The sequence below is a fragment of the Legionella lytica genome, from assembly GCF_023921225.1.
GTDB classification, from domain to species: domain Bacteria; phylum Pseudomonadota; class Gammaproteobacteria; order Legionellales; family Legionellaceae; genus Legionella; species Legionella lytica.
Genome location: NZ_CP071527.1, coordinates 322,501 through 378,546 on the forward strand (window position 1 = coordinate 322,501; position 56,046 = coordinate 378,546).

A 56,046-nucleotide genomic window follows, 5' to 3' on the forward strand; every position below is an offset into this window, starting at 1 on the left:
CACGCGAACAAGTAGGCCGGGACACGTGAAATCCTGGTTGAATATGGGTGGACCATCATCCAAGGCTAAATACTACTTACTGACCGATAGTGAACCAGTACCGTGAGGGAAAGGCGAAAAGAACCCCGGAGAGGGGAGTGAAATAGAACCTGAAACCGTTTGCGTACAAGCAGTGGGAGCATGGCTTAGGCTGTGTGACTGCGTACCTTTTGTATAATGGGTCAGCGAGTTACTTTCAGTGGCGAGGTTAACTGAATAAGGAAGCCGTAGAGAAATCGAGTCTGAATAGGGCGCGAGTCGCTGTGAGTAGACCCGAAACCGGGCGATCTAGCCATGTGCAGGATGAAGGTTGGGTAACACCAACTGGAGGTCCGAACCGGGTAATGTTGAAAAATTATCGGATGACGTGTGGCTAGGAGTGAAAGGCTAATCAAGCCCGGAGATAGCTGGTTCTCCCCGAAAGCTATTTAGGTAGCGCCTCGTGAATGATTGTTGGGGGTAGAGCACTGTTTCGGCTAGGGGGCTGTCATGGCTTACCAAACCGATGCAAACTCCGAATACCGGCTAATTGAATCACGGGAGACACACGGCGGGTGCTAACGTCCGTCGTGAAGAGGGAAACAACCCAGACCGCCAGCTAAGGTCCCCAAGTACTAGTTAAGTGGGAAACGATGTGGGAAGGCATAGACAGCCAGGAGGTTGGCTTAGAAGCAGCCACCCTTTAAAGAAAGCGTAATAGCTCACTGGTCGAGTCGGCCTGCGCGGAAGATGTAACGGGGCTAAAACTAGTCACCGAAGCTGCGGATGTGCACTAAGTGCACGTGGTAGGGGAGCGTTCTGTAGGCTGATGAAGGTGGATTGAGAAGTCTGCTGGAGGTATCAGAAGTGCGAATGCTGACATGAGTAACGATAATGAGGGTGAAAAGCCCTCACGCCGGAAGTCCCAGGTTTCCTGCACGACGTTAATCGGAGCAGGGTGAGTCGGCCCCTAAGGCGAGGCTGAAGAGCGTAGTCGATGGGAACCAGGTTAATATTCCTGGACTTTTTGTAAGTGGTGATGTGGGGACGGAGAAGGCTAGATGAGCCAGGCGTTGGTTGTCCTGGTACGTGCATGTAGGGGGGTAGACTTGGCAAATCCGGTTTACTGCTAACCCTGAGGTGTGATGTGGTGCTGACACTTCGGTGTACAGCGAAGTCATTGATGCCCGGCTCCCAGGAAAAGCTGCTAGCCATAACTTACAGAGAACCGTACCGCAAACCGACACAGGTGGACAGGTAGAGAATACTAAGGCGCTTGAGAGAACTCGGGTGAAGGAACTAGGCAAAATGGTACCGTAACTTCGGGAGAAGGTACGCCCTTGCTGGTTAGTTACTTTACGTAACAAAGCTGGTGAGGGCCGCAGAGACCAGGTGGCTGCGACTGTTTATTAAAAACACAGCACTCTGCAAATTCGTAAGAAGACGTATAGGGTGTGACGCCTGCCCGGTGCTGGAAGGTTAATTGATGGGGTTATCCTTAGGGAGAAGCTCTTGATCGAAGCCCCAGTAAACGGCGGCCGTAACTATAACGGTCCTAAGGTAGCGAAATTCCTTGTCGGGTAAGTTCCGACCTGCACGAATGGCGTAACGATGGCCACACTGTCTCCACCCGAGACTCAGTGAAATTGAAATCGCTGTGAAGATGCAGTGTACCCGCGGCTAGACGGAAAGACCCCGTGAACCTTTACTATAGTTTTGCACTGGACTTTGATGATAACTGTGTAGGATAGGTGGGAGGCTTTGAAGTATGAACGCTAGTTCATATGGAGCCGACCTTGAAATACCACCCTGTTATTATTGAGGTTCTAACTTGGTCCCCTAATCGGGGATGAGGACAGTGTATGATGGGTAGTTTGACTGGGGCGGTCTCCTCCCAAAGAGTAACGGAGGAGCACAAAGGTACCCTCGGTACGGTCGGACATCGTACCAAGAGTGTAAAGGCATAAGGGTGCTTGACTGCGAGAGCGACGGCTCGAGCAGGAACGAAAGTTGGTCTTAGTGATCCGGTGGTTCTGTATGGAAGGGCCATCGCTCAACGGATAAAAGGTACTCCGGGGATAACAGGCTGATACCGCCCAAGAGTTCATATCGACGGCGGTGTTTGGCACCTCGATGTCGGCTCATCACATCCTGGGGCTGAAGCAGGTCCCAAGGGTATGGCTGTTCGCCATTTAAAGTGGTACGCGAGCTGGGTTTAGAACGTCGTGAGACAGTTCGGTCCCTATCTGCCGTGGGCGTAGGAAAATTGAGAGGAGCTGCTCCTAGTACGAGAGGACCGGAGTGGACGAACCTCTGGTGTACCGGTTGTGACGCCAGTCGCATCGCCGGGTAGCTAAGTTCGGACGGGATAACCGCTGAAAGCATCTAAGCGGGAAGCCTCCCTCAAGATGAGTTTTCCCATGAAGCCCGTTGAAGACTACGACGTTGATAGGCAAGGTGTGGAAGCGCAGTAATGTGTGAAGCTAACTTGTACTAATTGGCTGATTGTCTTGACCATATAATCTGAGTTGCTTTGGGAACAAAGCACTACAGAATAGCGAGTGTTACGAAGCGCAAAAAAAAGCGCACTCTTTATTTACCTAATGCGAAATTGCGGTATAATGGCTGCAATGAGCATAAAACGAGTTTTCCTGGCGACAATAGCGGTCTGGAACCACCTGAATCCATCTCGAACTCAGAAGTGAAACAGACATGCGCCAATGATAGTGTGAGGTCTCCTCATGTGAAAGTAGGTCATCGCCAGGGTTTTATTAAAGTGACGGGTTGTAAAGTCACAAAAGTACTTACACTATGTAAGTGAGCGATACATGCCGGCGTAGCTCAGTTGGTAGAGCAACTGACTTGTAATCAGTAGGTCCCGGGTTCGATTCCTGGTGCCGGCACCATCTAAATTAAGTTGGCCGTCAATCAATTTGATTGACAATCATAGCATCTTAAAAGACAATAGCGTTCTTTTTGGAGGGGTTCCCGAGCGGTCAAAGGGATCAGACTGTAAATCTGACGGCTCTGCCTTCGAAGGTTCGAATCCTTCCCCCTCCACCAGTATTAAGAAGAAAAAAATAGCGGGTGTAGTTCAATGGTAGAACTTCAGCCTTCCAAGCTGATAGCGTGGGTTCGATTCCCATCACCCGCTCCAATTACAGTGAAGATGTTTGCTTATATAATTATTTAAGCATATATATAAGCCCACATAGCTCAGGCGGTAGAGCACTTCCTTGGTAAGGAAGAGGTCGTTGGTTCGAGTCCAGTTGTGGGCACCATGAAATATTAATTTAGCATATGGGGAGACTTTCCAATGGCGAAGGAAAAATTTGAGCGTAAGAAGCCGCACGTTAACGTGGGTACTATTGGTCACGTTGACCATGGTAAAACAACTTTAACTGCAGCAATTACGACAATTATGGCGAAGAAATTCGGTGGTACAGCTAAGGCTTACGACCAAATCGATGCTGCGCCAGAAGAAAGAGAGCGTGGAATTACAATTTCTACTGCTCACGTAGAATATGAATCAGCTACAAGACACTATGCGCACGTAGACTGCCCAGGACACGCTGACTATGTTAAGAACATGATCACTGGTGCTGCGCAAATGGACGGAGCGATTTTAGTAGTATCAGCAGCTGATGGCCCAATGCCACAAACTAGAGAACACATTCTATTGTCACGCCAAGTTGGTGTACCATACATTGTTGTGTTCATGAACAAAGCAGACATGGTTGATGATCCTGAGCTGTTAGAGTTAGTTGAGATGGAAGTACGTGATTTATTAAGCAGCTACGACTTCCCTGGCGATGACATTCCTATCGTTGTTGGTTCAGCGCTGAAAGCACTGGAAGGCGACGAGAGTGATATTGGTGTTAAAGCAATTGAAAAACTGGTTGATACAATGGATTCATACATTCCTGAGCCAGTTCGTAACATTGATAAAGCATTCTTATTACCAATCGAAGACGTATTCTCAATTTCTGGACGTGGTACAGTAGTAACTGGCCGTGTTGAGAGCGGAATTGTTAAAGTTGGTGAAGAGATTGAAATTGTTGGTATCCACGATACAACTAAGACAACTTGTACTGGAGTAGAAATGTTCCGTAAGTTGTTGGACGAAGGACGCGCTGGAGACAACGTTGGTGTGTTATTACGTGGAACTAAGCGTGATGAAGTTGAGCGTGGTCAAGTATTGGCTAAGCCAGGCACAATTAAGCCACACACTAAATTTGAAGCAGAAGTGTACGTGTTATCAAAAGAAGAAGGCGGACGTCATACTCCATTCTTCAATGGTTACAGACCTCAATTCTATTTCAGAACAACCGACGTAACAGGTACTTGTGACTTGCCGGAAGGTGTAGAAATGGTAATGCCAGGCGATAACGTACAATTAGTAATTAACCTACATGCTCCTATTGCGATGGATGAAGGTTTACGTTTCGCAATTCGGGAAGGTGGCCGTACAGTAGGCGCCGGTGTTGTTGCGAAAATTATAGAGTAAGGTAGAATGTTGGCATGCGTTAACAATGACGCATGCCAAGTAAATTTAGGCCAGTAGCTCAATTGGCAGAGTGGCGGTCTCCAAAACCGCAGGTTGGGGGTTCGATTCCCTCCTGGCCTGCCAACTACAAGTGAATATGAAAAGTTCAAACGAAAATCCAAATAAGACAAAAGATATTTTATCTTGGCTAGCTGTGGCTTTAGTAACTGCTGGCGCGTTCTTTTGCACCTACTATTACACTTTTTCAGGACCAGTTCAGTCTATGGTATGGCTAGCGTGGTTCTTACTGTCTATGTTTTTTGCTTACCTAACAACTACAGGCAAACAAGTTTATCAATTTGCTCAAGAGTCAAAAATTGAATTGTTAAAAGTTGTTTGGCCTACACGTCAAGAGACGATACAGACAACAACTATTGTTATTGTTATGGTTACATTAACTGGATTTATTCTCTGGGGAATAGATTCACTAATGATGTGGGCAATTGCTAAAATAACTCATTTAGGGTGAATTCGGTGGAAGAGCAGAAGTCAAAGCAATGGTATGTAGTACATGCCTACTCAGGTTATGAGAATTTTGTTATGCGCGAAATTTCGTCTCGTGCAGTACACCACAATTTACAAGATAAAATTGGTGAAGTTGTAGTTCCTTCTGAAGAAGTGGTTGAAATGCGTTCTGGACAAAAGCGCAAAAGCACACGCAAGTTCTTCCCCGGCTATGTTTTAGTGAACATGGTTATGGATGATCAAACTTGGCATATGATTCGTGCAATTCCTCGTGTATTGGGCTTTATTGGCGGAACCAGTCAAACTCCTACACCAATTACAGATAAAGAAGCACGTGCAATTATGCAACGTGTTGAGGACGGGGTTACTAAACCCAGACCAAAAATTCTCTTCGAACCTGGCGAAGTTATCCGGGTTAAAGAAGGACCGTTTGTTGACTTCAACGGCGTTGTTGAAGAAGTTAACTATGAGAAAAACAGACTAAGAGTGGCAGTTCTTATTTTTGGACGCTCTACTCCTGTTGAACTTGAATTTAGTCAAGTTGAAAAGACATAGTTTGTTAAGTGCCTAGACCAGCATTCTTTACTGTAGATGTTCAATCTACGGTATACTGCTGGTCAGGCTTTTTTTGTAAACAGGGGAGCTAGAAATTTAGTCGACAAAGTTATTTTTTCGCTGAAACTAGTGTTTGACCCGCAAGGAGTAAATATGGCAAAAAAAGTAGAAGCATATATTAAGTTACAAATTCCAGCCGGTAAGGCGAACCCAAGTCCACCAGTCGGACCTGCGTTAGGTCAACGTGGTGTGAACATCATGGAATTCTGTAAAGCATTTAACGCTGCAACACAACAATTGGAACAAGGCTTACCTATTCCCGTTGTTATTACAGTTTATAGTGATCGCAGCTTCACCTTTATCACTAAGACTCCTCCAGCTTCAGTTCTATTGAAGAAAGCTGCAGGTATTGCAAGTGGAAGTGGTACACCTAACACTAAGAAAGTGGCTAAACTTCACGTCAGTAAACTTGAAGAAATCGCGAAGCTTAAGGCACCTGATTTAACTGCAGCAGATTTAGCAGCAGCAGTTAGAAGTATTGCAGGTACTGCGCGTAGCATGGGTATTGAAGTTGAAGGTTTAGAATAAGGGGTCACCATGGCAAAAGTAACTAAGAAACAAAAGAATATTGCATCAGTAGTTAAGCCAAATCATTTTTATACTGTTAGCGATGCTGTTGCTGTATTAAAGCAATTTGCTTCAGCAAAATTTCGTGAAAGCTTAGATATCAGTGTTAACTTAGGGGTTGATCCTCGTAAATCTGACCAAGTTGTTCGCTCATCTACTAACCTACCAAAAGGTACTGGTAAAGTAGTACGTGTTGCTGTATTCGCTCAAGGCGATAATGCAACCAAAGCAAAAGACGCTGGTGCTGATATCGTTGGTTTTGAAGATTTAGCTGACCAAATTAAAGCGGGTAAAATGGACTTCGATGTCGTTATTGCAACTCCAGACGCAATGCGAATTGTAGGTCAATTAGGTCAAGTCCTTGGTCCAAGAGGTTTGATGCCTAACCCTAAAGTTGGAACTGTTACTACAAACGTAGAAGCAGCAGTTAAAGATGCTAAGTCTGGGCAGGTACGCTATAGAACTGATAAAAATGGTATTATCCATTGTTCAGTTGGTAAAGCAGATTTCGCAGCTGAAGATGTGCTAGAAAATATTATTGCTTTAATTAGCGACTTGAAAAAAGCAAAACCATCTTCATCTAAAGGTCAATACCTGAAGAAGATTTCTTTATCTACAACTATGGGTCCTGGATTGGCTATTGATATTTCATCTTTACCTGTGTAAAATACCCACCCATTTTTAAGAATTCACGGCATAGATTTGGTTCCATGCCGTCGAAGACCGCAGGGGCCTCGGCTTAATTTCCTGCGCAGACGGTGAACCGGCTCCATTTAAAAGAGGCGGCCACCATAACTGGCAAATCCTTGAGATTTGTTTACATTAGGAGGTCAGTAACGTGACATTAAATTTAGCTGCAAAAAAAGCAGTAGTTGAAGAGGTGGCTGAAGTCGCTTCTAAAGCTATTTCCGCAGTTGTTGCTGATTATCGTGGTTTAACTGTTAATCAAATGACGCAATTACGCACAGAAGCGCGTAAAGCTGGTGTTTATCTTCGAGTTGTAAGAAATACTTTAACTCGTAGAGCATTTAAAGACACTGAGTTTGAGTGCTTGAGTGACATGCTTGTTGGCCCGTTGTTCGTTGCTTTATCTCTGGAAGCGCCCAGTGATGCAGCGCGTCTGCTTAAAGAGTTTGCTAAGACATTCGATAAACTTGAAGTCAAAGCATTGTCTGTAGGCGGAAAAGTATACGCAGCAAGTCAAATTGACGCAGTTGCAAGCTTACCGACTAAGGATGAGGCAATTGCTAAGTTGATGTATGTAATGAAAGCGCCAGTTGAGAAATTTGTTAGAACTCTTGCTGAGCCTCACGCTAAATTAGTGAGAACTATAGCAGCAGTAAAAGACAAAAAAGCAGGTTAATCCTTTAATCATTAATTAATTTTTTTTAAATCAGGAGCTAGTAATGGCTGTGTCTAAAGACGAAATTTTAAATACCATAGCAAACATGTCTGTTATGGAAGTTGTTGAACTAATCGAAGCAATGGAAGAGAAATTCAATGTTTCTGCTGCCGCTGCTGCTGTTGCGGTTGCTGCTCCAGCTGCTGCTGCTTCTGCTGCTGAAGAGCAAACTGAATTCAACGTAATTATGACTAGCTTTGGCGCAAACAAAGTTAACGTAATTAAAGCGGTTCGTGAAATTACTGGTTTAGGCTTGAAAGAAGCTAAAGACTTAGTAGAAGGTGCTCCTTCAACAATTAAAGAAGCTGTATCTAAAGATGAAGCTGCTAACCTCAAGAAGTCTCTTGAAGAAGCTGGTGCTACAGTAGAAGTTAAATAATATAGTTGTATCTATGAGATTAAACCCAGCCATGTTTTCATGGCTGGGTTTACGTGTTTGAAAGTCATCAATAATTTACAGAGGAACCACCATGGCCGTTGCAGAAGCTAAACCTCAATATTCGCATGCTGAGAAAAAACGATTTCGCAAGAGCTTTGGTACCCAAGCCGATAAAATGGCGATACCAAATCTGCTTGAAATTCAACTTAAATCCTATAGAGATTTTCTTCAGGCCGATAGCAAATTAAGTCAACACTTTAATACAGGATTACATGCTGCATTTTCTTCTGTATTTCCTATCGAAAGTTTTTCTGGTAATGCACGACTTGAATATGTTGGTTATAAGCTGGGCGAGCCCGCATTCGATGTTCGCGAGTGTAAGTTACGTGGTTTAACCTATTCTGCACCATTACGGGTTAAGATAAGACTTGTTGTTCTTGATAAAGACGCAAGCGAAGAGCCTAAGCCAATTAAAGATATTAGAGAACAAGATGTATTCATGGGTGAAATCCCTCTAATGACTGATGTAGGTACATTCGTTGTGAATGGTACTGAACGTGTCGTGGTTTCACAGTTACATCGTTCACCTGGTGTTATATTTGAGCATGATAAAGGTAAAACTCATTCATCAGGTAAATTACTTTATTCAGCACGCATTATTCCTTACCGTGGATCTTGGCTTGATTTTGAGTTTGATCCTAAAGATTGCGTTTATGTTCGAATTGATAGACGACGTAAACTGCCTGTTAGTATCTTATTAAGAGCATTAGGATACGAAACTGAAGACATTCTTAGTGAATTCTTTGAAATGACCAGCTGCCATCTCAAAAATGGTGAGTATCATATTGCACTGATACCACAACGTTTGAGAGGTGAGATTGCCTCATTTGATATTCTTGTGCCTGAAACTGGTGAGCTAATTGTTGAGCAGGGCAGAAGAATTACAGCTCGTCATATTAAGCAAATGGAAAAAAGCCAAATGCAAGATCTCGTGGTACCTAGAGATTATATGGTTGGCAAAACATTAGCTAAAAACATAATTGATACCTTAACTGGTGAAGTCGTAGCGCAAGCAAATGATGAAGTAACTGATGAGTTGTTAGATAAAATGGCATCTCATGGTATTCATCAGTTCGATATGATTTATACCAATGATTTAGATCATGGTTCTTATGTTTCTGATACAATCAAAATTGACCCAACTTCAAGTCAATTAGAAGCACTGGTAGAAATCTACCGTATGATGCGTCCTGGTGAGCCACCAACTAAAGAAGCTGCTGAAGCATTATTCAAAAACCTATTCTTTGTTGATGAGCGCTATGACCTATCTGCTGTTGGTCGTATGAAGTTTAATCGCCGTGTAGGCAGAAAAAATGATGATGGTCCTGGAACATTGACCAAAGAAGACATCATGGCAGTAATTAAGACTCTTATCGATATTCGCAATGGTATTGGCATGGTTGACGATATTGACCATCTTGGTAACCGTCGTGTACGAAGTGTTGGTGAAATGACTGAAAACCAATTCCGAGTTGGTTTAGTTCGGGTTGAGCGTGCAGTTAAAGAGCGCCTGAGTCTAGTTGAATCTGAAAACTTAATGCCACAAGATTTAATTAACGCGAAGCCTGTATCTGCAGCAATCAAAGAGTTCTTTGGTTCAAGCCAGTTGTCTCAATTCATGGATCAGGTAAACCCACTATCTGGAGTTACCCATAAGCGTCGTGTATCAGCATTAGGCCCAGGTGGTTTAACGCGTGAACGCGCTGGTTTCGAGGTTCGTGACGTACATACCACTCACTATGGTCGCGTATGTCCAATTGAAACACCTGAAGGTCCAAACATTGGATTGATTAACTCCTTATCTGTTTATGCAAGAACTAATGATTATGGTTTTATTGAAACTCCTTGCCGTAAAGTAATTGATGGCCGTGTAACTGACGATATTGAATACTTATCTGCGATTGAAGAAGTGGATCAATATATTGCGCAATCAAGTGTTGCTTTAGACGAGCAAGGTAATATTCTTGCTGACTTGGTTCCTTGCCGACATCAGAATGAGTTTTCATTAACTACTCCTGATAAAATTAACTACATGGATATTTCTCCAAAGCAGATTGTTTCTGTAGCTGCTTCGTTAATCCCGTTTTTAGAGCATGATGATGCGAACCGCGCATTAATGGGATCAAACATGCAACGTCAGGCAGTACCAACATTACGTTCTGAGAAGCCTTTAGTTGGAACTGGAATGGAACGTATCGTTGCTTCTGACTCTGGGGTTTCTGTTGTAGCAAAACGTGGTGGGGTAATTGATTTAGTTGACGCTTCACGTATCGTAGTTCGTGTTAATGATGACGAAACAACTGCTGGTGAGACTGGCGTAGATATTTATAACTTAACTAAATACTTCCGTTCAAACCAAGATACATGTATTAACCAAAGACCAATCGTGAATACAGGTGATCTCATTCAACGTGGTGACATCCTCGCTGATGGTCCTTGTACGGATATGGGTGAATTAGCGTTAGGTCAAAACTTACTTGTAGCATTTATGCCTTGGAACGGATACAACTTCGAGGACTCGATTCTTATCTCTGAGCGTATTGTTCAAGAAGACCGTTTCACTACTATTCATATTGAAGAGTTAACTTGTATCGCTCGTGATACTAAGTTAGGCACAGAAGAGATTACTGCTGATATTCCAAACGTTGGTGAGTCTGCATTATCTAATCTAGACGAAGCCGGGGTTGTATACATCGGTGCTGAAGTTAAAGCTGGCGATATTCTCGTCGGTAAAGTAACTCCTAAGGGTGAAACACAACTTACTCCGGAAGAGAAATTATTACGCGCAATCTTCGGTGAAAAAGCTTCTGATGTTAAAGATTCATCTTTACGCGTTCCTTCTGGTATGAACGGTACCGTAATTGACGTACAAGTGTTTACGCGTGATGGTCTAGATAAAGATGCACGTGCGAAAAGCATTGAAGAAGAGCATCTAGCCCGTGTTCGTAAAGACTTAGTTGATGAGCGCCGAATTCGTGAAGAAGATATTTATCATCGCGTAGCTAATTTAATTCTTGATAAAGTAGCAACTGGTGGTCCAGCTAGTTTGAAACCAGGTTCAACTATTACTCAGGAATACTTGGACAAAGTTGAGCGTCAAAAATGGTTTGATATTCGCTTAGACAATGATGCGATAAGCCAGCAATTAGAACAACTTTCAAAACAGCTTGAAATGTTGTCTAAAGAGATGGAAAAACGTTTTAACGACAGCCGTAAGAAAATCATTCAAGGTGATGACTTAGCTCCTGGCGTATTAAAGATCGTTAAAGTATATCTAGCGGTTAAGCGCAGAATTCAACCTGGTGATAAGATGGCAGGTCGACATGGTAACAAAGGGGTTATCTCTATTGTTGTTCCAGTTGAAGACATGCCGCATATGGAAGATGGTACATCTGTCGATATCGTACTAAACCCATTAGGCGTACCTTCGCGTATGAATATTGGTCAGGTACTAGAAACACACCTTGGTTTAGCTGCTAAAGGTTTAGGTCATAAGATTGCAGAATTGTTAGATACGAAGCAATCGGCGGCTGAAATTAAGTCGTTCTTAACCAAAATATATAACCATGATGGCGTACAAAGAGTTAATCTTGATTGCTTAAATGAAGAAGAATTATTCCGTTTAGCGGATAACCTACGAGCTGGGGTGCCAATGGCAACGCCAGTATTCGACGGTGCTTCTGAAGAAGAGATCAAGAGCATGTTATTACTTGCAGGCTTATCTCCTGATGGTAAGACTACATTGACTGATGGTCGAACTGGAAATAAATTTGATAATCCAGTTACTGTTGGTTACATGTACATGTTAAAACTTAACCACTTAGTTGATGATAAGATGCATGCTCGTTCAACTGGTTCCTATAGCTTGGTAACGCAACAACCACTAGGCGGTAAAGCACAGTTTGGAGGACAGCGTTTCGGGGAGATGGAAGTATGGGCACTTGAAGCATATGGTGCTGCGTATACATTGCAAGAAATGTTGACTGTAAAATCAGATGACGTTGGTGGTAGGACGAAGATCTATAAGAATATTGTCGATGGTGATCATCGTATGGACCCAGGAATGCCAGAGTCGTTTAACGTATTGTTAAAAGAGATTCGTGCATTGGGTATTGATATTGAATTAGATCACGATTAACCGTATCAGCGATACATACTGATTAACCAATTTTTGGAGACATAGACTTGAGTACTCTAAACGACGATCCAATGAATGAACCGATGAGAAAAGCTCCAGTGATGAGCGATTTGCTTGGGATTCTCAAGCAACAAGGGCAAAGTGAAGAGTTCGACGCAATTAAAATTGCGTTGGCCTCTCCGGAATTAATTCGCTCTTGGTCTTATGGTGAGGTAAAAAAACCAGAAACGATTAATTACCGTACCTTTAAGCCTGAGCGTGATGGTTTATTCTGTGCTAAAACGTTTGGCCCAGTAAAAGATTATGAATGTTTATGTGGTAAATATAAGCGCTTAAAACACCGTGGTGTTATTTGCGAAAAATGCGGTGTTGAACTTGCATTAGCTAAAGTACGTCGTGAGCGTATGGGGCACATTGAACTGGCGAGTCCAGTAGCTCATATTTGGTTCTTAAAATCATTACCATCCAGAATTGGTTTATTACTGGATATGACTTTAAGAGACATCGAACGCGTTCTTTACTTTGAAGCATTTGTTGTTGTTGAGCCTGGCATGACTGAACTTGAGCGTGGCCAATTGCTTAACGATGAAGCTTATCTTGATGCTATGGAGCAATACGGTGATGAATTTGATGCACGTATGGGTGCAGAGGCAATTCGTGATCTATTACGCCAAGTTAGCCTTGAAGATGAAATCAAAAATCTACGTGAAGAGTTACCTACTACGAACTCTGAAACTAAGATTAAGAAGATTACTAAGCGTTTAAAACTATTAGAAGCATTTTATGAATCAGGAAATAAACCTGAGTGGATGATTATGGACGTATTGCCAGTTCTTCCACCAGATTTAAGACCTTTAGTGCCTCTAGATGGTGGTCGCTTTGCTACTTCGGATCTTAACGATCTTTATCGTCGCGTAATTAACCGTAATAACCGATTGAAGCGTTTACTTGATTTGAATGCTCCAGATATTATCGTACGTAACGAAAAGCGTATGTTACAAGAATCTGTTGATGCCTTATTAGATAACGGTCGTCGTGGTAGAGCAATTACTGGTACTAACAAGCGTCCACTTAAATCATTGGCCGATATGATTAAAGGGAAGCAAGGTCGTTTCCGTCAAAACCTTCTTGGTAAGCGTGTTGACTATTCTGGTCGTTCCGTAATTGTGGTAGGTCCTACATTAAAATTACATCAATGTGGTTTACCGAAAAAAATGGCACTTGAGCTATTTAAGCCGTTTATCTTCAGTAAATTAGAATTTAGAGGTTTAGCTACAACAATTAAAGCCGCCAAGAAAATGGTAGAGCGTGAAGAGTCTGTAGTTTGGGATATTTTAGATGACGTTATTCGTGAACATCCAATCCTGTTAAACCGTGCACCAACTCTGCATAGATTAGGTATTCAGGCATTCGAACCTGTACTAATCGAGGGTAAAGCAATTCAATTACACCCATTAGTTTGTACGGCATATAACGCGGACTTCGACGGGGACCAAATGGCGGTTCACGTTCCACTGACTTTAGAAGCTCAGTTAGAAGCTCGTTCGTTAATGATGTCTACCAACAATATTTTATCACCAGCAAGCGGTGAGCCTATTATTGTTCCTAGCCAGGACGTAGTATTAGGTTTATATTACTTAACTCGTGAAAAAGTTAATGCTTTAGGTGAAGGCAAAATATTTGTTAGTGCCCAAGAAGCGCAGAACTTCTACGAATCAAACCATCTTGATATTCATGCGAAAATTAAAATTCGTATGGCTAAAGAGAATGGTGAAGAAGGGTATCATCTGGTAGAAACTACAGTGGGTCGTGCAATTCTTGCTGAAGTTTTACCTAAAGGTATGCCTTTTGCTACAATTAACCGCACCATGACTAAGAAAATGATTTCCAAAGTTATTGACGGTTGCTACCGTATCTTTGGCTTAAAAGAAACGGTTATGTTCGCTGATAAGCTCATGTATACAGGGTTTAAATATGCGACTCGTTCTGGAATATCGATTGGTATCGAAGATATGGAGATTCCTGACGATAAAGCAAGTATTATTGAGCATGCTGATAACGAAGTTCGTGAGATCGAATCGCAATTCCGTTCTGGTTTAGTTACTAACGGTGAGCGTTATAACAAAGTAATCGATATTTGGTCGCGTACTAACGAGTTAGTCGCTAAATCGATGATGGCTAAGATTGCTACTGAAGCAGTTACTGATGCTAAAGGCAACGAAACACGCCAAGAATCATTTAACCCAATCTTTATGATGGCTGATTCTGGAGCGAGGGGTTCTGCGGCTCAGATTAGACAGCTAGCCGGTATGCGTGGTCTGATGGCGGCTCCAGATGGCTCGATCATTGAGACTCCCATTACAGCGAACTTCCGTGAAGGTCTGAACGTATTCCAGTACTTCATTTCAACTCACGGAGCGCGTAAAGGTTTGGCCGATACCGCATTGAAAACAGCGAACTCTGGTTACTTGACTCGTCGTTTAGTTGATGTTGCCCAAGACGTTGTTATTACAGAAGACGATTGTGGTGTAGAAACTGGTATTCTAATGCAACCTCTTATTGAGGGTGGAGATATTGTCGAACCACTACATGAGCGGGTATTAGGTCGTGTTGTTGCTGCAGACGTTTATATTCCAAATCAAACTGAGCCTGTGGTTACTGCAGGTACTTTATTGGATGAAGATTGGGTTGAGCAGTTAGAGAAGCAGAGTGTGGACCAAGTTATGGTTCGTTCGCCAATCACCTGTCTAACCCGATTTGGACTCTGTGCTAAATGTTATGGTCGTGATCTAGCTCGAGGACACTTGGTTAACACTGGGGAAGCGGTAGGTATTATTGCGGCACAGTCAATCGGTGAACCTGGAACTCAGTTGACCATGCGTACCTTCCACATCGGGGGAGCTGCGTCAAGAGCAACAGCTGCTAACAATATTCAAATTAAGACTAAAGGGGTTATTCGTTTACATAACATTAAGACGGTAACTCATGAGAATAAAAACCTGGTTGCGGTATCGCGCTCAGGGGAAGTGACCATTGTTGATGAGTTCGGACGTGAGCGTGAGCGTTATAAGCTACCTTATGGTGCGGTGATTTCGGTTCAAGATAACTCTCCTGTTGATGCAGGTCAGGTAATTGCAACTTGGGACCCACATACTCACCCAGTTATTTCTGAAGTGAGTGGTTACTTAAAGTTCGTTGACTTAATCGACGGTATTACTATGAACAGACAAACCGACGAATTGACCGGTTTAAGTAATATTGTAATTATCGATGCGAAACAACGTAGTGCAGCAGGCCGTGATTTACGTCCTATGGTTAAATTAGTAACTGCTGATGGAGATGATATCTTCCTGGCTGGTACTAACGTTCCTGCACAATACTACTTACCTGTAGATGCGATCGTTAACTTTGAAGATGGCGGTCTAGTAGGTATTGGGGACGTCATTGCACGTATTCCTCAAGAACGCTCTAAAACACGCGATATTACCGGGGGTCTTCCACGGGTAGCTGACTTGTTTGAAGCGCGTAAACCAAAAGATTCTGCAGTTATGGCGGAAGTATCTGGATTGGTTAACTTTGGTAAGGAAACTAAAGGTAAACGTCGATTAATAATCAATGTTTCTGAAGATCAATGTCATGAGGAATTGATACCAAAATGGCGTCATATCTCTGTGTTTGAAGGGGAGCACGTAGAGCGCGGTGAACTCATCGCTGAAGGTGCACTCAATCCACATGATATATTACGCTTATTAGGTGTGGGCGCATTGGCAAATTATATTGTTAACGAAGTACAAGACGTATATCGTTTACAAGGTGTGAAAATTAATGACAAGCACATCGAAGTAATTGTTAGACAAATGCTACGTAAGCGAGTTATTACTTTTGCAGGTGATTCTAAATTCCTGGCTGGTGAGCAAATCGAAGAAAGCGCTATGCTGCAAGAAAATGATAAGCTTATTGCTGAAGGAAAACAGCCTGCCCGTGGTACGCCAATTTTATTGGGTATTACTAAGGCATCCTTGGCTACGGAATCATTTATTTCAGCTGCATCATTCCAAGAAACAACTCGAGTTCTGACGGAAGCTGCTGTAAGTGGTAAAATTGATGATTTACGTGGATTAAAAGAAAACGTGATGGTTGGTCGCTTGATTCCTGCAGGAACAGGTTATGCTTATCATCAAAGCCGGAAGGCAAAAAGAGCTAAGGCTGCAGCTGGTGAGCATGTAATGCACACTGTTACTGCGAGTGATGTTGAACATGCGTTAAGCGAAGCATTAAACGCAGATAATCAAGAACACTAGTTCGGATCTAAGATACGGCAGATTAAAACTTGACAAATCTGTCGTATCTATATAGAATCCGGCCTCCTTATGCATTCGAAATAATCACAAGAGAATATCGGAGTGAAGTACAAATGGCTACTATTAATCAGTTAGTAAGAAAGCCTCGTGTGGACGTAAAGAAGAAAAGTAACGTACCTGCACTAGAGTCATGTCCACAGCGACGCGGTGTGTGCACACGCGTTTATACTACTACACCTAAAAAACCTAACTCAGCGATGCGTAAGGTTGCTCGTGTACGTTTAACTAATGGATTTGAAGTTTCATCATACATTGGTGGTGAAGGCCACAACCTCCAGGAGCACTCTGTAGTGCTAATCCGCGGTGGTCGTGTTAAAGACTTACCGGGTGTGCGTTATCACACAGTAAGGGGTAGTTTAGATACGTCAGGTGTTAACGATCGTAAACAAGGTCGTTCTAAGTACGGTACCAAAAAACCTAAAGATAAAAAATAACTGATTGTAGGAAATCGAAATGCCTAGAAGAAGAGAAGTCCCCAAAAGAGAAATTTTGCCAGATCCTAAACATCACAGTGAACTGTTAGCAAAATTCATTAACGTATTAATGGTCAGTGGTAAGAAATCAACTGCTGAGAAAATTATTTACGGTGCACTTTCTGTTATGGAAGAGCGCATCAAGAAAATCAAAAAGTCAGATGAAGAAGGTGAGTCAGGCTCAACAAGTGCTTCTGGTTCTAGTGCTGTTCTTCGCTACTTTGAAGATGCCTTAAACAATGTTCGCCCAAGTGTTGAGGTTCGTTCACGCCGTGTTGGTGGTGCTACTTACCAAGTTCCTGTTGAAGTAAGACATGATCGCAGCATCGCTTTAGGAATGCGCTGGATTGTTCAAGCAGCTCGCTCACGCGGTGAAAAGGGTATGATGTTACGTTTGGCAGGTGAATTGATAGATGCTTTTGAAAGCAAAGGCTCTGCAGTGAAGAAACGTGAAGATACTCATAAGATGGCAAAAGCTAACCAAGCGTTTGCGCATTTTAGATGGAACTAAGAGAGAGGTAATCCGTGTCTACTCCATTACAATTGTATAGAAACATCGGTATTGCAGCACACGTTGATGCGGGTAAAACCACAACAACTGAACGTGTACTGTATTATACTGGTATGTCTCATAAGATTGGTGAAGTACATGACGGTGCTGCAACAACTGACTGGATGGTTCAGGAGCAGGAGCGCGGCATTACCATTACTTCAGCCGCTGTTACATGCTTTTGGCCTGGAATGGATAAACAATTCCAACCACATCGCATTAACATCATTGATACACCAGGACACGTAGACTTCATGATTGAAGTTGAGCGTTCCTTGCGTGTTCTTGATGGTGCTGTTGTAGTATTTGACTCTGTGTCTGGAGTTGAGCCTCAATCTGAAACTGTATGGCGTCAAGCGAATAAGTATGGTGTTCCACGCATCGTATTCGTTAATAAAATGGATAGAATGGGCGCAAATTTTTTGCGCGTTGTTGATCAAATTCGCCAAAGATTAGGTGCTAACCCCGTAGTTCTTCAATTGCCAATTGGTGCAGAAGAAGAGTTTAAAGGGGTTATTGACTTAATTAAAATGAAAGCAATTGAGTGGGATGACGAAAGCAAAGGCATGACCTTTAAATACGTTGATATCCCCGCAAATATGCAAGCTCAATGCGAAGAGCATCGTGCATTAATCGTAGAAGCTGCAGCAGATGCTAGCGAAGAGTTGATGGAAAAGTATCTTGAAGGTGCTGAAATTTCTGAAGCAGATCTTAAAGACGCTCTACGTCATTTAACTGTAAGCAACAAAGTTGTTCCGGTTTTCTGCGGTTCAGCCTTTAAAAATAAAGGTGTTCAAGCGGTATTGGATGGCGTCATTGAATATTTACCTTCACCAGTAGATGTTCCTGATGTTCAAGGTATTGATGAATATGGTGATCCAACTACACGTGCAACTAAGTATGATGCACCTTTCTCGGCTTTAGCATTTAAAATTGCTACAGACCCATTTGTTGGTACATTAACATTTATCCGTGCTTACTCTGGTACGCTGAAAAGCGGTGATACGCTGTTTAACTCTGTTAAAGAAAAAAGAGAGCGTATTGGCCGAATAGTACAAATGCACGCGAATGCTCGTGAAGAAATTAAAGAAGTAAGAGCTGGCGATATTGCCGCTGCGGTAGGATTAAAAACAGTGACCACAGGTGATACTTTATGTGATCCAGATCATGTCGTTATTCTGGAGCGTATGGATTTCCCTGATCCTGTAATTGCAGTAGCTGTTGAGCCAAGAACTAAAGCAGACCAAGAAAAAATGGGTGTTGCGCTTGGTAAACTAGCTCAAGAAGATCCTTCCTTCAGAGTTCATACTGATGAAGAGTCAGGACAAACGATCATTGAAGGGATGGGTGAGTTACATCTTGAAATTATTGTTGACCGCATGAAGCGTGAGTTTAATGTGGAAGCAAATGTTGGTAAACCCCAAGTAGCTTATCGTGAAACGATAAAACAAGCTGTTGAGCAAGAAGGAAAGTTCGTACGTCAGTCTGGTGGCCGTGGTCAGTTCGGACACGTATGGATTAAAATTGAGCCTCAAGAGCCTGGCAAGGGTTATGAATTTATCAATGAAATTGTTGGTGGTGTCATTCCAAAAGAATACATTCCAGCAGTTGATAAAGGAATTCAAGAGCAAATGCAAAACGGTGTTATCGCTGGCTATCCCGTAGTGGATGTTAAAGTGACACTGTTTGATGGATCATTCCACGAGGTAGATTCTAGTGAAATGGCATTCAAAATTGCAGGCTCTATGGGTTTCAAACAAGGTGCATTGAAAGCAAAGCCTGTTTTACTCGAACCAATAATGAGTGTTGAAGTTGTTACTCCTGAAGATTACATGGGAGATGTTATGGGTGACCTTAACAGACGCCGTGGTTTAGTTCAGGGTATGGAAGACTCACCAGCGGGTAAAATTGTTAGAGCTGAAGTACCACTTGCAGAGATGTTTGGTTATTCGACCGATTTACGTTCTGCTACCCAAGGAAGAGCAACATATACTATGGAATTTTCTAAGTATGCTGAAGCTCCAAATAACATTGCTGAAGCAATTATCAAGAAACAATAAAAGTTAACGAGGTTATTGAAATGGCGAAGGAAAAATTTGAACGTAAGAAGCCACACGTTAATGTGGGAACAATCGGTCACGTAGACCATGGTAAAACAACTTTAACTGCAGCTATTACTACAATTATGGCGAAAAAATTTGGCGGAACAGCTAAAGCATACGACCAAATTGATGCTGCCCCAGAAGAAAGAGAGCGTGGAATTACAATTTCTACTGCTCACGTAGAATATGAATCAGCTACAAGACACTATGCGCACGTAGACTGCCCAGGACACGCTGACTATGTTAAGAACATGATCACTGGTGCTGCGCAAATGGACGGAGCGATTTTAGTAGTATCAGCAGCTGATGGCCCAATGCCACAAACTAGAGAACACATTCTATTGTCACGCCAAGTTGGTGTACCATACATTGTTGTGTTCATGAACAAAGCAGACATGGTTGATGATCCTGAGCTGTTAGAGTTAGTTGAGATGGAAGTACGTGATTTATTAAGCAGCTACGACTTCCCTGGCGATGACATTCCTATCGTTGTTGGTTCAGCGCTGAAAGCACTGGAAGGCGACGAGAGTGATATTGGTGTTAAAGCAATTGAAAAACTGGTTGATACAATGGATTCATACATTCCTGAGCCAGTTCGTAACATTGATAAAGCATTCTTATTACCAATCGAAGACGTATTCTCAATTTCTGGACGTGGTACAGTAGTAACTGGCCGTGTTGAGAGCGGAATTGTTAAAGTTGGTGAAGAGATTGAAATTGTTGGTATCCACGATACAACTAAGACAACTTGTACTGGAGTAGAAATGTTCCGTAAGTTGTTGGACGAAGGACGCGCTGGAGACAACGTTGGTGTGTTATTACGTGGAACTAAGCGTGATGAAGTTGAGCGTGGTCAAGTATTGGCTAAGCCAGGCACAATTAAGCCACACACTAAATTTGAAGCAGAAGTGTACGTGTTATCAAAAGAAGAAGGCGGACGTCATACTCCATTCTTCAATGGTTACAGACCTCAATTCTATTTCAGAACAACCGACGTAACAGGTACTTGTGACTTGCCGGAAGGTGTAGAAATGGTAATGCCAGGCGATAACGTACAATTAGTAATTAACCTACATGCTCCTATTGCGATGGATGAAGGTTTACGTTTCGCAATTCGGGAAGGTGGCCGTACAGTAGGCGCCGGTGTTGTCGCTAAAATTATCGAGTAATTAGAATGAGTAACAATCAAAATATAAAAATTAGATTAAAATCCTTTGATCATCGGTTGATTGACTTATCAACTCGAGAAATCGTGGAGACAGCTAAGCGTACTGGTGCTCAAATTCGAGGACCAATACCCTTACCAATTCGTAAGGAAAAATTCACCGTATTGATTTCTCCGCATGTTAACAAAGATGCGCGAGATCAATATGAATTACGTACTCATAAACGCCTGGTCGTTATCGTTCATCCGACTGAAAAGACAGTAGATGCTTTGATGAAATTGGATCTGGCTGCTGGGGTTGATGTTCAGATAAGCCTTGATGACTAATTGTTAGGGTGAAGGATATTAAAGAGGTGTTACAATGATGATCGGTTTATTAGGCCGTAAAATCGGTATGACTCGGGTCTTCACACCAGAAGGGGTTTCAGTACCTGTTTCTGTTGTTGAAGTTCACCCTAATAGAGTTACTCAAATTAAAACCAACGATGTTGATGGCTATTCAGCTGTTCAAATAACCGGTGGTTCTAAAAAAGCGAGTAAAGTAAATAAAGCTCAAACTGGGCATTTTGCTAAAGCTCAAGTTGAAGCTGGTGATATGCAAGTTGAGTTCAGAATCGACGCTGAAGATCAATTTACTTCAGGTCAAGTACTGTCTGTTGCAGATATTTTCGCTGCTGGACAATTTGTAGACGTTTCAGGTACTTCTAAGGGTAAAGGTTTTGCCGGTACTGTTAAGCGTTACAACTTCAGAACACAAGATGCTACTCATGGTAACTCCAGATCGCATCGTGTTCCTGGTTCTATTGGTCAAAACCAAACTCCAGGCCGCGTGTTCAAAGGTAAAAAAATGGCAGGCCATATGGGTAATGTTCGTTGTACAGTTCAAAGCCTTGAACTTGTGCGCGTAGATGCTGAAAGAAATCTTCTCCTAATCAAAGGCGCTATTCCTGGTGCTCCTGGTTCACGAGTAGAGATTAAGCCTGCAGCTAAAAAGCAAGCACGAGGTGAGTGATGGAAATTACTACTATAGATAAGAAAACAAAATTAAGTCTGAACCAAGATGTTTTTGCGTACGCATATAATGAAGGTTTAATACACCAAGCTGTTGTAACCTACATGAATAATGCTCGTAGTGGTAATAGCGCACAAAAAACTCGTTCAGAAGTTAGAGGCGGTGGTAAAAAGCCTTGGAACCAAAAAGGAACCGGTCGTGCACGTGCGGGTACGATTCGAAGCCCAATTTGGAGAAGCGGTGGCGTGACCTTCGCATCCAAAAAGCGAGATTATTCACAAAAAATTAATAAAAAAATGTACAAACGCGCATTACGTAGTATAATCTCCGAACTTTGCCGTACTGGGAACTTAGTTGTCGTTAGTGATTTTCATTGTGAAAGTAAAAAAACTAAAGACTTCGTTGCAAAAATGAACCAGTTGGACATTAACAACGCTCTAATTGTAATGAGTGAAGTTGGTGAGAATGAATACTTCGGGTCAAGAAATTTAATTGACTTCGATATCTGTGACGTTGCGACTTTAGATCCTGTTTCTTTACTCAAGTTTGAGAAAGTTGTTGTTACAGAAGCTGCAATTAAAAAAATTGAGGAACAGTTACAATGAATGCTGAAAGATTGTTGATGGTTCTCCGTGAACCACATACTTCTGAAAAAGCAACTGTTTTAGCCGATAAGCTAAAACAGTTCACTTTTAGAGTATTGAAAACCGCAACTAAGAATGAAATTAAAATGGCGGTAGAGCATGTATTTAACGTTAAAGTTAAAAATGTATCTGTTATCAACGTGAAGGGAAAATCAAAACGCTTCAAGCAAACAGCGGGTAAGCGTAGCGACTGGAAAAAAGCATTTGTAACTCTTCATGCTGATCAAGATATTGACTTTACAGCTACCGAATAAGGCAGATTAAGATGGCACTATTAAAATCTAAACCTACATCGCCCGGTAAACGTGGCGAATTGCGTGTGGTTCATAAAAACATCCATAAAGGACGTCCACATGCTGCTTTAATTGAGAAGCTAAAGAAAACTGGCGGACGTAACAACAATGGTAGAATCACTGTAAGACATATCGGTGGTGGCCAGCGTAATCAATACCGTATTATTGACTTCAAACGTAATAAAGATGGTATCGAAGGTCGTGTTGAGCGTATCGAGTATGATCCAAACAGAACAGCATTAATTGCTTTAATCGTTTATAAAGACGGCGAAAGACGTTATATTATTGCTCCAGCTAACTTAAATGTTGGTGATGTTGTGGTAAGTGGTGCAGATGCTCCTATTAGCGTAGGTAACTGTTTACCTCTGAAAAACATGCCAGTTGGTAGCACTATTCACTGTGTTGAAATGAAACCTGGTAAAGGCGCTCAAATGTTAAGAAGTGCTGGTGCTAGCGGTCAGTTAGTTGCTAAAGAAGGTATTTACGCAACTTTAAGATTGCGTTCAGGTGAAATGCGTAAGATTCACGTATTATGCCGTGCAGTAGTTGGTGAAGTAAGTAACAGTGAACACAGCTTACGTTCATTAGGTAAGGCAGGAGCTAAGCGTTGGAGAGGTATTCGTCCAACAGTACGTGGGGTTGCGATGAACCCAGTTGACCATCCACATGGTGGTGGTGAAGGCCGTACTTCTGGTGGACGTCATCCAGTATCACCTTGGGGTGTACCTACTAAAGGTTATAAGACCAGAAGTAATAAGCGTACAGATGGCTTCATTGTCAGAAGACGTAAGAAGAAATAATTAGAGAGGATATCAAGTGGCTCGTTCTATAAGAAAAGGTCCATTTATTGACCAACATCTGATCAGCAAAGTAATGGCTGCAGTAAAAAGCAACTCTAAGAAACCAATTAAGACTTGGTCTCGCCGTTCAACAATCGTTCCTGAAATGATTGATTTAACAATTGCTGTTCATAACGGGAAAGAACATATTCCTGTTTTTATCACAGACAATATGGTTGGTCATAAATTAGGTGAGTTTGCCATGACTCGTACATTCAAAGGCCACTCTGGTGACAGAAAGGCTAAAGGCAAGTAAGAGGATATGATGGAAGTTACAGCTAAGTTGAAAGGTGCTCCCTTATCCGCTCAGAAGGGCAGATTGGTAGCCGATATGATACGTAATATGAAAGTATCAAGTGCACTTGATGTCCTCAAGTTCACGCCCAAAAAAGGTGCTCAATTAATGCTTAAATTATTGGAATCAGCAATTGCTAACGCTGAGAACAATGACGGAGCAGATATTGATGATCTAAAAGTAGGTATGGTCTGCGTTGATGAAGCGGCTACTTTAAAACGCATTAGTCCCAGAGCTAAAGGTCGTGCAAACAGAATTTGCAAACGCACCTGCCATATCACGATTAAAGTGTCTGACGAGGAATAGCAATGGGACAAAAAGTTAACCCTATAGGCATACGCCTTGGAATTATTAAAGATTGGAATTCTAAATGGTTTGCTGGTAAAAGATATGCTGAGTTTTTAATTCAGGATATTAATTTACGTGCTGAACTAAAGAAAAAACTTATGGCTGCTGCTGTAAGCAAAATTCTAATCGAGCGTCCAGCTAATAATGCTGTAGTTACAATTCAAACGGCACGTCCTGGTGTTATCATTGGTAAGAAAGGCGGCGGTATTGAAACACTGCGTAATGAAATTTCTGGAAAATTAGGTGTTCCTGTACATTTAAATATCGAAGAAATTAAAAAGCCTGAGCTGGATTCTACTTTAGTAGCAGAGAGCATTGCACAACAGTTAGAACAACGCGTTATGTTCCGTCGTGCTATGAAACGTGCTGTTACATCTGCTCTTAAAGCAGGTGCTAAAGGTATTAAGATTTGCGTGAGTGGAAGATTAGGTGGTGCTGAAATCGCTCGTAGTGAATGGTACCGCGAAGGTCGTGTTCCATTACACACATTCAGAGCTGATATTGATTACGGTACAGCAGAGTCTAAAACTACCTACGGTATTATTGGTGTAAAAGTCTGGATCTTTAAGGGTGAAGTTCTGCCACAAAAGAAAAGATCTACTGACAACGCCTAGTGATTGAGGATTAAGAATCATGTTACAACCAAAGCGTACAAAACACCGCAAGCAAATGAAAGGCCGTAACAGAGGTTTGGCCTTACGTGGTAGCAATATAAGTTTTGGTGAGTTCGGTATGAAGGCCCTGGAAAGAGGCCGTCTTACTGCTCGTCAAATCGAAGCTGCACGTCGTGCAATGACTCGTCATATCAAGCGTGGTGGTAAAATTTGGATTAGAGTATTCCCAGACAAACCTATTACTCAAAAGCCTTTAGAAGTTCGTCAAGGTAAAGGTAAAGGTAGCGTAGAATATTGGGTTGCTCAAATACAACCTGGTAAGGTTCTATTTGAAATGGAAGGTGTATCTAGAGAGCTTGCGATGGAAGCTTTTGATCTGGCTAAAGCAAAACTTCCTTTCAAAGTTATGTTTGAAGAAAGGAAGGTGATGTAATGAAAACTGTTCAAGAGTTACGTAATTTGTCAGTTGAAGAATTGAATGATGAATTGCTCTCATTACGTAAAGAACAATTAAATTTACGAATGAAAAAAGCAAGTGGTTCACTAGATAAAACTCACCTCATTACTATGGTGCGTAAGTCAGTAGCCAAAGTTAAAACAATTTTGACTGAAAAGGCAGGTAAGTAATATGTCTACTAATGAATCAAACGCCAGAACAATGGTTGGAAAAGTAGTTAGCGACAAAATGGATAAAACTATAGTTGTGATGATTGAGCGTTCAGTAAAGCATCCTAAGTATGGCAAAATTATGAAGCGTAGATCCAAAGTACATGCTCATGATGAGAATCAAGTATGTAAAATTGGTAATATTGTGAAGATCCGTGAGTCAAGACCACTCTCTAAAACAAAAAGCTGGGTATTAGTTGAAGTAATTTCTTAATCAACTTCGTTGATATACTTTTAAAACCCTAAAAGGCCTGATATAATCAGCAACCTTTTTCTGGTCTAAATCAGAGCTGGAGTAATAAAATGATCCAAATGCAGACTGTGCTCGATGTTGCTGATAACAGTGGAGCACGAAAGGTAATGTGTATTAAAGTACTTGGTGGATCGCACAGACGCTATGCGCGTGTTGGTGATGTAATCAAAGTGAGTGTTAAAGACGCAATACCAAGAAGTAAAGTAAAAAAAGGTGCTGTAATGAAAGCTGTTGTTGTTAGAACAGCTCAAGGTGTTCGCCGAGATGATGGTTCGTTGATCCGTTTTGATGGCAATGCTGCAGTACTTTTAAATAACCAAAACGAGCCAATTGGTACTCGTATATTTGGCCCCGTTACTCGCGAGCTACGAGAGGGATTTATGAAAATAATATCTCTGGCTGCAGAAGTTTTGTGAGAAGGATTAGATATGAAACGTATTAAGACAGGCGACATAGTTATTATAATCGCCGGTAAAAGTAAAGGTCATGTAGGTAAAATCCTACGAGTGGCAGAAGATCGCGTTGTTGTAGAAGGCGGAAACATGGTTATGAAACATGTTAAAGCTAACCCACAAAAACCCGAAAACAAAGGTGGAATTGTGGCTACTGAAGCTGCACTTCATGTATCAAATGTTGCTCATTATAATCCTAACACTAAGAAAGCTGATAAAGTTGGCTTCAAGTTTATTGAAAGCAACGGTGTCAGTTCTAAGGTTAGATACTTTAAATCTGACAATGAAATAATTGACCGTGTTTAATTAGGGGATTGAAATGACAAGACTTAATGATTTTTATCAAAAAGAAATCATCCCTATGATGATGAAGCGGTTTAATTATTCCAGTGTTATGGAAGTTCCAAAGCTAGTTAAAATTACCTTAAATATGGGTGTTGGCGAAGCTGTTGGCGATAAGAAGATTATGAACCACGCAATCGAAGACATGACTTTAATTGCTGGACAAAAGCCTGTTGTTACTAAAGCTAGAAAATCTATAGCTGGTTTCAAGATCAGAGAAGGTTGGCCGATCGGATGCAAAGTTACGCTTCGTCGTCAACGTATGTATGAGTTTTTAGATCGTTTAGTTTCTATTACTCTACCTCGTGTAAGAGATTTTCGTGGCCTAAATCCTAAGTCTTTTGATGGTACTGGTAACTACAGTATGGGTTTACATGAGCAAATCGTATTCCCTGAAATTGATTACGATAAAACAGATGGCATTCGTGGGTTGGACATTTGTTTCACCACAACTGCTAAAACAAACGAAGAAGCTAAAGCTTTATTAGAAGCGTTTAATCTTCCATTGAAAGATAGAGATAAAAAATAGAAGGGTGATATTGTGGCTAAGAAATCAATGCTTATGCGAGAGTTAAAGCGTGCCAAGCTTGTAAACAAATACAGCCAGCGCAGAAACGAATTGAAAATCCTGATCAAATCATCTGATGATTTTCAGGTGATTATGGATAGTCAGGCTAAATTAGCAAAATTACCTGTTAATTCTAACCCTGTTCGCCATAAAAAAAGATGTCAATCATGTGGTCGTCCACATGGGGTATATCGCAAATTCGGTCTTTGCAGAATTTGTTTAAGACAGCAATTAATGGTTGGCAACGTACCAGGCGGCAGAAAGTCCAGTTGGTAAATTTTTTGGAGAACGATTGTGAGTATGCATGATCCTGTTGCTGATATGCTGACCAGAATTAGAAATGGTCAACAGGCTAGACATCAGCAAGTAACATTAACTTCTTCTCGATTGAAAGAAGAAATTGCTCGTGTTTTGAAAGAAGAAGGTTATATTCAAGATTTCTTCGTAGAAGCACTAGAGAATAATCTTAAAATAATGACGATTAAACTGAAGTATTACCATGGTAAGCCAGTTATCGAACTTATTAAAAGAATTAGTAGACCTGGATTACGAGTTTATAAATCTTCTAAAGATCTAACTTCGATTCCTGGATTTGGCGTGGCAATATTATCCACATCTAAAGGCATAATGACTCATGTATCTGCGAAGCTGAAAGGCGTTGGTGGCGAAGTCATTTGTGAAGTGGCTTAATACTTGAGGGGAATGATATGTCTAGAGTAGCAAAAGCCCCTGTAGCACAACCAGCTGGTGTTGAAGTAACAATTACCGCTGGTGAAATTACGGTAAAAGGGCCAAAAGGTTCACTGACACAAAAAATTAATAAGTTAGTGAAAATTACTAAAAATGCAGATAACCATATCGAATTTGCACCAGCCGCAAATGATCCTAAAGCTTGGGCACAAGCAGGTACTGCTAGAGCCTTAGTAAACAACATGGTTCACGGCGTTACACAAGGTTTTGTGATAACTCTGGAATTAGTTGGTGTAGGTTATAGAGCACAAGCTAAAGATAAGACTGTTAGTTTATCTCTAGGTTTTTCTCACCCAGTAGAGTATGAATTGCCTAAAGGTGTTTCAGCTGAGACTCCTAGCAATACAGTTATTGTACTTAAAGGTGTTGATAAGCAAATTCTAGGACAGGCTGCTTCTGAAATCAGAGCATTTAGACCACCAGAACCTTATAAAGGTAAAGGTGTTAAGTATGCTGGTGAACAAATTGTTCGTAAAGAAGCGAAGAAGAAATAGGGTCTAAGTCATGAATAAGCACAACTCACGCACAAGACGTGGTTTAAAAACAAAAGCCCTGATTCGTAAATCAGGCAGAGCACGTTTAGTTGTTCATAGAAGCGGTGTGCATATCTATTCTCAAATTATCCAAGCAGATAAGCAAGGAGATAGAGTGTTAGCATCTTGTTCAACTGTCGATAAAGAATTAAGAGCCAGTTTGACCGGCAAATGCAAAGTAGAGCAAGCTAACTTAGTAGGTAAGCTACTTGGGAAGCGCGCTAGTGAAAAAGGTGTAACTGAGGTTGCATTTGATCGTGCTGGTTACAAGTATCATGGCAGAGTGAAAGCCCTTGCAGAAGGTGCTCGCGAAGCTGGGTTAGATTTTTAAGGAACGATTATGGCATTCGAAGAATCACCAAAATCAGATGGTTATACAGAGAAGCTAGTCGCGGTAAACCGTACAGCGAAAGTTGTTAAAGGTGGACGTGTATTTGGCTTTGCAGTTCTCGTTGTTGTTGGCGACGGAAAAGGTAGAGTAGGCTTTGGCCGTGGTAAGGCTCGTGAAGTTCCAATTGCAATTCAAAAAGCAATGGAACAAGCCAAGAAAAACATGGTTTATATTCCTCTTTCTGGTTCAACTATTTTCCACGAAATTACCTGGAGCTATGGTGCTTCTAAAGTATTCATGAAGCCAGCTAGCGAAGGTACCGGTATTATTGCTGGTGGCGCAATGCGTGCAGTGCTGGAAGTTCTCGGCGTACAAAATATATTAGCGAAGAGCATTGGTTCTACCAATCCAAGCAATATTGTACGTGCAACAATCGGTGCTTTAATGAACATCGGTACTCCAGATTATGTTGCAGCCAAGCGTGGTAAAACTGTTGAAGAAGTTATGGCGGGCTAATTATGGAAAAGAAACTTAAAATTACTTTGGTTAAAAGTACTATTGGTAGAAAACCAAAGCATATTTCGATTGTAAAGCAATTGGGTTTAGGTAAAACAAACTCATGTGTGTTTCATAATGATACTCCAGCAATTCGTGGCCTTATTAATATGGTCGATTACTTATTGCTCGTTGAGGAGAGTGTGTAATGAACTTAAATTCACTATCACCAGATCCAGGTTCTCGACGTCCTAAAAAGCGTCTAGGCCGTGGTATTGGATCAGGACTAGGTAAAACTAGTGGTAAAGGTCACAAAGGTCAAAAAGCTAGAGCAGGTGGATTCCACAAGATTAACTTTGAAGGCGGTCAAATGCCAATTCAAAGACGTTTGCCAAAAATGGGCTTTAAATCTCGTATTGGTAGAACAGTTGATCAAGTATGTTTAAGTGAACTTGAAAAGTTAACAGTTGACGTAATTGACTTAGATGTCTTACGTAAAGAAGGGCTGATTAACGGTTCAATTAAAGATGTAAAGGTTATTTTATCCGGTGAGTTAACTAAAGCCATCAAACTGAAAGGTTTAAGGGTCACTAAAGGCGCTCGTTCAGCCATTGAAGGTCTAGGTGGCAGCATAGAAGAGTGACTATGAAAAACCAAAAACATAATGGTAGCCAATCTCGTGGTGGATTGGCTGAACTTAAATCAAGATTAATGTTTGTTATTCTTGGAATATTAGTGTATCGCTTAGGAGCCCACATTCCAGTTCCTGGTTTGGATCCTGCTCGTTTAGCTAATTTCTTCAATGAGCAGCAAAATACAATCTTTGGCTTGTTTAATATGTTTTCTGGTGGCGCTTTATCGCGTGTTACCGTATTTGCTATCGGTATTATGCCGTATATTTCTGCTTCCATTATTATTCAACTTTTTACTGTTGTTTCACCAAAACTGGAGCAATTAAAGAAAGAAGGCGAGTCTGGACGTAGAAAAATAAACCAATACACACGATATTTAACCTTGGTACTGTCTATATTCCAGTCCTTAGGTATGGCGCGGTGGTTAGCAGGACAGCAAATTGCATTGCAACCTGATGCTTCATTTTATTTTACAGCAGTTGTTACTTTGGTCACAGGAACCATGTTCTTAATGTGGTTAGGTGAGCAAATAACTGAGAAGGGTGTTGGAAACGGTATTTCTCTGATTATTTTCTCAGGGATTGTTTCTAGTATGCCAAGCGCGATCGCTTCAGTTCTTCAACAGGTAAAAGAAGGACAGATGCAAGCCCTGACTCTAATTGTTGTTGCTGTAATTGTAGTGGTCGTTACAGGTTTTGTAGTGTTTATGGAACGAGCTCAAAGACGAATTAGAGTTAACTATGCACAAAGGACGCAAGGTAGAAAGGTATATGCGGCTCAAACTAGCCATTTACCCTTAAAAATTAATATGTCTGGTGTAATTCCTCCAATTTTTGCATCCAGTATTATATTACTACCAGCAACACTAGCTCAGTTCTTTTCCCATACTAAAGGTTTGGGATGGTTATCTGATGTTGGAATGGCTTTATCACCAGGCCAGCCTTTGTACTTAATTGTTTATGCAATTGCTATTTTGTTTTTTGCGTTCTTTTATGCAGCTCTTGTTTTTAACCCTAAAGATACTGCAGAAAACTTAAAGAAATCTGGTGCTTATATCCCAGGAATTAGACCCGGTGAGCAAACAACTAAATACATCGATTCTGTGATGACTCGGTTGACCTTAATCGGTGCTATATATCTAGTTTTAGTGTGTTTGTTGCCTCAGATTTTAATGTATACGTGGCATGTCCCTTTTTATTTTGGAGGAACATCGTTGCTAATTATCGTAGTTGTTATTATGGATTTTGTAGCACAAATACAAGCCCATTTAATGACTCAGCAATATGATTCTTTAATGAAAAAGGCTAATTTTAAAGGTACGAAGTTACCTGGTCTACTATGATTTTTATCGGAGTTAGGAATGAAAGTAAGAGCATCTGTAAAGCGCATTTGTCGCAATTGCAAAATTATTAAAAGAAGTGGCATTATACGAGTAATTTGTAAAGATGCCCGACATAAGCAAAAGCAGGGTTAAGATCTGCTTGATTTATTTTTATAAAAATAGTATTCTTCTGTCCCTTTCGACAGAACAAAATAACGTTCGGAGAAGTTAATGGCTCGTATTGCAGGAGTAAACATACCTGATCACAAGCATGTTGTGATTGCTTTAACAGCTATATATGGTATCGGTAAAACTACATCCCTAAAATTATGTTCCACAGTAGGTATCGAACCCTCAACTAAAGTTTCACAGTTATCAGATGCTCAGTTGGAGTCTTTGAGAACCGAAATTGCGAAAATTACTGTAGAAGGTGATTTGCGTCGTGTTGTGACAATGAACATTAAGCGCCTTATGGATCTTGGATGTTATCGCGGGTTAAGACACAGAAGAGGCTTGCCCTTGCGTGGACAACGTACGAAAACTAATGCTCGTACTCGTAAAGGTCGCAGAAAAGGCACTACTAATTGATTTTTCATGTAGGAAAGAAAGATGGCAATAACTAAGTCAAAGCAACAGAAAGTACGTAAAAAGGCAAAGCGTGTCGTATCTGACGGTATCGTTCACATCCACGCGTCTTTTAACAATACAATTGTTACCTTTACTGATCGACAAGGTAATGCGTTAAGTTGGGCTACAGCTGGTGGATCTGGCTTTAGGGGCTCAAGAAAAAGTACACCTTATGCTGCAAAAGTTGCAACTGAGCGTGCTGCTGCTGCTGCAAAAGAATATGGTATAAAATCTGTGGCTGTATTTGTACGTGGCCCTGGTCCTGGTAGAGAATCCACAATTCGTGAAATTATAGATCAGGACATTAAAATCGTTGAAATAACCGATGTTACTGGTATCCCTCATAACGGGTGTAAGCCACCTAAAAAACGTCGTGTGTAAGACTTTAGGAGTAATTTAATGGCTAGATATCTTGGTCCAAAATGTAAATTATCACGTCGTGAAGGTTGTGATTTATTACTGAAAAGTGGCGTTCGTGATCATAAGTCCAAATGTAAATCTGAAAAATTACCAGGACAACATGGTGATAAGAAGCCACGTTTGAGCGGTTATGGAATTCAGCTTAGAGAAAAGCAAAAAATTAGAAGACTGTATGGTGTTCTTGAGAAGCAATTCCGTGGTTATTATAAAATGGCTGCGCGCATGAAGGGTTCTACAGGCGAAAACCTGATGAATCTGCTTGAAAGACGTCTTGATAACGTTGTCTATCGTATGGGTTTTGCAACCACACGTGCTGAAGCAAGACAATTAGTTACGCACAAAGCGATATTAGTTAATGAGCAAATTGTTAACGTACCGTCATTTTTAGTTAAGCCTGGAGATGTGATTACTGTTCGCCAAAAGGCAAAAGGTCAAGCACGTATTCAAGCGGCTTTAGCTTTGTCTGAACAAAGAGTTCCATGCGATTGGATTACTGTAGATTCTTCTTCGTTTAAAGGAACTTTCTCTACAGCACCAACGTTAACTGACTTATCTTCAGACTACAACGTAAACCTTGTTGTAGAACTTTACTCTAAGTAAGCTCGGAGAAATAGCTGAATGTATACTGAAATCAATGAAATGCTGACACCTAATGTTCTTAAGGTTCAGGCTGAATCGCCTTATAAAGCTAAAATAGTTTTAGAGCCTTTGGAGCGTGGCTTTGGTCATACCCTCGGCAATGCTTTGAGACGTATATTACTATCATCTATGCCTGGAAGCGCAATCACTGAGGCTTCAATAGAAGGTGTTCTTCATGAATACAGTACTATTGAAGGTGTTCAGGAAGATGTTGTTGATTTGCTACTTAATCTAAAATTGGTTGCAATTAAGTTAACAACTGGTGAAGAGGCTATAGTAACTCTTAATAAGCAAGGCCCCTGCCAAGTTACTGCAGGTGATATTCAACTAACTCATGGCGTTGAAGTTGTTAACCCTGAGCTTGTCATTGCTAATTTGAACGAAAAGGGCAAATTAAACATGACATTGAAAGTTGAAAGAGGAATTGGATTCCATAGTACTGATTCCTTCATTAGACATTTTGATGATGAAGTGGAAAGAAAATCTGTTGGTAAACTTAAAATTGACAATAGTTTCTCGCCTGTAAAAAAAGTTGCTTACTATGTTGATAGTGCGCGTGTTGAAAACCGTACTGACTTAGATAAGCTAACTATTGAATTAGAAACTAATGGTACAATTGATGCTGAAGAATCTATTCGTATTTCTGCTAGCATCCTTCAGAGACAACTTCATGCATTCGTTGATATGAAGTTTGAAGAGTCTCGCTCTGATAATAAAGAACGCAATGATTTTGATCCAATTCTATTACGTTCTGTAGATGATTTAGAGTTAACGGTTCGTTCTGCTAACTGTTTAAAAGCAGAAAATATTCATTATATTGGCGATTTAGTACAACGTACTGAAAATGAATTATTAAAGACTCCTAATCTAGGTAAGAAATCTTTAACTGAAATTAAGGACGTTTTAGCTTCACGTTCATTATCGCTGGGTATGAAACTTGAGAATTGGCCGCCAGCAAGTCTTGGCGAGTAATGTTTAGGAGTTTTTGTTATGCGTCATCGTAATTCTGGCCGTAATTTTGGCCGTACAAGTAGTCATCGCAAGGCGATGTTCTCAAATATGTGTAATTCTTTAATTGAGCATGAGTTAATTAAAACGACTCTGCCTAAAGCTAAAGACTTACGACGTTATATTGAGCCTTTAATCACTGTAAGTAAAGTTGATTCAGTGGCTACACGTCGTCATGCTTTTGATATTTTGAGATCAAAATCTGCGGTAGGTAAGTTATTTACTGATTTAGGTCCTCGTTTTGAAAAGCGTCCTGGTGGTTATGTTCGCATTATCAAATGTGGATTTAGAGATGGTGATAATGCACCAATGGCAATTGTTGAGCTGTTAGACAGACCAGTTGCTGATGCTGAGTAATTATTGAAATATCATTTTTTGATGTTTTATAAAAACCCGCTAAAAGCGGGTTTTTTATTTATTTGATTTAAGTATTTTTTCCATTAGTCGGCTCTTAGATTCCCGTTGGTGGCCGAAAAAGCTCGTATACTTGCTCCGGGATAAGTCATGAGATATGAATGCTATTGCTTTGTTGACTGGCTGTTAAGGTCGCGGATCTCGGGGCTGGTTCAATTGTGTTTGTAGGGCTTAGCAGCCCAGCCTAAGCCTGTTCTACAATATTCGTCTGTGTTAATGTCATTAGATTACTACTTACTGCGTTGAGCCTGTATTACGCAGCATTAATACGGGCTAGTTTTCTTATCGTGATGTAATTCTTTGTGGCTGTGCTATTGTTGGAGCGAGGAATTATTCGACGTAGTATATGGCAGAATAGAGGGAGAAAAGGAAAACCTGGTTGTAAGCAACCAGGCTCCACTATTACTTAGAATGGGACATCGTCATCAAATTGATCAAAAGCATCATGCGGCATTTGATTTGATTGTGGTGCTGCTGCTTGTCGATTAGCGCTTGGTTGGGGCGCTGGAGCATATTGTGGTGCTTGCGACATATCATCATAACCACCAGCACTGCCACCCTTACTATCCAGCATTTGAATATCATTGGCAACGATTTCTGTGGTATAACGATCTTGGCCTTGTTGATCTTGCCATTTTCTCGTTCTTAAACTGCCTTCAATATAAAGCTTTGAGCCTTTACGTACGTATTCGCCGGCGATTTCACCTAGACGATTAAAGCAAACGACACGGTGCCATTCAGTTCTATCTTGCTTTTCACCGGTATTTTTATCTTTCCATGATTCACTGGTGGCAATTGAAAGAGTAGTTACTGCGTTACCATTGGGTAGGTAACGAACATCCGGGTCAACACCAACGTTGCCAATCAAGATGACCTTATTTATTCCGCGAGCCATTTGTAATCTCCTGTATGCGAAAGTTAGGGAGTGAGTATACCTTAATTTATATCACTAGTGCATAGTGAATTGCTAATCAAATAGCGTCTGTTCTGCACGAGTAACTTGTTCATATAAACGCATCAGTTGCCTTTGCGTGACTCGTGGAGTCGAGAGCGGTGGCAAGTCATTTAAGTCAAAAAAATCAATCGCTGAAATTTCTATATTTTCTGTTGCTTCGCCGGAGATTAAATCACAATGGAAAAAACATTTATATGTATGTGGCCAATGATGAGGATGATCATGTTTTTGTTCATCCCAAAGCGCTAATAAACGTACAGCGGAGACATTAAAACCAGTCTCTTCTCTTGTTTCTCTAATTACCGCTTCGGAGGGGGATTCATTAATATCTGTCCATCCTCCAGGTAAAGTCCATAAACCATCAGAGCGCTCTTTCACTAGCAATATTTTATTTTCTTTAAGGACAAATGCGCGAATTTCTAATTTTGGCGTAGCATAACCATGTTCTAAAGTGAAGCGTAACTGAATCTCCTCACGTTCATGTTCGGTGAATTCGACGGTGAGCTCGGCAGCAATTTCACGCAGCCGGGTGTATCGTTCCTTATCAAATTCATTATGGCAATAGGCAAGCCCATTTTGAGCAATGGCTTGAACTTCGCTGATCAATTTTAGCCAATTAGTTGGATTGTTGGACATGGATTAAATTCTCTTTATATTAAGTAAAGCACGAGGCAGATAAGTATTGACTCTCACGTTACGTGATGCAATAGAATCATCATTAAGGAGAGAGTGTATGAAATATTACCAAATTAAAGAAATCAGTCAAATGACCTCATTAACCATTAGGTCATTATAGTGCTATGACGATATTGGATTATTGAAACCAGAAAAACGCTCAGCCTCAGGATATAGGTTATATTCAGAACAGGATCTAGTTAGATTGCAGCAGATTACGACGCTGAAGTTTTTGGGCGAAGATTAAAAAAATCATAGAAAGTGCAAATTTTGATGTGGTACTCTCCATGCAAATTCAGGCTCGTGAATTGGAAACTAAAGCAACACGTATTAATGAGGCGGCTTCCTTATTAAGATATATTTCCAGCCAAATGGAAATAAGCCAATCGGTTAATTGGAAAAGTACGGCAAAAATTATAGAAATTTTGGAGCGAAATACGATGAATGATCAAGTATTAAAAAAGTATCAATCGGTAGCCGATGCATCTGAACTAGGTAAAAAATCAGACTATGACCCAACTTATAATCCTGAGCGCTTATTTCCCATTCCTCGAGCTGGAAAACGACAAGAAATAGGTGTTGATCCTCTGCGCCTGCCCTTTTATGGTTTTGATTGCTGGAACCATTATGAGGTGTCTTGGTTGAATGCCAAAGGTAAACCTGTAGTTGCCCTTGCAGAAATCATTTATGATTGCAATTCACCGAAACTTATCGAATCTAAATCTTTAAAACTCTATTTTAACTCCTTTAACAATAGCAAATTTGACAGTCTTGAGGTTTTGGAAGAAATTATTAAAAAGGATTTGCAGGAGCGTATAGAGGCAGAGGTTTTTGTCGCTATTCACCCATTAGAGCAGTCAAAACAACTCTACATGCAACGAGTGTTTGTTGGCGAGTCTATAGATGTGTTGGATGTTGAATGCTCTGTATATCTGGTTGAGCCTTCTTTTCTTTCAGTGGGGGATGAGTTGGTTGAAGAAATACTTTGTTCTGATCTCTTGAAATCGAATTGCTTGGTGACGAATCAACCGGACTGGGGAAGTGTGCAAATTAAGTATAAAGGAAAGAGGATTAACCGTGAAGGCTTATTAAAATATGTGGTTTCGTTCCGAAACCACAATGAGTTTCATGAACAATGCATTGAGCGTATTTTTGTAGACATTATGAATCATTGCAAACCGCATTCTCTCACTGTTTATGGACGATATACTCGTCGTGGTGGGCTTGATATTAATCCATATCGTTCTACCGAAAAAACGTCGTTTATGGATAAGAATGTGCGTTTAATTCGTCAGTAGAGTGGACGAGTTGAAGAGGGGCTCTGTGAAAAAAAATGTTTTATGCCTTTGCTTGGGATTGATGTCTATGCAAACTGCTTTTGCCGCACAGGTAATGATGGGGTAATTTATTTGGTTTATTAATGGAGTACCTGAATATCGTGCACAGCCTATTCCATTACAACTACGGGGATAAATATATTTGTTGAATATGAAAATGAGCAGGATTATGGTGTTTTTCAAAAACTTTCTGAGCAGAACACAGCTTCTTCAGTTGAAAATACAATTACCCTGGGACTTTCACTGTTGCTTTAGAACCTAAGCTAGATTAGTTAATTTTATATCAAGAACACGAAAAGGGATTGTCAATCAAATTGCTGGTCATGAGAGATTATCCCTGGGGCTGCATTTATTTCAGTAGGAATGATAATTAGCAAAAGGTTGAAAATTTAATACGGTCTTATTTTGCGAGATGATTTTTTTCATTTCCATATGGGCATTTTATTTACTGCGATGTTGTTTTTTTGTCCATGTTTTATATATAATAATTGCCTTTTGGGGGTCATCTCAATGTCCTTAACTTCTAGGCAAATTGCGCTTTTGCGCCAATTAGAGTTTTCGCAGGAGCATATAGCTACTCAATTAGCGCAATTAGAGGAAAAGGATCTATTTGCCGCAATAAAGCAGCAGAAAAGGAAGCTCTCACTTAAGTATCATCCAGATAAAACTGCAGAAGATGCTCTGCTAACAAAGAAGTTTCTTGAGATGATGGCTGCGGCTGAAGAACTCTTGAATTCAAAGTACGTTCCCTCTGGTGTTTTGGATGCGATCCCCCCATTTGCATATTCTATCCCCCTAGATTGCATTGATCAGCGAATAAAAGAGCAAATCGACGACTATTTTGAAACAATTTCACTTTACTTGAATTCACTGCCCTCAAAAAAAGCGCAACAGCAATTTATCGTTGAGAATCAAACATTTTTTCAGTTTGCTCTCTGGCTGAACCAACATAGTGCAGAAATTCGTAAGGTGCGAGAAGAGGCTTTTTATCAAGCAGTTCATGCCCCATCCTTATTAAATACTCTCGAGCAAAATTATAATAAATTAATTATTCAATTTTTTGCTGAAGAAAATCTGAGTGATATTGTTTATCGCGAAGCAATAGCCCTTGGAGACTTAAGCTCTATTCTAGTACTTCGCAAGCTTATTTCTCCGATTAAATGGCTTTGTTTCATTGTTTGCAGCGTCAATGATATGCTGACCACGGCATTTGTACATTGGCTACAAGGCGTTATTAGAGATATGAGTATGGATTTAGCGTCTTCTGAATCTCGAGTATTGCCGCTTTTGGCGAAGGTGACTGGATGCACTGGGGCGCTTGTTTTGCCGATTTTATTGTTTCCAAATTTAGTAGTCTATATGTTGGTGTCACCATTATTGACGAGAGGGCTTTTTTATTTGGCAAACCCTATAAATCAAGTTATTAGGCCGCTTTCAGAGTATTTTAATGTATCCCAAACTCTTATAGGGTTCACTATTGCGGGCCTGTCAGTAGGTGCTGTCGGGGCGGTTTTATTCTTGTCTGCTTCGATGATAGAGGCATTGTTGGTTTTGACCGCGATTGTTCGTGTTTTAACTTTAATTGCTAGTGCGCTTGTTCTCCATAAATTATATGAACAGGCCCCGCAAGTGGCTATTATTTTAGGTGTAGTGATGGCGAGCCTAACATTAATACAACTCCTCATCCCGATTGAGGCAGAGCCTGTTTTTGAGACACTTGCTAGTGTTCTTTTAGATCTACTGTCCGAATTAAGTGTGTTGGGAATCAATGTCCTGGGCTATCAACAGTTATCAAAGGTCAAAGAAAATCTAAGTGATCTCTATGTTAGCTTGCCATTGCCAGAGGAGGCGGCCCCAGAAGTGGTGAAGCAGGTTGTGGATGAGGTGAGCCAAAAGAATTATTGGTCTCATACTTTGTTTAATTCCCCAGTACAGCGAAATGTTCCAACTGCTCAGGACAAGATGTCTTGGCATTCAATGGGGCTATTTGGGAAGTGTGTGAAACAGTCGGAATATTCTGAGGCAATTGAATGTGTACCCTCGCAATTGTAAAGGCAATGAGCTTATTTAAGGCCATATCATCCTCAGAAAGAACCGTAACTGGAATATCCAGGCGGTTCAACTCATCCATCATTTGAGCTCGCCAGGTTGATTTTCCAACACAGGGGACTCCTGAAAGCATAATAAACTGGGGGATGGCGATGTGATCATATCCTTGCAAACATAATAAATGGCTCTCCTAACGGGAGGCTGCTCTGAGAGTTTGTTCGGCACTGCCTTCAACATAATGTTCTTTATCTACGCGTAAATAAAGGACTTGCTCCTCCTTTGCAAAAGCAACTTCCAGAATGCCTGGAGCACTTAGCAGTTGATTGATTACCTCTTCTTTTTTATCGGACCAGTCGCAAGCTAGAATTAAGGTAGCTACATAAACGTTAGGTTGCATAGAATAGGAAATGGTAAACCATAGAGCGGCTAATAATGCATTCACCATAAAGATACCTTGGCTGCCATTCCATTGATATAAAAGGCCAGCAAGAGCACCACCAATGAAAATACCTAAAAATTGGCTGGTTGAATAAATTCCCATGGCAGTCCCTTTGTTATTGGGTTGAGCTTGTTTCGAGACTAATGAGGGAAGGGCTGCTTCGAGGATATTGAACGCAATAAAAAAAGCCAGCATGAGCAGACAAAGACCTAACCAATTTTGATAGGTATAGGCTAAGAGCAATTGTGCAAGCGTGATGACTGCGACGGAACTCAGGAAAATACGTTTCATGAGTTTTTTCTTTTCCGCAAGGATGATAAATGGAACCATTAATAAGAATGCACCTAACATGAGCGGTAAATAAAAATGCCATTGTTGTGCTAAGTGCCCTTGTTCTACTTGTTTTCTTAATATAAATGGAATAGCAAAAAATGTTGACGTAAGAATGAAGTGCTGGCAAAAAATGCCTACATCGAGACGCAGTAGATGTTTATTGCGGACGACCTGTTTGAATAAGGCTGGATTTGCTTCACTATCGCCATGAAAGCGTTCTTTTTTCGGCTGAGGGATAACTCCATGCAGTAAGAGCAAACCGAATAAGGCTAATGCCGTGGTCAGATAAAAAATACCTGCTAAGCCATAACGATGTGACAAGGCTGGGCTGATTACCATGGCCAAACTAAATGAAGTACCAATGGTCATGCCAATCACCGCCATGGCTTTGGTGCGTTGTCCATCAGGAGTTAAATCGGCAAGTAAGGCGATCAATACACTACCTATTGCTCCGGTGCCTTGTATGGCTCTGGCGATGATCATGCCATAGATGGAGTCGGTTAATGCGCCCAGTATACTACCGAAGGCAAATAAAATTAGGCCGATAGTAATAATTGGTTTTCGGCCAATTTTATCTGAGAGGAAGCCAAAAGGCATTTGCAGAAGCCCTTGTCCTAGACCATAGATTCCCAATGCAAGGCCAATTAGTGCCGGAGTTGCTCCCTGTAAGTTTTCAGCATAGATGCTAAATACCGGGATCAACAAAAATAAACCGAGCATACGAAATGAAAAAATGGCGGCGATAGGAAATACAGTTTTAGACCAAGGGTATTTCATTAAAAATTATCAGGGTTGGCGTGTGGTTTGGGGATAGTACAAAGTTAGACATCCAGAAACAAGATCTTTGAAAATTTAATACGCTAAAGATTGCATTCCTGGTGAATAAAAATGACAATGCACTATTTTAGTCAGAGGGTTGTTCCATGAGTTTAAATTTTGCAGGAAAAGTTGGGTTAATTACTGGTGGTGCACGAGGTATCGGTAAGGCTACTGCATTAAAGTTGGCTCAAGCGGGATGCGATATTGCTATTGTTTACTACAACAGCTCGGATGAGGCGCAAGCTTTAGTCCAAGAGATTCAGGCAATGGGGCGGAAAGCGGTTGCATTACAGGCAAATGTGGCAGACCATCAGTCAGTTAAAGAAATGTTTGCACAATTCCGTGAGCATTTTGATCATCTTAATTTTTTAGTGAGCAATGCGGCTAGTGGGGTTTTAAAGCCTGCATTGAAAATGTCAACTAAACACTGGCGCTGGTGCTTGGAAACTAATGCTTTGGCTTTAAATCATCTTGCTTCTGAAGGCCGTGCTTTGATGCCACGCGGTGGTCGTGTTATCGCCTTATCCAGTTTGGGGGCGCATCGTGCTATTCCTAATTATGCTTTTATCGGGGCATCTAAAGCGGCTTTGGAAGCTTTAGTTCGCTCATTAAGCTTGGAGTTAGCTGTTGATGGCGTTACTGTGAATACTGTTTCTGCTGGGGTAGTTGATACCGATGCATTGAAGCATTTCCCCAACAGAGAGCAATTATTAGATGAGTATCAGGCTCATGCTCTAAGTGATAGACCATTAACTCCTCAAGATGTTGCCAATGCTGTTTATTTGCTGTGCTTACCTGAAGCTGACATGATTAATGGACATACTTTGTTTGTTGATGCGGGTTATAGTCAGGTAGGGTAGTTTGATTAATGAGGGCTTACTCTTATCCTCGGCGATTAAGTTAAGGTCGCGTAGGTTGGGCCATCGGCCCAACCACAAATATAATCCTTAAATTATGCCAGTGCCTCTGGTCTATTCTGATATTCCAATAACGTTATAATTTAAATTCCTCATTTTGATGTGCATTAATATTGTCTGTTTTTAACCAATTTATGTTAATTTTATGTCTTTAAAAAAATCTATGATATACTTTGCGGCTTTGTGAACCAGCCTGAATCTCTGAGGAAAAAATATGAATGTAGCTGACGTTTATCCTAAGGTTAGAGAAATCGTTGCCGATGTACTTGTAATTGATGAAGACGAAGTGTCTCAAAACAGTCGCTTAATTGCTGACTTAGGTGCTGAATCCATTGATTTTCTTGATTTAGTTTTCCAATTGGAAAAAGAATTCAAAATTAAAATTCCACGTGGTCAATTAGAAAAAAATGCGCGTGGCGATTTAGCTGAAGATGAATTTGAAAAAGGTGGCGTGTTAACTGCAGAAGGCCTGGTTGCCTTGCAAAATTATTTGAGTGAAGTTCCTGCGGATCAATTCAAATCAAGTATGAAAGTTAACGAAATACCAACTTTATTTACTGTTGAAACTTTTTGTAAATTAGTTGTTTCTGCAATGAATGAACAACAAGTTACTGCGTGATCGTAGATGAGATTTTTGTTTGTTGATCGCATTGTGCACTCATCTCCCGGAGAATTAATCCGGGGGATTAAGCACATAACAAGTGATGATACCTTCCTGACGACCGATGAGCAGGGGCGTCTTTGTTTTATCCCTTCTTTAATTGGTGAAACCCTAGGACAATTGGCTGCTTGGAATGTGATGCACCATAATGGTTTTTCCCAACGCCCTGTTGCCGGTATTGTTGCTAGTGCCCAGTTACATCGAGCCGCTTATGTTGGTGAGACTTTACTGCTTGAGTCGTTTATTGACCAAGTTGATGATCGCGCAGTGCAATACCATAGTATTGCCCGAGTAGGATCTGAGCTAATTTTTAGCGTTGAAGGTGCCTTAGGCCCTTTATTACCCATGACTGATTTTATTAGTCTGGAAGAGGTGAAGCAACAATACGCTGAAATTGATAATCCTGGCGATTGGGCTGCACTGAGCGCAGAAAGTGTTCCTTTACAGGATGAGCAACAACTTGCTCATAATAACACCATGCGCACGGTCTCCATGACGTTTGACCGTATAAGCTCCAGTGAACCTGGAGTCAGTTTGACTGCAATAAAGCGAATTACTCGAGCCGCACCCTACCTGCCGGATCATTTTCCGAAGAACCCAGTTTTACCGATGACGGTTTTATTGGAGTGCAAGTTAAACCTGGCTCGTGAATTTATTACTCGCGCAGCATTTTCAGATGCGTATTGCGTCAGTGAGTTGCGTAAGATAAAAATGAATGAATTTGTCCATCCTGGAGATGTGATTGAGTGTTATGTAACCGTAAAACGACACACGGAAAATGAGTTAATCTTGGCTTTTCGTAGCGAAGTTGCTGGAAAGCGGGTTTGTGTTGTGGATGTGGTGCTTATTCCTCGAGGTAAATAACGTGAAAAAAAGACGAGTAGCAATTACAGGCTTAGGGGCTGTTTCCCCTATAGGTCTTGATGTTGAATCCACCTGGTCGAATTTATTGGCTGGGAAATCAGGAATCGCTGAAATTAAACAATTTGATGCGAGTGCTTTTCCTACGCACATAGCGGCGGAAGTAAAAAACTTTAAGCCTAATCCTGCATTAGCTAATAAGCATTCTCGTTTTGCCATGTCATTTACCCAATATGCCTTGGAAGCTGCACGTCAGGCATTTGATGATGCGGGCATTTTACCTACCGAGCAAACCGCATCGCAATGGGGCGTGGTTACCGGTAGCGGAATGATGACCTCGGAGTTTGATTATTTGCATCGATTCCAGACAACATGCGCTCAAGATGGTGAAGTTAATTGGACCCAATTACAGGAAAAGTCACGTGAGTTTTATCAATTAGCGGACTTTGGCAAAACCACAACGAACTCTGGTTTATCTTTACTGATTCAGCAATTTGGCATTCGTGGTTATGCTTCTTCTGTGCATACTGCTTGTGCTTCAGGTGGTCAGGCTTTAGGGCTTGCCATGCAGGTGATTCGTCGCGGTGAAGCTGATTTTATGCTCGCAGGTGGTTTTGATTCCATGATAAACCCTATCGGTCTTTCCAGTTTTTGTTTATTAGGTGCCTTATCTACTTATAATGAGACTCCAGAAACCGCCAGCCGTCCTTTTGATGGTACTCGAAATGGCTTTGTTTTGGGGGAGGGGGCTGCCTTTTTGATTCTTGAAGATTGGGATAAAGCGAAGGCGCGTGGGGCGCGTATTTATGCGGAGTTGGCTGGTGAAGGAAATTCCCTTAGCTCATATCGTATTACTGACTCTCATCCTAATGGTGATGGAGCGATCCAAGCAATTCAGCGTGCATTAAGTGATGCGGGCGTACAGGCATCCGATGTGGATTACATCAATGCCCATGGTACTTCAACGAAGATGAATGATTTAAGTGAAACTAATGCCATTAAAGCTGTATTTGGTGAGCGTACTGCCCATCTGCCAGTGAGTTCAACCAAAGGACAAACCGGACATTTGATTGCTGCTGCCGGAGCACTTGAAGCTGTCTTATCGGTTAAGTCCATTGAGCAAGGCCAAATTCCCAAAACCGCAAATTTAACTACTCCAGATCCTGAATGTGATTTGGATTATGTTGTTGATGGCCCACGTGAAAAATCTTTAGGTGTGGTTTTATCTGATTCCTTTGGTTTTGGTGGCTCGAATAGCTGCTTGTTATTTAAGCATCCTGAATTTGAAGGAGCAGGGCGATGAGTCAAAGCAATAGAGTATTTATTACCGGTCGTAGTGCCTTAACTGCCTCAGGGAACACTGCTGATGCAACCTGGGATGCTATTTCCTCCGGAAAAAGTGGAATTGAAGAAATTCGTGATTGGGATTTATCGCAGTGGGCTGCACGTCTGGGCGGTGAACTTAAAGATTTTCAACCGGCAAAAATGTTACCAGATAGAAAATTAATTAAAGTCATTTCACGTCAGGATGTTATTGGTATTAACGCGGCAGTTCAGGCGGTTGAGCATAGTCAAATGATTGCTTATCGTGATGGCTTAGAAAATGCTGATGATTTCAATGAGCAAACAGCGATTTTTGTTGGCTCGCCCGGCAATAAGTATTTCCAACAATATGATTTTTTACCCTTGCTTGCCAAATCACAAGGTGAAATGCAGCCTTTTGCTCAACAATTATTTGATGAAGTACATCCAATGTGGTTATTGCGGATTCTTCCTAATAACGTCTTAGCATATACCGGTATTACTTATGGATTTAAAGGCCCGAATCATAATGTTACGAACCATGCGGTAGGGGGAACTCAAGCGTTAATCGAAGCTTATCACGCAATCGTGAGTGGACAGGTTGATCGCGCAGTGGTTGTTGCTTATGATGTGGCCACTGAACCACAATCTCTATATTATTACGATCATTTAGGGGTATTAAGTCATCGTCACTTAAAACCGTTTGATGCCGAGCATGATGGTACTATTATGGCTGAAGGAGCTGCTGCATTAGTCTTGGAAAGTGAGGCCAGTGTAAGTGCGCGTTCTGCACGCTGTTATGGCGAAATCATGGGTGGTTTATCGGCTACTGAGGCAACCGGATTATTTTCTATTGAGAATGACGGGCAACAATTAGCTGCACTGATGCAACGTACGCTCGATTCGACTGCAATTGCTCCACAGGAAATTGGCATGATTGTGGCTCATGGTAATGGTAATGTGAAATCGGATGACAGCGAAGCCCAGGCAATAAAAGGCGTTTTTGCAGAGCATCAAACGCCCGTAACTTCATTTAAATGGTCTATGGGACATACTATTTGCGCTTCAGGATTAATTGATGCGGTTATGGCTACTTATGCTTTGGAAAATCAATGTATTCCTGGTATTGCTAATTTACAGCAAACAGCACATAGCTGTGAGGGACTATCCGTTAGTGCGGAGCATCGCTCTTTAGGAAACGCAGATTATGCTTTAGTCGTTAATCGCGGATTTGCTAGTATGAACACGTGTTTGGTGATTAAAGCCTGTGAATGATTTAGAACAACAAATTAGCGTATTACCTACTAGCTTTTGGGGGCGAGCTATTTTTAAGTTTGCTCCTTATAAGCGTCAGGTCATTATGGCAAATATTGATCGCGTTTATGGTGAGCGCTTAAGTTTGACTCTAAAAAATCATTTAGTGAAATCTTATTATTCGCATTTGCTTAAATCATTTAAAGAAGCATTGCAATTACGTTTTATGAGTGAAGAGAAGCTACGTCAACTTGTCGAGGTGCGTGGTCATGAGCATATGTTGTCCGTGGTTGCTCAGAAAAAAGGGGTGCTTACGCTCACTGGACATTTTGGCAATTGGGAAGTCGCGCCAATAGGCGGGGTGCTCAATTTTAAAGAGTTTCAAGGCCAGTTTCATTTTATCCGCCGCACCTTATCGATTAAACTCATTGAGCGTAGTTTATTTAAGCAGTATTACCAAGCAGGCTTAAATGTAATTCCTAAGAAAAACTCTCTTGATAAAGTATGTGCGGCGTTAGAGCAAAATCACGCGGTAATTTTTGTTTTAGATCAGCATGCGTCTTTAGCTAATCGAGATGGAATTGCCGTAGAGTTCTTTGGTGAAAAGGCTGGAACCTACCGTAGCTTAGCGACATTATCACGTTATACGGGAGTTCCTGTAATTCCTGCCGCAGGATACCGCTTGCCTAATGGCAAGCATGTTTTAGAGTTTTATGAACCGATTCCCTGGAAGGATTATGGTTCTACAGCTGAATCACTTTATCAAAATACCCTTGCTTATAATCAAGCTTTAGAGCGTATTATCTTAGCCCATCCTGAGCAATGGAATTGGATGCATAAACGTTGGAAGCTTAAGAAGCATCAACTAGCCGCAGCGAATAACCAGCCGGCGTTGTGAGCACCCTAACAGAAAACTACACCCTCCACAATCTGCTCTAATAGCCTTTTATGCTAACTAAGCGGAACTATTGCGTTTTTTTTTCAAACAGCTATTCTGAAAAAGGAGTATTAATGTGGGGTTTGCTAAGCCTCACATTGCGATATAGGCCAACGGGAGAGTTGCATGCCTGGAAAAATAGACTTGTTTAAAGCAGCTTTAGGGAATGAGGCTTACATAGCTGAAATTAACAGCAACGCGAGTTCGCAACTCAAATTTATACACACGCTTGAAGAAAATGAATTTACGCCGCAAGAATTAATTGAATTAATTAATGTAATGCATGAGCCAAAAGTACGAACCTTGTTAATCGTGCGTCTTTTAGGACAAAGTGATTATTTAATTAATTTAAAAGGTGAATCGGTGCTAAGCCGAATTGCATTTAAAGAATCCCGTACGGAACCCTCTCGCCTGAATGCCTGGGTCCATCAACTTGATGTAACGATACTTACTACGGAACTCATTAACAAATTAGATCCAGAGGCCGCGGTAAGTTTACTTTGCTCTATCCCTCATTTTCATCAATTAAGCACCACCCAGGTCCAAGCTTTATTACATAAATATTTGCACCGAGAGTTAATTTTTTATTGGGTACGGCACTATGCCTTCTTACCCAATGCACATTATGTATTAGCTCATTTAATGAAGGTCATTTATTCAGAAATTATTGATGCCATAAAAGAGCAGGAATCAAGCAAGCAAGTATTACTTACCTCAACAATTATCGAGCACTTACCTTTATTTCATCCGCTACCTAAAAAATTGCTTTTGCTGATCAATAAAGAGTCTCATTTGATTTTGGCAATGAAACTTTATCTGAATGGGCATTATTACGAGGCATACACCTCATTTATTAAACAAGTTACGAACAGCTTACTTCACGCCAATCATGTCTTTTCTGCGGAAGCAATCGAGTTATTGTTGGCTTTAGAAAATGTTTCAGAGCTTAAAGAGATTCAAGTTAGGACGCGTGAACTTACCAGTAATTATTTTTGTGCCTATTTAAAAACGAATGCATTAGCTGGTAGCACCTACCCTTTATACCATAACGGGCGTCTCAATATACAAAAGATAATACAACATGTGGTTCTTGATGATGCTCCGAATCCATCTCAATTACTGAATGATGAAATGGAAACGACTGTAAATGAGTTTCTTGCCAAATATCAATCCATTAACTTTTTCGAGTACTTCCTTATCCATTATCGCGGCGATATAAAACCTATTGAGCGATTAATTAATGATTATCTTGGTCATTTTACTGAAACAAGAGCGTCGAGGCAGAGCGAAGCAAGTCAGCGACTAATTTTTTTACTGCATAACGATCAATTAGACTCTCGCCTTAAAGACGCAATATTCTCTGCGGTGCTGCAACAGGCTGTACCTTATAATGAGCGAATTACCCAAAAATTGTTTCTATATGATGCAAGCGCAACCTTACGCCATTTTGGTTTCATGGGAGGAGAAAGTAATTATCAAGTGATTGTTAATCTATGCTCATGGGCATTAAATGATTTAACCATCATAGACCAAGATATTATTCAAATCGTGCGACAGGCTCAGGCTGAAGCGGAATTTGAGCTTCAGCTTTGCAATCGCAATGGACCCTTTTCTGGTTTAATCAAATACATTAAACGATGTTGGTTTTATGGCTGGAGCGGATTTTTCACGCCCAAGAACCCTATTTACGTAATTCCAGAATCGATGATGCCAGCAGCAGTCAGCGTGGCGAATCCCTCACCGCTTGAAACAACGCTACCGATAGAAAAGGATATTCAAGTGCTCTTAAAAGAAATGGAGCCCCCTACCGCATTAACTCAGGGACAATTTGAAGCCTTGGCTAGAGCCTTAACGCGATATGCATTCTCCGACTCACCAAGTGATGAATTTGAAATCCGTATGAAGGTACAAGCTTTATTCAACTACGTCGTTCATCACAATGAAAACCAGCTCAGACTGTATGCTTGGTTAAAATGCAACCAAGGCCCATTTATGGAAAATCATTTTCGCCTATTAGCCTTATCATGTAGATTACGTCCTTTAAGCGAGACCGAACTATTAATAAAGCAAATAAACGATGGCCCTGATAAATTAATACGCGCTGCCGCAGAATATAATACTCCTCTACCGCAGCTAAATGATGAGCTGTTGGTTGTAACAAATGTCGTCACGGATGTGAACCAGGTGATGACAGTAACTAAAGACACCCTTTCTGCTTATTCTGCACAATTGGTTCAGGGTGCACAATCCACTTGGGGCTGGATGGTAAAAGGTTTTAACGATAGTTTTTTTGCCAAAGAGGATACGAAAAGTGGGGAGGAAAAAGGGGGGGGCTCATCGCCAACAACGACAGTGCACCTTTAGCTCCTTCTTCGTTGGGCTGGCTTCAATTTTGGGCTTAATTATTTCAAAATGCTCCATATGTCCCAGTTCGAATTTAGCAAACGGCTTAACAATCTCCTCTAAAATTGGCTTGAAATTGGTGATTTCGCCAAACAGGGATTTTCCGCTGTTCGAACCCATATGAGTCTCAAAATTGATATGCTTTATTAAGCCAAGTAAAAAATATGCTCTACATGGTCATATTATGGCACTTTGCTCTGTTCTTTGTCTCTTTATTAACGGATATAGGAAATTCACAAGCTGATTAGAGGAGGGGTGAGTAATAGCTTGACAATGAGGGCGCGTATGAGTCCGTATGTCATGGCGACAGGTCGCTGAATACATCGCCAGCGACGCTTTGTAACCTTGGCTGTCATATGGATAGAATCATTCCTTCATAGACGAACGTTGCAGGCCCTGTTAGGGTAATGGGCTTATCAAAGGCTGGCCAGTCAATAGTCAAATCACCACCAGATAAGGAAACGGTTATTTGTTGTTCGAGTTGATGATATAAGCGGCCAATAGCTGCTGCAGCAACTGCTCCACTGCCACAAGCTAGTGTCTCCCCACAGCCACGCTCATAAACTCTTAATTTGATTTGCCGTGAGCTAATAATCTGCATAAAGCCTACATTCACTTGCTCAGGAAAACGTGGATGATGGCTAATTTGTTGACCTAGAGAATGAACTGGCGCCATTTCGACATCATGGACTAATAAAACAGCATGCGGATTGCCAACGCTCAACGCATGAACAATTGCGGTCTCTCCGTCTTCCAGGTTTATGGTGTATGCTTCTGCTTGATGCTCAGCAATTAGGGGAATATCTTGAGGAGCCAGGCGCGGGATTCCCATATCAACACGAATGCTATTATCGGTATTAATCTGTAATTGCATTTGCGTGGTAGAGGTGGCAACCGTTAAACTATTTTTTGAGGTCAGGCCATACTGTTTCGCAAATGCGGCAAGACAACGCGCTCCGTTACCACATTGCCCAACCTCGTGGCCGTCTGCGTTAAAAATACGGTATTTAAAATCAATATCTGCACGATTGCTTGGTTCAATAAGTAACAGTTGATCAAAACCAATGCCTGTATGACGCTGTGCCAGCATGCAGATGAGCTCGGGGCTTAGATCAATTTTTTGATTAACACCATCAATGACAATGAAATCATTGCCTAGACCATGCATTTTAGTAAATTTTATACCCATATCGTTTATTTTGAGTTAGTGGTTTTGGTATTTTGTGTTTCAGGTTGTGGTAAATAGAGAGGGCCTTTTTGACCGCAGCCAGCAATAGTCAATATTGCCAAGAAGGCAACCAAGAGTAAACTAATATATTTCATTCAATCGCCCGTAAAACTTATTTGGTTTGAGCCTCAGCTCAGAATGAAATGGAGCATCGTTCTGAGCTGAGGTGTTGCAGCTAATTAATATTATTATTCTGCTGCTGCTTGCATTGGAAGAATAGCATAACGTCTCATGATGTTTTCCGCTTTCAAGCCATAAGCACCCATAGCACCAGGAACACCCACAGTAGTTAATGAACCGTTACCCGCATCAAATACTGGAGCTGCAGCAGCACCCACGCCCCATACAGTCGCGGTAGCAGTTACAGCAGATGCAGGAGTTCCACTACCATTAACAATCAACACCATATTGGGGTAAGCTGTTGTTGGCGCTGTGAAAGTAACAGCTCCAGTAGCAGTAGTTGCTGGAACGGTTGTAGTTGTTACATTGTCATATATAATGGTTGAAACAGAGCCTACAGTAGCTTTAAGTGGAGTAACTGCAACGCTAGTGATGTCAGTACAAGAAGTAGTACTGTGAGTCGCAGATGCATTCCATTTAACAGTTACAGTACCGTTATAAGCAACACTTGCAGTGGTTGAGCAAGGACCAGAACTATCGGATACTACCACAGAAAAGCTAGAAGCAGATGCCCCAGTATTTGTAGTGCTTACGTTACCTAAGCTGTTAACAACTACTAATTGTCCTGAACTTGGCGCAGCGGCTGCAGCAAATACAACGCCAGAAGTTAATGCAACAGCAAGAGTAGTGCGTAAAAATGTACGTTTAGTTGCTTCCATATTTAATACCATCCTTCTTTAAACTTTTTTTATTATTAATACAAATAATCAATCTAAAATAGCTATCCGTGGAACACACTGCAGCCCACTCGAACTAAAGTCTAGCACTACATTTTTGATTCTGCAGTAATTTTTTTTATTTATATTTAGGATTGGCAGCCTTGACATGACTAGTAAATGCAAGCCTTGATTTAAAAGGGGGCGGCTTTTCTGATATACGGGCATTTATATCGGAAAAGCCTTAATAATGAGCGAGTTATACCGAGGCATTAAGAGGGTTATTTACGACTACTTCCACCTCTTCCTCATTATTTTCAACTACTCTTTCCCCGGTTTCCTTTGCTGCTGAGGGTAATGGGCGAACCTTATTCAACTCATTAACAAAAGAGCTGCCTTGAGAGGCCCAGAAGTAAGGAGAGTTACCCGTAATTTTTACATAGGCTAGGAGGAAGAGCAGTCCAGGAAGAACCGCTGTCACTAAAATAGCGCTAGCAATAACGGTATTTTTCACATAGCGTATCCAGTCTTTATCACGATGTTTGTCCAGCTCTTGTGTTGCGACTTTTAATTTGTCATAAAATTCTTTTACTCGCTTCGAGGGCTTGGGGTGTGTAACCGTATCATTTAAGCTCTCTAGCAATGCGTTAAGATGCTCTATTTTCTTGCTTCTGGTCCCATTTTCGTCGCTGGTTGAGTTTTCTAATTTTCGCAAGTAATCTTCAGTTAATGGTCTTAACTTTTGGCTGATGAGTAAAAGGTTTTTTGCCTCTTCTTCGCTATTTAATGCAGCCTGGAACTTTTGGTTTTTTTGGGTTTTCTTTTTTATTTGCCTTTTTACGTTAGCATTTTCTTCATTCGTTGTATTTAATTGATCTTGTAACTCGCTCTTGTCATTATTTAGCTGTCCATTCGCGAGACGTAATTGTTCATTTTCATTTTCTAATGCGATTTGATTTTCTTTAGCTCGATCGACGATGCCGTAATTTTCAATAGCATAACGTTCTACTAATTCTGCAAAGGTTCCCGCTCTCGCAATAGGGGGAAGCTCATCGAGGTGATGACCATAGTAAAACTTTTGCGCAGCTCGCTCAACTAACGTAAGTGAGTTTTGGCGAAGTTTGAGTACATAAACACCAAAGTCGCCTGTCTTTTCAGGAACAAGATTACTTAAGGCACTTAAATCATTCATAAAGACTTGTATTTGTTCGTGGAGCTTTGCAAAAGCGTCCATACTATCAGCATATTGCTCTACAAAATTTCCAGCGAGTTCTTCAATGATATCGGTGTCGTTGTCATTCTCTTCATTGGAGCCAATTTTTGAGTGGTGTTGGTTAAAGTTTTCTTCGATTTTTACGATTAGTTCTGCACAGCCATTCATTGTGCTTAGCTGTTCAAAGATGTAGGCGATTTTAAGCGCGGGAGGATGGTCTGCCAATTCGTTGTATGCAGGTGACTCAATGATTTCTGCAACTGCCTCATTTATCGCGAAGTTAGTGCCGTTGACAGCAAATTGAGTGCTTAGATCATGAAAAAAACGTTGTAATCTTTTGTCTGTAGCCTCGTTAATGCGAGCATAGCTTTTAGTCAATATTTGATATTGATCTTCCAGTGTATCGCCAATTCCAGATACAGCCAGTGCGGTCAACTCAGAAACAAAGGTTTGTGCAATAACATCTTGCAGCGCAGATAACTCTTTAAATTTGTGAAGCAGGTTAATAATGGCATCAAATAGTTGTTGCTTTTCTGCTTGTTTATCTGCAGAACTCCAATCAACAGTCAGATAGTGAGTGCTCACTAATTGAATGACCCCACCAAACGTTTTGCTCACTACGTCCCGTGTTGCTTTATCGCGTAGGTTTGCATTTTTGTTATCTACTAGTATATAACTGTTGGTTAGATCCTCGATTTGATCGTGATCGGCCAGAGGCTTAATATTTTTTTCTAAGACGGCACTAACTTCATTAACTATTGCAGCAAGATTTTCGGGGGCGCGATCTAATTGGAACATGCTGAAAAAATATTCTTTTATTAGTGTGGCATGCTCATCATTAACAAAACCGGAGTTAATGGAAATAGCATCAGTAAGAAATCCATAAGTATGGTCTGTTTTACCGGAATCATCTTTGCGCAATATTCGACGCTGAGGCGTAACTCCCATCATAATATAACAGGTATTATTAAATGCCTCATATGCTTTTCGGTTTAGCGCGATTTTGTCATAAAGCTCGCGGAAGATGGCTGGGAAATTAAGTTTAGCGACATCAATTTTTTTATCGTTAGTCGATGCTGCATTAACGACTGGTTTGATTTGTTCGCTATGCTCATCGATTTTATCTGATACATCAAGCTGGACATCGTCTAGCTCTAGATCTTCAAAAATATCGGAAATTTCACTAAGATCGTCATCCTTTAGCATCATCGCATATTTTCGTCCTAAAGCCGTGTGCTTCTGAAAAAGCTCGCTGCTCAGATCTTTAAAGCTGACCCCATGTTGGTTTAAGAAGTCCAGCAATTTATAAATTAGTAATTTCTGAACATGCGTTGCTTTTACCGATGGATCGGTCATGACCACTTTTTGCTGTGAGCCATTATTTCCAGCAGAGCCTGTACCGTGATGACCCGGAATAGTATGGTATACAAACTTTTGTTCTGGTGATTCGGGTTGAATCCATGCTGGTGTAAATCCTAAGGAAGAATGTTCATTTTCGTAATACAGAATTTGCACATTTTTAGCAATCGGGGGGATGGTAAAATAACGATTGTCATACCAGGTTATGGGAAAGCAATCTCCAGGGACTGGATCAATACCAAAAAAGTTAATTGAGGCATTGGGTATATTCTTTTTTAACGATTCAAACCAGGTTTCGCGTTCTTCTTGAGGAATGAGCTGTAATTGCGCTTTTAAATGGGCGATAATGTCTGGAGTGTTATTAATCGGTTTTTTTGCGTTATGCCGTTCAGTTTGTTGACGGAATAACTCAGCAATGACTTCATCAATCGAGTTACAGGCAGCAATCATGTTTTGTATTGCCTGTACTTCATGCATAATCAACGTGGATTCAACTGCACCTCTACTATGGGCAATGATATTAACTGGTAGTTGGCCACGAGCAATTGCGAGTAATATTTCCGCAACACCAAAACCAATTTTTTCACCGACGTTTGCGCCACTTGTTGTAGGACCATTAACAACCGTAACTTCATCGGTTTTATAGGGGATGGGGCCTTGAGTTATCTCAGCCTTACCTTCCACCTGAACTTGCATGCTCACCAAACTTAATGATTCTCCTTTAGGATAATCACTAACCACTTCTCCTTTTTGTAATACACGTTCTTTTTTTATTTTTTTAGTAGTGGGAGATAGCTTGGTATCTGTACCCAACATAGTAAGGAGAAATGGTTTTGCTTTGCTGCCTGGCATTTTGCTACCTCTTAAAACACAGTAGACTATTGTAACACAGGATTGTCAATAAAATAAACAGATTTTAATTTGTTTTGCTCCTTTTTGATACGGTTTGATTACTAATAAATTTTTATCGAAAAAGGCTTTTCCTGTAAATATTGGCTTGGGATAACTTGCACTGTGCTGAGGCATTGGCGATAATTTGCCTTTTGCATTAAGGGGAACATTTTGAGTGTTTATATGAAAGAGCCCCAAGCTCCAGCACAAGCCTGTGTCATTTGGATGCATGGATTGGGTGCTGATGCTTCTGATATGGTCGGCTTGGCTGATCAATTGGTGGCAGGGGATGTGGCGTTACGCCATGTATTTATCAATGCGCCGGTGCGTCCAGTGACGCTCAATAATGGCATGGTAATGCCGGCTTGGTATGATATTCTAGGAATGGAATTGGTTGACCGACAAGATAAGGAAGGCATTGAACAGTCAGAATCCCTCATTCGAGAAGTGATGGATGCCCAATTACGTGATGGTTTTGTTTTTGAACAACTGTTTTTAGCGGGATTCTCTCAAGGTGGGGCAATGGCTTTGCATACTGCACTGCATACCCCTGCTCGTTTGGGAGGGGTTATTGCTTTATCAGCATATTTGCCTTTAGCGGATCACAATAGACCCAAGCTCGATAAGCATACGCCGATTTTTATGGGATCAGGACAATTTGATCCTTTAGTATTACCGAAGTGGGTTGAGATGAGTAAAGATTGGTTGTTAAACAATGGTTACACCTATCTTGCGGATCACAAGTATCCTATGGAGCATTCTGTGTGCATGGATGAAATTAGAGATATAAGCCTTTGGTTATGCCAGCACGCTCCTGGGAGTCTTTTATGACAATAGTAAAAAAATCAAGAACCGTAGGTTATTCCTGCGAACAAATGTTTCGTTTAGTAAATGAAGTAGAACATTATGCTCAGTTTCTACCGTATTGTGCAGAAAGTGTGGTGCATCATCGTGATGAAGACGAAGTACAGGCAACATTGGTGATTGGTGCTGCAGGGATGAGTAAATCCTTTACGACCCGTAATCGTTTGCAAATTAATAAGATGATTGAAATTCGTCTGGTTGATGGCCCATTCAGCCACTTGGAAGGGTTTTGGCGTTTTGACGAAGTTGATGAGGGGTGCAGGGTTTCTTTTGACTTAGAGTTTGAATTTGCTGGCCGCATGTTTTCTATGTTGCTTGGTCCGGTTTTTGAACAAGTAACTGATAAAATGGTTGATTCATTTTGTGAACGGGCAAG

At 41.1% G+C, this 56,046-nt stretch carries 60 protein-coding genes, 5 tRNA genes, 2 rRNA genes and 1 pseudogene (2 of these 68 cut by a window edge); 60 read left to right on the forward strand and 8 right to left on the reverse strand.

Going from position 1 to position 56,046, the window contains the following annotated elements; translation table 11 throughout:
- The 48 genes from J2N86_RS01310 to rplQ form a co-directional block, all read left to right on the forward strand.
- Window positions 1-2,536, forward strand: a 23S ribosomal RNA gene (locus J2N86_RS01310); it begins 364 nt to the left of the window's first position.
- Between the two features lie 132 nt (window positions 2,537-2,668).
- Window positions 2,669-2,784 (forward strand): 5S ribosomal RNA (gene rrf, locus J2N86_RS01315).
- A gap of 64 nt (window positions 2,785-2,848) precedes the next feature.
- Window positions 2,849-2,924: transfer RNA gene (locus tag J2N86_RS01320), tRNA-Thr, on the forward strand.
- 72 nt (window positions 2,925-2,996) lie between these two features.
- Window positions 2,997-3,081: transfer RNA gene (locus tag J2N86_RS01325), tRNA-Tyr, on the forward strand.
- Window positions 3,082-3,101: 20 nt separating this feature from the next.
- Window positions 3,102-3,175 (forward strand) — tRNA-Gly (locus tag J2N86_RS01330).
- Window positions 3,176-3,223: 48 nt separating this feature from the next.
- Window positions 3,224-3,299, forward strand: a tRNA-Thr gene (locus J2N86_RS01335).
- 35 nt (window positions 3,300-3,334) lie between these two features.
- Window positions 3,335-4,525 carry an elongation factor Tu gene (gene tuf / locus J2N86_RS01340; RefSeq protein WP_252580409.1) on the forward strand — a complete coding sequence of 397 codons (1,191 nt, stop codon included), beginning with the start codon at window positions 3,335-3,337 and terminating at the stop codon, window positions 4,523-4,525.
- 47 nt (window positions 4,526-4,572) lie between these two features.
- Window positions 4,573-4,648 (forward strand) — tRNA-Trp (locus J2N86_RS01345).
- Between the two features lie 13 nt (window positions 4,649-4,661).
- Window positions 4,662-5,033: a preprotein translocase subunit SecE gene (gene secE / locus J2N86_RS01350; RefSeq protein WP_252580411.1), complete on the forward strand. Its 372-nt coding sequence runs from the start codon at window positions 4,662-4,664 to the stop codon at window positions 5,031-5,033.
- 5 nt (window positions 5,034-5,038) lie between these two features.
- Window positions 5,039-5,584, forward strand: coding sequence for a transcription termination/antitermination protein NusG (nusG, locus tag J2N86_RS01355; RefSeq protein WP_252580413.1), 546 nt, complete (start codon window positions 5,039-5,041; stop codon window positions 5,582-5,584).
- A gap of 153 nt (window positions 5,585-5,737) precedes the next feature.
- Window positions 5,738-6,172 (forward strand): 50S ribosomal protein L11, encoded by a 435-nt coding sequence (gene rplK, locus J2N86_RS01360; RefSeq protein ID WP_133138061.1) that lies wholly within the window; start codon window positions 5,738-5,740, stop codon window positions 6,170-6,172.
- Between the two features lie 9 nt (window positions 6,173-6,181).
- Window positions 6,182-6,877: a 50S ribosomal protein L1 gene (gene rplA, locus J2N86_RS01365; RefSeq protein WP_252580415.1), complete on the forward strand. Its 696-nt coding sequence runs from the start codon at window positions 6,182-6,184 to the stop codon at window positions 6,875-6,877.
- A gap of 172 nt (window positions 6,878-7,049) precedes the next feature.
- On the forward strand, window positions 7,050-7,574 hold the full coding sequence (rplJ, locus tag J2N86_RS01370) for a 50S ribosomal protein L10 (RefSeq protein WP_058532996.1): 525 nt from the start codon (window positions 7,050-7,052) through the stop codon (window positions 7,572-7,574).
- 43 nt (window positions 7,575-7,617) lie between these two features.
- Complete coding sequence (gene rplL / locus J2N86_RS01375; RefSeq protein ID WP_252580417.1) at window positions 7,618-7,992, forward strand: 50S ribosomal protein L7/L12; 375 nt, start codon at window positions 7,618-7,620, stop codon at window positions 7,990-7,992.
- Window positions 7,993-8,083: 91 nt separating this feature from the next.
- On the forward strand, window positions 8,084-12,190 hold the full coding sequence (gene rpoB / locus J2N86_RS01380; protein ID WP_252580419.1) for a DNA-directed RNA polymerase subunit beta: 4,107 nt from the start codon (window positions 8,084-8,086) through the stop codon (window positions 12,188-12,190).
- Between the two features lie 101 nt (window positions 12,191-12,291).
- Window positions 12,292-16,491, forward strand: a complete 4,200-nt coding sequence (gene rpoC / locus J2N86_RS01385) for a DNA-directed RNA polymerase subunit beta' (RefSeq protein ID WP_252582310.1) — start codon at window positions 12,292-12,294, stop codon at window positions 16,489-16,491.
- Between the two features lie 113 nt (window positions 16,492-16,604).
- Window positions 16,605-16,985, forward strand: a complete 381-nt coding sequence (gene rpsL, locus J2N86_RS01390) for a 30S ribosomal protein S12 (RefSeq protein WP_010654837.1) — start codon at window positions 16,605-16,607, stop codon at window positions 16,983-16,985.
- Window positions 16,986-17,004: 19 nt separating this feature from the next.
- Window positions 17,005-17,535, forward strand: coding sequence for a 30S ribosomal protein S7 (rpsG, locus tag J2N86_RS01395; RefSeq protein WP_252580420.1), 531 nt, complete (start codon window positions 17,005-17,007; stop codon window positions 17,533-17,535).
- Window positions 17,536-17,549: 14 nt separating this feature from the next.
- Complete coding sequence (gene fusA / locus J2N86_RS01400) at window positions 17,550-19,634, forward strand: elongation factor G (protein ID WP_252580421.1); 2,085 nt, start codon at window positions 17,550-17,552, stop codon at window positions 19,632-19,634.
- A gap of 20 nt (window positions 19,635-19,654) precedes the next feature.
- Window positions 19,655-20,845, forward strand: a complete 1,191-nt coding sequence (gene tuf, locus J2N86_RS01405) for an elongation factor Tu (protein ID WP_252580409.1) — start codon at window positions 19,655-19,657, stop codon at window positions 20,843-20,845.
- 5 nt (window positions 20,846-20,850) lie between these two features.
- Window positions 20,851-21,168 (forward strand): 30S ribosomal protein S10, encoded by a 318-nt coding sequence (gene rpsJ / locus J2N86_RS01410; RefSeq protein ID WP_058533001.1) that lies wholly within the window; start codon window positions 20,851-20,853, stop codon window positions 21,166-21,168.
- A gap of 34 nt (window positions 21,169-21,202) precedes the next feature.
- Window positions 21,203-21,853: a 50S ribosomal protein L3 gene (gene rplC, locus J2N86_RS01415; protein WP_252580423.1), complete on the forward strand. Its 651-nt coding sequence runs from the start codon at window positions 21,203-21,205 to the stop codon at window positions 21,851-21,853.
- Window positions 21,853-22,458: a 50S ribosomal protein L4 gene (gene rplD / locus J2N86_RS01420; RefSeq protein ID WP_252580425.1), complete on the forward strand. Its 606-nt coding sequence runs from the start codon at window positions 21,853-21,855 to the stop codon at window positions 22,456-22,458. Before rplC ends, rplD begins: the two co-directional genes overlap by 1 nt.
- Window positions 22,455-22,751, forward strand: a complete 297-nt coding sequence (gene rplW, locus J2N86_RS01425; protein ID WP_133136787.1) for a 50S ribosomal protein L23 — start codon at window positions 22,455-22,457, stop codon at window positions 22,749-22,751. The genes rplD and rplW overlap by 4 nt, the downstream gene beginning before the upstream one ends.
- An 11-nt stretch (window positions 22,752-22,762) precedes the next feature.
- Window positions 22,763-23,590 (forward strand): 50S ribosomal protein L2, encoded by an 828-nt coding sequence (gene rplB, locus J2N86_RS01430; protein ID WP_252580427.1) that lies wholly within the window; start codon window positions 22,763-22,765, stop codon window positions 23,588-23,590.
- 16 nt (window positions 23,591-23,606) lie between these two features.
- On the forward strand, window positions 23,607-23,885 hold the full coding sequence (gene rpsS, locus J2N86_RS01435) for a 30S ribosomal protein S19 (protein ID WP_058533006.1): 279 nt from the start codon (window positions 23,607-23,609) through the stop codon (window positions 23,883-23,885).
- Between the two features lie 9 nt (window positions 23,886-23,894).
- A complete protein-coding gene (gene rplV, locus J2N86_RS01440) occupies window positions 23,895-24,230 on the forward strand; it encodes a 50S ribosomal protein L22 (protein WP_252582313.1) in 336 nt (111 codons plus the stop codon).
- Window positions 24,231-24,232: 2 nt separating this feature from the next.
- The gene (gene rpsC / locus J2N86_RS01445) at window positions 24,233-24,886 is read left to right on the forward strand and encodes a 30S ribosomal protein S3 (RefSeq protein WP_058533008.1); all 654 of its coding nucleotides are present in this window, start codon (window positions 24,233-24,235) and stop codon (window positions 24,884-24,886) included.
- A 19-nt stretch (window positions 24,887-24,905) separates the two neighbouring features.
- A complete protein-coding gene (gene rplP / locus J2N86_RS01450) occupies window positions 24,906-25,319 on the forward strand; it encodes a 50S ribosomal protein L16 (RefSeq protein ID WP_058533009.1) in 414 nt (137 codons plus the stop codon).
- A complete protein-coding gene (rpmC, locus tag J2N86_RS01455; protein ID WP_058533010.1) occupies window positions 25,319-25,513 on the forward strand; it encodes a 50S ribosomal protein L29 in 195 nt (64 codons plus the stop codon). Before rplP ends, rpmC begins: the two co-directional genes overlap by 1 nt.
- A gap of 1 nt (window position 25,514) precedes the next feature.
- A complete protein-coding gene (gene rpsQ, locus J2N86_RS01460) occupies window positions 25,515-25,766 on the forward strand; it encodes a 30S ribosomal protein S17 (RefSeq protein ID WP_133136792.1) in 252 nt (83 codons plus the stop codon).
- 89 nt (window positions 25,767-25,855) lie between these two features.
- The gene (gene rplN, locus J2N86_RS01465; protein WP_252580428.1) at window positions 25,856-26,221 is read left to right on the forward strand and encodes a 50S ribosomal protein L14; all 366 of its coding nucleotides are present in this window, start codon (window positions 25,856-25,858) and stop codon (window positions 26,219-26,221) included.
- Between the two features lie 12 nt (window positions 26,222-26,233).
- Window positions 26,234-26,563, forward strand: a complete 330-nt coding sequence (gene rplX / locus J2N86_RS01470; protein WP_252580430.1) for a 50S ribosomal protein L24 — start codon at window positions 26,234-26,236, stop codon at window positions 26,561-26,563.
- Window positions 26,564-26,576: 13 nt separating this feature from the next.
- A complete protein-coding gene (gene rplE / locus J2N86_RS01475) occupies window positions 26,577-27,128 on the forward strand; it encodes a 50S ribosomal protein L5 (protein ID WP_252580431.1) in 552 nt (183 codons plus the stop codon).
- 12 nt (window positions 27,129-27,140) lie between these two features.
- Window positions 27,141-27,443 (forward strand): 30S ribosomal protein S14, encoded by a 303-nt coding sequence (gene rpsN, locus J2N86_RS01480; RefSeq protein ID WP_058533015.1) that lies wholly within the window; start codon window positions 27,141-27,143, stop codon window positions 27,441-27,443.
- A 24-nt stretch (window positions 27,444-27,467) separates the two neighbouring features.
- Complete coding sequence (rpsH, locus tag J2N86_RS01485; protein ID WP_456085778.1) at window positions 27,468-27,857, forward strand: 30S ribosomal protein S8; 390 nt, start codon at window positions 27,468-27,470, stop codon at window positions 27,855-27,857.
- A 17-nt stretch (window positions 27,858-27,874) separates the two neighbouring features.
- Complete coding sequence (rplF, locus tag J2N86_RS01490) at window positions 27,875-28,411, forward strand: 50S ribosomal protein L6 (RefSeq protein ID WP_252580435.1); 537 nt, start codon at window positions 27,875-27,877, stop codon at window positions 28,409-28,411.
- Between the two features lie 10 nt (window positions 28,412-28,421).
- Entirely contained in the window at window positions 28,422-28,781 is a 360-nt protein-coding gene (rplR, locus tag J2N86_RS01495) for a 50S ribosomal protein L18 (protein WP_252580437.1), read from the forward strand.
- A 9-nt stretch (window positions 28,782-28,790) separates the two neighbouring features.
- Window positions 28,791-29,297 carry a 30S ribosomal protein S5 gene (gene rpsE / locus J2N86_RS01500; protein ID WP_058533019.1) on the forward strand — a complete coding sequence of 169 codons (507 nt, stop codon included), beginning with the start codon at window positions 28,791-28,793 and terminating at the stop codon, window positions 29,295-29,297.
- Between the two features lie 2 nt (window positions 29,298-29,299).
- A complete protein-coding gene (gene rpmD / locus J2N86_RS01505) occupies window positions 29,300-29,485 on the forward strand; it encodes a 50S ribosomal protein L30 (protein WP_058533020.1) in 186 nt (61 codons plus the stop codon).
- Window positions 29,485-29,919, forward strand: a complete 435-nt coding sequence (gene rplO, locus J2N86_RS01510) for a 50S ribosomal protein L15 (RefSeq protein WP_252580439.1) — start codon at window positions 29,485-29,487, stop codon at window positions 29,917-29,919. The genes rpmD and rplO overlap by 1 nt, the downstream gene beginning before the upstream one ends.
- A gap of 2 nt (window positions 29,920-29,921) precedes the next feature.
- The gene (gene secY, locus J2N86_RS01515) at window positions 29,922-31,250 is read left to right on the forward strand and encodes a preprotein translocase subunit SecY (RefSeq protein ID WP_252580441.1); all 1,329 of its coding nucleotides are present in this window, start codon (window positions 29,922-29,924) and stop codon (window positions 31,248-31,250) included.
- Window positions 31,251-31,268: 18 nt separating this feature from the next.
- Complete coding sequence (gene rpmJ / locus J2N86_RS01520) at window positions 31,269-31,382, forward strand: 50S ribosomal protein L36 (protein WP_078061441.1); 114 nt, start codon at window positions 31,269-31,271, stop codon at window positions 31,380-31,382.
- 78 nt (window positions 31,383-31,460) lie between these two features.
- Window positions 31,461-31,817, forward strand: coding sequence for a 30S ribosomal protein S13 (gene rpsM, locus J2N86_RS01525; RefSeq protein ID WP_058533023.1), 357 nt, complete (start codon window positions 31,461-31,463; stop codon window positions 31,815-31,817).
- Between the two features lie 21 nt (window positions 31,818-31,838).
- A complete protein-coding gene (gene rpsK, locus J2N86_RS01530) occupies window positions 31,839-32,237 on the forward strand; it encodes a 30S ribosomal protein S11 (RefSeq protein WP_058533024.1) in 399 nt (132 codons plus the stop codon).
- A gap of 18 nt (window positions 32,238-32,255) precedes the next feature.
- A complete protein-coding gene (gene rpsD / locus J2N86_RS01535; protein WP_252580443.1) occupies window positions 32,256-32,876 on the forward strand; it encodes a 30S ribosomal protein S4 in 621 nt (206 codons plus the stop codon).
- Between the two features lie 18 nt (window positions 32,877-32,894).
- Window positions 32,895-33,887 carry a DNA-directed RNA polymerase subunit alpha gene (locus J2N86_RS01540; protein WP_058533026.1) on the forward strand — a complete coding sequence of 331 codons (993 nt, stop codon included), beginning with the start codon at window positions 32,895-32,897 and terminating at the stop codon, window positions 33,885-33,887.
- 18 nt (window positions 33,888-33,905) lie between these two features.
- Entirely contained in the window at window positions 33,906-34,280 is a 375-nt protein-coding gene (gene rplQ, locus J2N86_RS01545) for a 50S ribosomal protein L17 (RefSeq protein ID WP_252580445.1), read from the forward strand.
- 463 nt (window positions 34,281-34,743) lie between these two features.
- Here the strand turns inward: rplQ and ssb are convergent, their stop codons facing one another.
- Window positions 34,744-35,232: a single-stranded DNA-binding protein gene (gene ssb / locus J2N86_RS01550; protein ID WP_252580447.1), complete on the reverse strand. Its 489-nt coding sequence runs from the start codon at window positions 35,230-35,232 to the stop codon at window positions 34,744-34,746.
- A 72-nt stretch (window positions 35,233-35,304) separates the two neighbouring features.
- Window positions 35,305-35,928 (reverse strand): NUDIX hydrolase, encoded by a 624-nt coding sequence (locus J2N86_RS01555; RefSeq protein WP_252580449.1) that lies wholly within the window; start codon window positions 35,926-35,928, stop codon window positions 35,305-35,307.
- A gap of 181 nt (window positions 35,929-36,109) precedes the next feature.
- Between J2N86_RS01555 and J2N86_RS01560 the strand changes: the two genes are divergently transcribed.
- The 3 genes from J2N86_RS01560 to J2N86_RS01570 all read left to right on the forward strand — a co-directional run bounded on the left by J2N86_RS01560 (window position 36,110) and on the right by J2N86_RS01570 (window position 39,356).
- Complete coding sequence (locus J2N86_RS01560) at window positions 36,110-36,214, forward strand: MerR family transcriptional regulator (protein WP_252580451.1); 105 nt, start codon at window positions 36,110-36,112, stop codon at window positions 36,212-36,214.
- Between the two features lie 193 nt (window positions 36,215-36,407).
- Window positions 36,408-37,265: an NADPH-dependent 7-cyano-7-deazaguanine reductase QueF gene (queF, locus tag J2N86_RS01565; protein ID WP_322790914.1), complete on the forward strand. Its 858-nt coding sequence runs from the start codon at window positions 36,408-36,410 to the stop codon at window positions 37,263-37,265.
- A 549-nt stretch (window positions 37,266-37,814) separates the two neighbouring features.
- Entirely contained in the window at window positions 37,815-39,356 is a 1,542-nt protein-coding gene (locus tag J2N86_RS01570; RefSeq protein ID WP_252580453.1) for a J domain-containing protein, read from the forward strand.
- A gap of 67 nt (window positions 39,357-39,423) precedes the next feature.
- On the opposite strand, the pseudogene J2N86_RS16200 reads toward J2N86_RS01570, so the two are convergent.
- Window positions 39,424-39,486, reverse strand: a pseudogene (locus tag J2N86_RS16200) (hypothetical protein); the annotation flags it as partial.
- 57 nt (window positions 39,487-39,543) lie between these two features.
- Complete coding sequence (locus J2N86_RS01575; protein WP_252580454.1) at window positions 39,544-40,902, reverse strand: MFS transporter; 1,359 nt, start codon at window positions 40,900-40,902, stop codon at window positions 39,544-39,546.
- 146 nt (window positions 40,903-41,048) lie between these two features.
- Between J2N86_RS01575 and fabL the strand changes: the two genes are divergently transcribed.
- From fabL to J2N86_RS01610, 7 genes are all read left to right on the forward strand, one after another.
- Window positions 41,049-41,804 (forward strand): enoyl-[acyl-carrier-protein] reductase FabL, encoded by a 756-nt coding sequence (fabL, locus tag J2N86_RS01580; RefSeq protein ID WP_252580456.1) that lies wholly within the window; start codon window positions 41,049-41,051, stop codon window positions 41,802-41,804.
- A gap of 271 nt (window positions 41,805-42,075) precedes the next feature.
- A complete protein-coding gene (locus J2N86_RS01585) occupies window positions 42,076-42,480 on the forward strand; it encodes an acyl carrier protein (RefSeq protein ID WP_252580458.1) in 405 nt (134 codons plus the stop codon).
- A gap of 6 nt (window positions 42,481-42,486) precedes the next feature.
- Window positions 42,487-43,386 (forward strand): hotdog family protein, encoded by a 900-nt coding sequence (locus J2N86_RS01590; protein WP_252580460.1) that lies wholly within the window; start codon window positions 42,487-42,489, stop codon window positions 43,384-43,386.
- Window positions 43,358-44,686: a beta-ketoacyl-[acyl-carrier-protein] synthase family protein gene (locus J2N86_RS01595; protein ID WP_252582314.1), complete on the forward strand. Its 1,329-nt coding sequence runs from the start codon at window positions 43,358-43,360 to the stop codon at window positions 44,684-44,686. The genes J2N86_RS01590 and J2N86_RS01595 overlap by 29 nt, the downstream gene beginning before the upstream one ends.
- Window positions 44,683-45,960: a beta-ketoacyl-[acyl-carrier-protein] synthase family protein gene (locus tag J2N86_RS01600; protein WP_252580461.1), complete on the forward strand. Its 1,278-nt coding sequence runs from the start codon at window positions 44,683-44,685 to the stop codon at window positions 45,958-45,960. Before J2N86_RS01595 ends, J2N86_RS01600 begins: the two co-directional genes overlap by 4 nt.
- On the forward strand, window positions 45,953-46,837 hold the full coding sequence (locus J2N86_RS01605) for a lysophospholipid acyltransferase family protein (RefSeq protein ID WP_252580463.1): 885 nt from the start codon (window positions 45,953-45,955) through the stop codon (window positions 46,835-46,837). Before J2N86_RS01600 ends, J2N86_RS01605 begins: the two co-directional genes overlap by 8 nt.
- 165 nt (window positions 46,838-47,002) lie before the next feature.
- Window positions 47,003-49,240: a hypothetical protein gene (locus tag J2N86_RS01610; protein ID WP_252580464.1), complete on the forward strand. Its 2,238-nt coding sequence runs from the start codon at window positions 47,003-47,005 to the stop codon at window positions 49,238-49,240.
- A 391-nt stretch (window positions 49,241-49,631) separates the two neighbouring features.
- Here J2N86_RS01610 and dapF read toward each other — a convergent pair whose 3' ends face one another.
- From dapF to J2N86_RS01630, 4 genes are all read right to left on the reverse strand, one after another.
- Window positions 49,632-50,468 (reverse strand): diaminopimelate epimerase, encoded by an 837-nt coding sequence (dapF, locus tag J2N86_RS01615; protein WP_252580465.1) that lies wholly within the window; start codon window positions 50,466-50,468, stop codon window positions 49,632-49,634.
- Window positions 50,469-50,473: 5 nt separating this feature from the next.
- Window positions 50,474-50,602 carry an LPS translocon maturation chaperone LptM gene (gene lptM, locus J2N86_RS01620; protein WP_252580467.1) on the reverse strand — a complete coding sequence of 43 codons (129 nt, stop codon included), beginning with the start codon at window positions 50,600-50,602 and terminating at the stop codon, window positions 50,474-50,476.
- A gap of 93 nt (window positions 50,603-50,695) precedes the next feature.
- Complete coding sequence (locus J2N86_RS01625; protein WP_252580469.1) at window positions 50,696-51,346, reverse strand: hypothetical protein; 651 nt, start codon at window positions 51,344-51,346, stop codon at window positions 50,696-50,698.
- 256 nt (window positions 51,347-51,602) lie between these two features.
- Window positions 51,603-54,767, reverse strand: a complete 3,165-nt coding sequence (locus tag J2N86_RS01630) for a hypothetical protein (RefSeq protein ID WP_252580471.1) — start codon at window positions 54,765-54,767, stop codon at window positions 51,603-51,605.
- 222 nt (window positions 54,768-54,989) lie between these two features.
- On the opposite strand from J2N86_RS01630, the gene J2N86_RS01635 reads away from it, so the two are divergent.
- Together J2N86_RS01635 and J2N86_RS01640 are read left to right on the forward strand one after the other, a co-directional pair.
- Window positions 54,990-55,637, forward strand: coding sequence for an alpha/beta hydrolase (locus J2N86_RS01635; protein ID WP_252582317.1), 648 nt, complete (start codon window positions 54,990-54,992; stop codon window positions 55,635-55,637).
- A protein-coding gene (locus J2N86_RS01640; protein ID WP_252580473.1) for a type II toxin-antitoxin system RatA family toxin crosses the window boundary here: on the forward strand, window positions 55,634-56,046 show its 5' portion. The gene runs 22 nt beyond the window's last position; the window shows 413 of its 435 coding nt (coding positions 1-413); it begins with the start codon at window positions 55,634-55,636; its stop codon lies off the right edge, out of view. Before J2N86_RS01635 ends, J2N86_RS01640 begins: the two co-directional genes overlap by 4 nt.

What these genes read in the sequence shown, in the direction of transcription:
- tuf (WP_252580409.1), top strand. Translation starts at nt 3,335, where the DNA reads ATGGCGAAGGAAAAATTTGAGCGTAAGAAGCCGCACGTTAACGTGGGT.
- secE (WP_252580411.1), top strand. Translation starts at nt 4,662, where the DNA reads ATGAAAAGTTCAAACGAAAATCCAAATAAGACAAAAGATATTTTATCT.
- rplK (WP_133138061.1), top strand. Translation starts at nt 5,738, where the DNA reads ATGGCAAAAAAAGTAGAAGCATATATTAAGTTACAAATTCCAGCCGGT.
- rplA (WP_252580415.1), top strand. Translation starts at nt 6,182, where the DNA reads ATGGCAAAAGTAACTAAGAAACAAAAGAATATTGCATCAGTAGTTAAG.
- rplL (WP_252580417.1), top strand. Translation starts at nt 7,618, where the DNA reads ATGGCTGTGTCTAAAGACGAAATTTTAAATACCATAGCAAACATGTCT.
- rpoB (WP_252580419.1), top strand. Translation starts at nt 8,084, where the DNA reads ATGGCCGTTGCAGAAGCTAAACCTCAATATTCGCATGCTGAGAAAAAA.
- rpoC (WP_252582310.1), top strand. Translation starts at nt 12,292, where the DNA reads ATGAGCGATTTGCTTGGGATTCTCAAGCAACAAGGGCAAAGTGAAGAG.
- rpsL (WP_010654837.1), top strand. Translation starts at nt 16,605, where the DNA reads ATGGCTACTATTAATCAGTTAGTAAGAAAGCCTCGTGTGGACGTAAAG.
- rpsG (WP_252580420.1), top strand. Translation starts at nt 17,005, where the DNA reads ATGCCTAGAAGAAGAGAAGTCCCCAAAAGAGAAATTTTGCCAGATCCT.
- tuf (WP_252580409.1), top strand. Translation starts at nt 19,655, where the DNA reads ATGGCGAAGGAAAAATTTGAACGTAAGAAGCCACACGTTAATGTGGGA.
- rpsJ (WP_058533001.1), top strand. Translation starts at nt 20,851, where the DNA reads ATGAGTAACAATCAAAATATAAAAATTAGATTAAAATCCTTTGATCAT.
- rplC (WP_252580423.1), top strand. Translation starts at nt 21,203, where the DNA reads ATGATGATCGGTTTATTAGGCCGTAAAATCGGTATGACTCGGGTCTTC.
- rplD (WP_252580425.1), top strand. Translation starts at nt 21,853, where the DNA reads ATGGAAATTACTACTATAGATAAGAAAACAAAATTAAGTCTGAACCAA.
- rplW (WP_133136787.1), top strand. Translation starts at nt 22,455, where the DNA reads ATGAATGCTGAAAGATTGTTGATGGTTCTCCGTGAACCACATACTTCT.
- rplB (WP_252580427.1), top strand. Translation starts at nt 22,763, where the DNA reads ATGGCACTATTAAAATCTAAACCTACATCGCCCGGTAAACGTGGCGAA.
- rplV (WP_252582313.1), top strand. Translation starts at nt 23,895, where the DNA reads ATGGAAGTTACAGCTAAGTTGAAAGGTGCTCCCTTATCCGCTCAGAAG.
- rpsC (WP_058533008.1), top strand. Translation starts at nt 24,233, where the DNA reads ATGGGACAAAAAGTTAACCCTATAGGCATACGCCTTGGAATTATTAAA.
- rplP (WP_058533009.1), top strand. Translation starts at nt 24,906, where the DNA reads ATGTTACAACCAAAGCGTACAAAACACCGCAAGCAAATGAAAGGCCGT.
- rpmC (WP_058533010.1), top strand. Translation starts at nt 25,319, where the DNA reads ATGAAAACTGTTCAAGAGTTACGTAATTTGTCAGTTGAAGAATTGAAT.
- rpsQ (WP_133136792.1), top strand. Translation starts at nt 25,515, where the DNA reads ATGTCTACTAATGAATCAAACGCCAGAACAATGGTTGGAAAAGTAGTT.
- rplN (WP_252580428.1), top strand. Translation starts at nt 25,856, where the DNA reads ATGATCCAAATGCAGACTGTGCTCGATGTTGCTGATAACAGTGGAGCA.
- rplX (WP_252580430.1), top strand. Translation starts at nt 26,234, where the DNA reads ATGAAACGTATTAAGACAGGCGACATAGTTATTATAATCGCCGGTAAA.
- rplE (WP_252580431.1), top strand. Translation starts at nt 26,577, where the DNA reads ATGACAAGACTTAATGATTTTTATCAAAAAGAAATCATCCCTATGATG.
- rpsH (WP_456085778.1), top strand. Translation starts at nt 27,468, where the DNA reads ATGCATGATCCTGTTGCTGATATGCTGACCAGAATTAGAAATGGTCAA.
- rplF (WP_252580435.1), top strand. Translation starts at nt 27,875, where the DNA reads ATGTCTAGAGTAGCAAAAGCCCCTGTAGCACAACCAGCTGGTGTTGAA.
- rplR (WP_252580437.1), top strand. Translation starts at nt 28,422, where the DNA reads ATGAATAAGCACAACTCACGCACAAGACGTGGTTTAAAAACAAAAGCC.
- rpsE (WP_058533019.1), top strand. Translation starts at nt 28,791, where the DNA reads ATGGCATTCGAAGAATCACCAAAATCAGATGGTTATACAGAGAAGCTA.
- rpmD (WP_058533020.1), top strand. Translation starts at nt 29,300, where the DNA reads ATGGAAAAGAAACTTAAAATTACTTTGGTTAAAAGTACTATTGGTAGA.
- rplO (WP_252580439.1), top strand. Translation starts at nt 29,485, where the DNA reads ATGAACTTAAATTCACTATCACCAGATCCAGGTTCTCGACGTCCTAAA.
- secY (WP_252580441.1), top strand. Translation starts at nt 29,922, where the DNA reads ATGAAAAACCAAAAACATAATGGTAGCCAATCTCGTGGTGGATTGGCT.
- rpmJ (WP_078061441.1), top strand. Translation starts at nt 31,269, where the DNA reads ATGAAAGTAAGAGCATCTGTAAAGCGCATTTGTCGCAATTGCAAAATT.
- rpsM (WP_058533023.1), top strand. Translation starts at nt 31,461, where the DNA reads ATGGCTCGTATTGCAGGAGTAAACATACCTGATCACAAGCATGTTGTG.
- rpsK (WP_058533024.1), top strand. Translation starts at nt 31,839, where the DNA reads ATGGCAATAACTAAGTCAAAGCAACAGAAAGTACGTAAAAAGGCAAAG.
- rpsD (WP_252580443.1), top strand. Translation starts at nt 32,256, where the DNA reads ATGGCTAGATATCTTGGTCCAAAATGTAAATTATCACGTCGTGAAGGT.
- J2N86_RS01540 (WP_058533026.1), top strand. Translation starts at nt 32,895, where the DNA reads ATGTATACTGAAATCAATGAAATGCTGACACCTAATGTTCTTAAGGTT.
- rplQ (WP_252580445.1), top strand. Translation starts at nt 33,906, where the DNA reads ATGCGTCATCGTAATTCTGGCCGTAATTTTGGCCGTACAAGTAGTCAT.
- ssb (WP_252580447.1), bottom strand. Translation starts at nt 35,232, where the DNA reads ATGGCTCGCGGAATAAATAAGGTCATCTTGATTGGCAACGTTGGTGTT.
- J2N86_RS01555 (WP_252580449.1), bottom strand. Translation starts at nt 35,928, where the DNA reads ATGTCCAACAATCCAACTAATTGGCTAAAATTGATCAGCGAAGTTCAA.
- queF (WP_322790914.1), top strand. Translation starts at nt 36,408, where the DNA reads ATGAATGATCAAGTATTAAAAAAGTATCAATCGGTAGCCGATGCATCT.
- J2N86_RS01570 (WP_252580453.1), top strand. Translation starts at nt 37,815, where the DNA reads ATGTCCTTAACTTCTAGGCAAATTGCGCTTTTGCGCCAATTAGAGTTT.
- J2N86_RS01575 (WP_252580454.1), bottom strand. Translation starts at nt 40,902, where the DNA reads ATGAAATACCCTTGGTCTAAAACTGTATTTCCTATCGCCGCCATTTTT.
- fabL (WP_252580456.1), top strand. Translation starts at nt 41,049, where the DNA reads ATGAGTTTAAATTTTGCAGGAAAAGTTGGGTTAATTACTGGTGGTGCA.
- J2N86_RS01585 (WP_252580458.1), top strand. Translation starts at nt 42,076, where the DNA reads ATGAATGTAGCTGACGTTTATCCTAAGGTTAGAGAAATCGTTGCCGAT.
- J2N86_RS01590 (WP_252580460.1), top strand. Translation starts at nt 42,487, where the DNA reads ATGAGATTTTTGTTTGTTGATCGCATTGTGCACTCATCTCCCGGAGAA.
- J2N86_RS01595 (WP_252582314.1), top strand. Translation starts at nt 43,358, where the DNA reads ATGTGGTGCTTATTCCTCGAGGTAAATAACGTGAAAAAAAGACGAGTA.
- J2N86_RS01600 (WP_252580461.1), top strand. Translation starts at nt 44,683, where the DNA reads ATGAGTCAAAGCAATAGAGTATTTATTACCGGTCGTAGTGCCTTAACT.
- J2N86_RS01610 (WP_252580464.1), top strand. Translation starts at nt 47,003, where the DNA reads ATGCCTGGAAAAATAGACTTGTTTAAAGCAGCTTTAGGGAATGAGGCT.
- dapF (WP_252580465.1), bottom strand. Translation starts at nt 50,468, where the DNA reads ATGGGTATAAAATTTACTAAAATGCATGGTCTAGGCAATGATTTCATT.
- lptM (WP_252580467.1), bottom strand. Translation starts at nt 50,602, where the DNA reads ATGAAATATATTAGTTTACTCTTGGTTGCCTTCTTGGCAATATTGACT.
- J2N86_RS01625 (WP_252580469.1), bottom strand. Translation starts at nt 51,346, where the DNA reads ATGGAAGCAACTAAACGTACATTTTTACGCACTACTCTTGCTGTTGCA.
- J2N86_RS01630 (WP_252580471.1), bottom strand. Translation starts at nt 54,767, where the DNA reads ATGCCAGGCAGCAAAGCAAAACCATTTCTCCTTACTATGTTGGGTACA.
- J2N86_RS01635 (WP_252582317.1), top strand. Translation starts at nt 54,990, where the DNA reads ATGAAAGAGCCCCAAGCTCCAGCACAAGCCTGTGTCATTTGGATGCAT.